This is a genomic window from Micromonospora sp. NPDC049645 (genome assembly GCF_040675155.1).
In the GTDB taxonomy this organism is placed as follows: Bacteria; Actinomycetota; Actinomycetes; order Mycobacteriales; family Micromonosporaceae; genus Micromonospora.
On sequence record NZ_JBFAOI010000014.1, the window covers coordinates 57,672 to 115,342 of the forward strand.

Here is a 57,671-nt window from a genome sequence, read left to right on the forward strand (position 1 = left end):
CCTCGATGCCAGGGGGCGCGACCAGCGGCAACACGTCGGCGGCGTCGGGCACCTCCAGCACGACGGTGCCCCGGGCGTCGAGGGGAAGTCGCTCACAGATGCTGCTGATCGCCGGCACGGCCGTCTCGTCCCCGGCCAACAGCAGGGCGTCGCCGGTCGACTGTCGAAACTCGACCCCGCCGTGGTTGCCGTCGTATCCGGCGTCCGGCCCGACCAGCGCGATCTCGTCGCCGACGCTGGCCCGCCGAGCCCAGCGCGTCGCCGGGCCGCTGTCGCCGTGCAGCACCAGGTCGACGTCCACCTCGGCCAGGTGCGGTCGGACCGCCCGCACGGTGTAGGTGCGCACCGGGTTGCGCAGGTGCGCCGGCAGGGCCCTCCACTTCGGGTACCAGTCCGCGCCATCGGGAAGGTTCACCCCACGCTGACCGGGCAGCGGCAGCGCCAGCTTGATCCGCTGGTCGTAACCGTTGTCGGCGAAGCGGTCGAGGTCCGCCCCGGTGAAGGTCACCCGGGTGAAGGTCGGGCTGAGTCGGCGTACCGCGCGGACGGTGACGGCGAACACGCGCCACGGGGCGATCGGCAGGGTCTGGGTCATGGTGCCTCTCTCGGCTCGGGCCGGTGTCTACCGGGTGGTGCTCGCCCCGGGAGGCGCCGGCCGGCTGGGCGAGCACATGAGGTGAGGCTAACCTAACTAAGTGACGGCCTGTCAAGCTGGGCACGCGGCTCCGACCGGCCGGGCGGACCGGCGGTCGTCGGGTCCGCGCCCGGGTGGGGGATGCTGAGTCCGTGCAGATCGCGACCCTCGGCCCACTCGCCGTCGACGGCCAGCCCGTACGGGGTGAACGGCTCGCGGCGGTGCTCCGCGCGCTCATCGACGCGCGCGGTCGGGCGGTCTCCATGAGCCTGCTGGTGGACGCCATCTGGGACGGCGCGCCACCCGACGACGCGACGGGCGCCGTCCAGGCACTCGTGTCCCGGGTGCGCCGTCTCGGACTACCGGTGGTCGCCGCGCCGGGCGGATACCGGCTGCCCGTCGAGGAGATCACGATCGACGCGGTCGAGGCGCGCGGGCTCGTCGACCAGGCGCGCGCCACGCTCCAACGCGGTGACATCCGGGTCGCCCGCGACCTGGCCGATCGGGCACGTGCGCTGTTTCCCGAGGTGCCGGAGCTGGACAGCGCCGAGGACACCCGCCTGTTCGCGGAGGTCGCCGCGCTGCGCGCGCAGGCGGCACTCGCCGGCGTCGGCCCGCTCGACGAGGTCGACCTGGGCCGACTGGTCGCGCGTACCCCGCCGGACGAGCCGTCCGCCGCCCTGCTCGTGCGGGTGCTTGCCGCCCAGGGGCGGGAGGCGGAGGCGCTGGAGGTGGTCGAGCGGCTGCGCACCGAGCTGGCCGACCGGTACGGCACCGATCCCTCGCCGGTGATCACCCAGGTTCACCTGGCGCTGCTGCGCGGCGAACTGACCGCCGCGCCCGTCGCGGCACCGCCCCGGAAACCGGTGCGGATCGCGCTGCCCACCGCGTGGCGCCGTCCGATGGCCGCCCTCGTCGGGCGGGAGCAGGACGTCACGGCCGTCACCGGCGCTCTCGCCGAGACACCTGTCGTCACGATCGTGGCGACCGGTGGGGCGGGCAAGACCCGGCTCGCCGCCGAGGTGGCGCGGCGCACCGCGGCGGCCGGACAGGCGGTACGCGTGATCGAACTCGCTGGCCTGCGCTCGCCCGACGAGGTGCTGCCCACCGTGCTCGCCGCGCTCGGCGGGGCGGACAGCACGACGACCGGGGGCAACCTGGGTCTGGAACGACGGGTGCTCAGCCCCGAGGAGCGACTGCGCGCCGTCGCACCGGACCTCGACGGGCTGCTGGTGCTCGACAACTGCGAGCACGTGCTCGACGCGGTGGCCGTCGTCGTCGCGGATCTGGTCGCGGTGACCTCGCCGGAGGTCGCGGTGCTCGCGACGAGCCGCGCCCCACTGGGCCTGGCCGGCGAACTGGTGCACCGGCTCACCGCCCTGCCGGACGCTGACGCCCTCGCGCTTGTCGAGTCCCGGGCACGGGCCGGCGGCGCGGTGCCGACCTGGGACACCGAACGGGCGCTCGCCCTCTGCCACCGACTCGACAACCTGCCGTTGGCGCTCGAACTGGCCGCCGCGCGACTGCGGCACATGCCGATCGACGACGTGCTCGCCGGGCTGACCGACCGGTTCGCGCTGCTCGAAGACGCCCTGCGCGGCCTGCCCGAGCGGCACGCGAGCCTGTGGGCGTTGGTCGACTGGAGCCGGGAACTGCTCGCTGAGGCCGACCGCGACCTGCTGCAACGGGTCGCCGTCATTCCCGCGCCGTTCACCGCGGACCTCGCCGCCGCCGTCGCGCAGGCCCCGGACGTGCGCCGCGGCCTGGCGACGCTGGTGGAACAGTCCCTGCTGACCCTGGTCGAGGGGGACGGCCCGCCGCGCTACCGGATGCTCGAGACGGTCCGCGAGTACGGCGAGGTCCGGCTGGACGCCGCCGGCGGCCGGGATCTGGCGATGGCCGGCCTGGTCAGGTGGGCGCGGCAGCAGGCGGTCGCGCTCACCGACCGGTTCATCGGCCCCGAGCAGGTCGAGGCGCTGCACCGCTGCGCCGCCGAGCAGGACAACCTGGTCGCGGGTCTGCGGTGGGCGATGCGCGAGGACGACGAGCCGGCCTCGGTCGACGTCGCCACCGCGCTGTTACACCTCTGGTCGGTGCGCGGCCTGCATCTCGAGGTCCTCGCCTGGACGCGTGGGCTGCTGCACATCGACAACCCGCAGCGGCGGCTGCGGTCGGCGATCCTGCGCGGTGCGGCCAGCGGCCGGCCACTGCCCAACGCCGACCGGCTGGCCTGGATGTGCGTGGTGATCAGCGTGAACGCCGGCGTCAGCGCCGATCTGCGGCCCGCCGTGCTCGCCCGGCGGGCCCTGCGGACACTCCTGGCCGAACGTCCCACCGAGGTGTCGTCCCGGCTGACCGCGCTCGCGTCGGCGCTGCCCAGTTTCGACGTGTCCAACCTGGAACAGAACCTGAAGAGCGCGACCGAGATGATCGCGCACCCCGACCCGTACGTGCAGGGGCTTGGGTTGTTCGCGCGCGCGGCGGTGCGGGAGAACGCCGGCCTGCCGGATGCGTCGATCCGCGACGCGGAGCAGGCGTACCACCGGTTCGAGGCCGCCGGCGACCACTGGGGCATGGCGATGGCGGCGGGCGCCGTCGGGCAGTTCCTGGTCCCCGGCGGGGATGTCCGGTCGGCCGAGTGGCTGACCCGCAGTGTGCAGCACATGGAACTGGTCGGCGCCGCGCAGGATGCTCGGTCGATCCGGGTCCGGCTGGACGCGCAACTCGCCCTCGCCGGCGACGCGGAGGCGGAGCGGCGACTGGGGGAGACGGCCGCACTGGGCCAGGCCGAGCAGTTGGATGCCGCGCAGGCGCTGCTCGGCCTGGCCCGCCTCGCCTGGCAGCGCAAGCGGTACGACGACGTGCTGGCCCTCACCGACGAGGTGACCCGCATCCTCGCCCACTGGGTCGGGCCCCTGCCACAGCCGCGCGTGATGCTCCGAACCACGGCGGCGGTCCTCTACCTCCGGGTGGCCCAGGCTCGCCGGGTGTCGGGGGCCGCCGCCGTCCAGGCGGCCGCGATGCTGTCGCTCGCCCGCGACGACGCGCTGACCTCGCGGGACCTGCCGGTGATCGGGGCCTGGGCGTCCGGCGGTGCGGAACTTGCCGCGTACCGGGACGACGTCGACACCGCCCGTGAACTGTCCGCACTCGCGCAGCGGATCGGCACCCAGATCGAGATGTTCTTCCCGTCCGAGAACGGCGAACGGCTCACCGCCATCCTCGGGGACGAGGAGCTGCGTGAGCCGTTGCTGGCCGCGTGGCGCGAGCGACCGGCCGCCGCGGCCATCAGCCGGATCCGCGAGCTGATGGACGACCTGCTCGCCTGACCCGGACCTCCGTGCGGATGCCGCGCGCTCAGACCTTCTTGCGGTACGCGCGCAGCGCCAGCGGCATGAACAGCGCCACGAAGCCGGCGCACCAGGCGAGCGTCCACCAGACGTGGTTGCCGAGCGGGGTGCCCAGGAACAGTCCGCGTACCGACGCCACCAGGTGCGTCATCGGGTTGACGTCCACGAACGCCTGCATCCAGCCCGGCAGGGTGTCGGCGCCGACGAACACGTTGGACGCGAAGCTCAGCGGCATGATCAGCGCGAACATCACCCCCTGCACGGCGCCCGCGGTGCGCACCTTCATCGACACGAGCACCGGCAGCCAGCTCAGGCAGAGCGCGAAGAGCACCGCGAGCAGACACCCGGCGACCGCCCGGAACAGGTCGGTCTCGATCCGGAAACCCATCACGTAGCCGATCGCGAGGGTCGACACGGTGACGATGACGTACCGGACCACGTCGCCGAGGACCGCGCCGACCAGGGGGGCCGAGCGGGGGATGGGCAACGACCGGAACCGGTCGAAGATGCCCTTGGCGATGTCGGTGTTGAGGTTGACACCGATCGCGATGGCGCCGGTCGCGATCGTCTGCGCCAGGATGCCGGGCAGCAGGAACTGAAGGTAGTCGTGGGTCGATCCGGCGACGGCGCCGCCGAAGACGTACACGAAGATGATGAGGAACAGCACCGGTTGCAGGGTGACGTCGATGAGCGCCTCGGGCGTACGCCAGGTCTTGATGAGGCTGCGCTTCGCGAGCGCCAACGAGTGTCGGACCAGCCGGAACGGCCGTGGGTTCGGGGTGGTTGTCGACAGCCCCCGGTTTCGGGGCGGTGCCGTGTCGATCAGAGTGCTCATGCCGCGACCTCCGTGGGGCGGGTGGTGTCGTCGTCGGACGCCGTACGCCCGGTGAGGGTGAAGAACACCTCGTCGAGGCTCGGCAGGTGCAGGGAGAGTTCGGTGACCGCGATGCCGGCCGTGGCGAACCGCGCGACGCTCTCGGTCAGGGCCGTGTCGTCGGTGACCGGCACCGCGAGCACGCCCTTGCGGATCTCGTCGGCCTGACCGCCGGAGCCGACCTGGGTCAGGATCTCCGCGGTGCGGGGCAACTGCGCCGGATCCGACGGCCGGACCTCAAGGGTCTGCCCGCCGACCACCCGCTTCAGGCCTTCCGGGGTGTCGTGCGCGATGACCCGGCCGTGGTCGATCACCGTGATCGCGTCGGCGAGCGCGTCGGCCTCCTCCAGATACTGCGTGGTGAGCAGCACCGTCGAGCCGTTGTTGACCAGTGAGCGGACCACGTCCCACATGTCCTCGCGCTTGGCCGGGTCGAGGCCGGTGGTCGGCTCGTCCAGGAAGATCACATCGGGGGAGCCGACGAGGCTGGCGGCCAGGTCCAGCCGTCGCCGCATGCCCCCGGAGTACGTCTTGGCCGGCCGGTTCGCGGCATCGGTCAGGTCGAACCAGTCGAGCAACTCGGCGGCCCGTCGCCGGGCGCCGGTACGCCCCAGCTCCAGCAGGGTGCCGAACAGCTCCAGGTTCTGCCGCCCGGTCAGGTCCTCGTCGACCGAGGCGTACTGGCCGGTGAGGCCGATGCTCTGCCGAACACGCTCGGCGTCCCGTACCACGTCGAAACCGCTGATGCGGGCGGTGCCGCCGTCCGGGGCCAGCAGGGTGGAGAGGATGCGCACGGCGGTGGTCTTGCCGGCGCCGTTGGGGCCGAGCACCCCGAGCACCGTGCCGCGGGGTACGGCGAGGTCCACGCCCTGAAGCGCCCTCGTCTTCCCGAAGGTCTTCACGAGGCCCTCGGCCTCGATCACCAGGTCAGCTGTCATGCGTACAGTCTGCGCGGGCCGGCTGACACGGCCCTGACACGCCACCGACACCGGCTGACAAGGGGGTCCTCCGGTGCCGGGATGGCGGTGGTCCGGTTGCTCCTCGGGTACGCGCGGCCTCGAATCGACGTCGTGGATCTTGTTGGGGACCGGGGCGGGCTGCTGGGCCAACTCGATCGGCAGGTGTCCTCCGGGCGACTTTCACCGGACCCGGCGGCATTGTCCGGTCTGAGGGAACCTTGCAGGTGCCGGTCTGATGGACACCTGACCGGTGCCGGCGTCAGCATCGCCGTCGGGGACGTGAGCCGAAGGGTGTGGGCGGCGGGATACGGCTTCGCGGGTGGTGGCAGGAGGGCGTCGCGCAGACCGCGACACCGTCGCCCACGCGGTGATCGAACCGCACACGGGCCGGCCGGGCTCCCCGCACGGGGAGCCCGGCCGGTGCGGTCAGTCGCCTCCGTAGGGCTGTCCGGCAGGCAGCGGGGGGCGTGCTGCGGCGGGAGAGGTACGGACGGCGCGACCGCGCTCCGCGCGGTGGTCCGCCTGCTCAGCTCGGCAGGCGACCCCGCGTGGAGACGAAGTGGTACGACATGACGGCGAACCCGGGGTCACGCAACAACCGCCGGAAGGCGTTCAGTTGACTGGGCGACAACCCCGCGGCCAGCAGATCCGGCTCCAACTGGCGGGAGTTGGTCTCGTAGAGCGACGTTCCGGTCGACCCGCCGGCCCAGCTCTGCGAGTGGGTGATGGTGTCCAGGTCGGTCAGACCGGCGAGGGCCATCTCGGTGTGCACGTCCTGCGCCCACCCGAGGTCGGCGCCGTGATCCTCCAGGACACCCATCATCGCGTCCATCACCTGCGCGAAGAGCTTCGCGGCGTCGTCGGTCGGCGCGGTCAGTACCCGCTGCGGCGCCGTGCAGTCGAACTCCTCGACCACCAGCCACCCGCCGGGCGCCAGCGCGCCGGTGAGCGTGCGCAGGACCCGTCGTCGATCAGGGAGGTGCAGCAGCACCAGCCGCGCGTGGATCAGGTCGAACGCGTCCCCGGGCGGCGGTTCGGTGCGGACGTCGTGCCGGCGTACCTGTAGGTTGCCCTCGGCCACGAGGTGTGTGGGGTCGATGTCGGTGGCCAGCACGTGACCGTCGCCGCCGACCGCGCGGGCGATCCGCCGGGCCATCGAGCCGCCACCCGCCCCCACTTCCCAGCAGGTCGCGCCCGGTCGCAGCACCGGGCGGGCCAGCCGACGCGTCGTGATCGGATCCAGGAAGGACTCCAGCGCGTGCATCTGGGGAACAGCGTCCGGTGCGCCGTTGTCGAACGTGTACGTGTCGTCGCTCGTCGCGGTTGCCATCGGTGTCTACCTTTCCGAGCTGGTCGGGTGACTACGGGGTGTCGGCCCAGAGCCGAGGGGTCGATCGGTTGGCCGGGGGCGGCGCGGCGGCGGCGACGCTCAACATCGCCGCCAGTGGGGCGGGATCGCGGCGGGCCTCGGCAGTCGGTCGGTCGTAGACCACCCGGCCGTACTCCAGCACCGCCACCCGGTCGGCGATCTCGATCGCGTGGTGCAGTTGCTGCTCCACGAGCAGCACGGTCAGACCGTCGGCGGCGAGACCGTTGACCAGTTCGCGGACCCGCGCCGCCAGATCGGGCGAGAGGCCCTCACACGGTTCGTCGAGCAGCAGCACCCGGGGTTGGCCGAGCAGCGCACGGGCAATCGCCAGCATCTGCTGCTCACCGCCGGAGAGTTCGCAGCCGCGGTGCCGCAGCCGCACCGCCAGTCGCGGCAGCAGCTCCAGGGTCCGGGCGACCGTCCAACCCTCGCCGCCGGAGGTGGGGGCCCGCCACGGCGCGGCTGCCAGGTGCAGGTGCTCGGCCACGGTCAGTCGGGAGAAGACCCGCCGGCCCTGCGGGACCAGGCCGACACCGGACTGGGCGATGCGGTGCGGTTGCCGGCCGGCCACGTGCACGCCGCCGATCTCGATGCGACCGCTGGCGGCCCGGACCAGCCCGGCGATCGTGTGCACGAGGGTGCTCTTGCCCGCCCCGTTGCGGCCCACCACGGCCTGGATGCTGCCCGGGCGCACCCGCAGGCTGACGTCGTGCAGGACGATGCCCCCGCCGTAGCCGGCGCAGAGGCGATCCACGGTGAGCATCAGGCCACCCCGTCTGCGTAGGCCTGCCGCACCAGCGGCGAGGCACGGATCTCGTCCGGCGTGCCGGCGGCCAGTGTCCGACCGTCCCGCAGCACGGTGACCGTGTCGGAGAGGGCGTACACCAGGTCCAGTCGATGTTCGACAAGCAGCACGGCGACCGACCTGGGTAGCGCCTGGAGCAACTCGACCAGCCGGCCGACCTCGATGGCGGACAACCCGGCTGCCGGTTCGTCCAGCAGCAGCAGGCGGGGGCGACCGGCAAGGGCCATGGCAATCTCCAACTGGCGTCGTTGCCCGTGTGCGAGGTGCCCGGCGGGCACCGCCGCGACGGCGCTGAGGCCCATCTGGTCCAGGAGTGGGCCCGCCCGGTGTTGCGCGGCGCGCCGGCGTCCGCCCGGCCGCCACCGGTGCCGTGGGACGACCCGTGGCAGCGCGGCCACCACGACGTTCTCCGTCGCGGTGAGCGTCGCGAAGACCGCGGGTCGTTGGTGTATCCGGTTGATGCCCCGCCGCGCCCGAGCCGCCGGGCCGAGCCGACCGAGATCGCGCCCGTCGAACCGCACCGTGCCGCGCTGTGGCTTCGTGGACCCGCCGATCACGTTGAGCAGGGTCGTCTTGCCGGCCCCGTTCGGGCCGATCAACGCGTGCCGCTGACCGTCGTGAACGCACAGATCGACGCCGTTGAGCGCGACGAGTGAGCCGTACCGCACGCCGACATCCTGGGCCGTGAGCAGGCAGGTCATCGGCGCAGCTCCGGGACGGTGGCCTGATCATGGGTGGCTGGCGGGTCCGGCTGGTGCGCCGCGGCGTTCGGTGGGCGAAACCGGCCCCGTGCCCGGTCGACGCCGCCGGGCAGCAGATAGACCGTCGCCACGAACAGCGCGCCCAGCACCAGCGGTGCGTGCCCGGGCAACGCCCCGAACAGCCAGTCCCGGGCGGCGATGACCAACGCCGCGCCCACCAGGGCGCCGCCCACCGAGGCGGTGCCACCGATGACGACACCGAGCAGCAGCAGAGCGGACGTGTCGAAGCCGAAATCGGCGGGCGAGATGTACTGCTGGACGACGACCAGGAGCGAGCCGGCGGCGCCGGCGATCGCCCCGGCGGCGATGTGCGCGCCGGACAGGTGCAGCGGCACCCGGTGACCGCTGGCGCGCAGCCGCGTCTCGTCGTCCCGACCGGCCCGCAGCAGCAGCCCGGCCCGGGTACGCAGCAGCACCAGCACCGCGCCGACCAGCGTGGCCACCACGACCAGGGCGTACAGGTAGCGGGCCTGATCGCTGGCCAGGGGCGGGAGCCCCCAGAACGGGCGGACCGCGGGGATACCGGCCAACCCGTCGGTGCCGCCGGTAACCGATCGCCACCGGCCGAGGAGGATGACGGCGAGTTCCCCGATGGCCAGGGTGATCATCAGGACGATCACCCCTCGGGCGTGCACGACGAGCGGCACGGTGAGCGCGGCGAGCGCCGCCCCCGCGCCCGCCGCGACGACGAGCTGCACCACTCCGACGTCGGAGATCCGGCTGCCGATCACGGCGCAGGCGTAGGCGCCCGCCGCGTACGGTGCGGTCTGACCGAGGGTGGGCATGCCGGCGACGCCGGTGAGCAGGGCCACGCTCACCCCGACCAGGGCCAGCGCCAGCGTCCGGGCGAGGATCGACGTGGTGTAGTCGTCGACCGCCCACGGCGCCACGACCAGGCCGGCCAGCACGAGTGCCGCGATGCCGCCCCGGGCCCGCCGGATCACCTCGTCCCTCATGCCGCCCGCCAGTTTCCGACCAGGCCCCGCGCCCGCACGGCCAGCACGGCCGCCATCGCGGCGAACAGCAGGAACGGTGCGGCCGAGGGTAGGAGCGCCACGCCCAGCGTCTGGATCTCGCCGATCGCGAGCGCGGCCAGCAGGGTTCCCGCCATCGACCCGAGCCCACCGAGGACGACGACCACCAGGGACAGCAGCAGCACGGTGTCGGCGGTGTCCGTGCCCGGGCCGATGATGGGTGCGCCCAGCACCCCCGCCGCACCGGCGAGCGCACCGGCGGCGGCGAGCACACCGGCCCGGATCCGCGCGGGACTCACCCCGAGGCAGGCGACCATCTCCGCGTCGTCCACGGCCGCCCGCACCAGCATCCCGGCCCGGGTGCGCCGCACCACCAGGTAGAGCGCGGCCGCGAGCAGCGCGGCGACGACGATGAAGACCAGTCGGTACGCGGCGTAGCGGTGGCCGGCGACCAGCACCGACCCTTCCAGGGCGGCGGGTACCTGGACCTGCGGGTCGTCGGGCCCGAAGCCGGCGACGAGCAGGCTGCCGCCGGCCAACGCCACACCGAACGTCAGCAGCGCCTGACTCAGGTGGTTGCCGGTGGCGACCGGGGTGAGCAGGCCGGCCAGCAGCACCCCCGCCGCCGCGGCGGCCAACACACCGACGGCGAGGGCCAACGCCAGGCTCGCCCAGCCGCCGTCGAGCAGCGCCGCGGCCGTGTACCCGCCGATCGCGTAGAGCATTCCGTGCGCCAGGTTGAGGATGTTGGCGACGCCGAAACAGAAGACCAGACCCGACGCGGCGACGAACACGAGCAGCCCGTAGGCGACCCCGTCCAACGCCGGAATCAGGTACGGATCGATCCGGTTCGTGCCGGCCGCCACCACTATCACCGGCCGACGGTCGCGAGGTCACCCACGACGGTGTTGGACAGCGCCCGGCCGTCCTGGCGGACCTGCCGCAGGTACCACTTCTGCACCGGGGAGTGGGTGACGGTGGAGAACTGCCAGGTGCCGCGCGGGCTGGCGATCTGGCCGAGTTGGCCGATGGCCGTGTTGATGGCCTCGGGGGTCGGGTCGCTCCCGGCGGCGCCGATCGCCCGGTCCAGCACCGCCGCGGCGTCGTACGAGGCGAGCGCGTAGGTCGTCGGTGATCCGTCGTGCTTGGCCTTCCACGCCGCCACGAAGGCGCGGTTCTCCGCGTTGTCCAGGTCGGGTGAGTAGTTGAGCACCGAGTAGATGTCCCGGGCCGCATCGCCCTGTGCGTTGAGCACGCCGCCCTCGGTGAGGAACCCGGCCGCGTACAGCGGAACGTCCTTGATCTCGGACTGCGCGTACTGCTTCACGAAGTCGACGGCGGCGCTGCCGGCGTAGAAGGTGTAGACGGCCGCCGCGCCGGATGCCTTGATCCGGGCGAAGTACGGGAGGAAGTTGGTGGTGGCCGGGAACGGGGTGAAGGTCGTCTTGCCGTCGGTGTTCGCGAGCTTCCCGCCGATCTTCCCGAACGCGTCGGTGAAACCGCGCAGCTCGTCCCAACCGCCCTGGTAGTCCGGGCCGATCGCGTACACCGATCCCTTCACGTTGTCGCGGACGTGCTGGGCGATCGCCGCCCCGGGCTCGTCGGAGAGGTACGAGGTGTGCCAGACCCGGGAGACGTCCTTGAGTTCCGGCCGGCCGTTCGAGCCGACGAGGGGCACCTTGGTCTCGTTCAGCAGCGGGGTGACTCCGGCGACCGAGCCGCCGCCGACGATGCCGGTGAGCGCGGACACGCGGTCCTGCTTGAGCAGTTTGGTCGCCGCCGGGACGGCGGTCTGGGCTCCGTTGCCCTCGTCGGCCACGACGAGGTCGACCTGTCGACCGCCGAGTTTGCCGTCGTGGGTGTCCAGGTAGAGCTGGAAGCCGTCGCGGATCTCCGTGCCGACCGCCTGGTACGTCCCGGACAGTGAGGCGAGCAGGCCGATCTTTATCGTGCCGCCGGCGCTCGTGCCCGCAGGGTCGTCACCGCAGGCCGCGCCGGTGGTCAACACGGCTGCGAGCAGCGTTGCGGTGAGGGCACGGCTGCGCCAAGAGGTGATGAGAGGCATCTGTTACTCCAGGGAAAGGGGAAGGGTCTCCGGCGTGGGGGCGCCGGGGTTGTCAGCGGCTGCGGGCGAGTGCCGCTCGGGCAGCGGGGGTGAGGGCGTCCCCGATGCGGTTGGCCAGCTCGGTCATCTCGTAGGAGACCTTGCCCACGTCGCACTCGGGAGCGGCGAGCACCAGCAGCGAAGCGCCGTCGTTGAAGGCCATCGAGAACATGAATCCGCCTTCGAGCTGCGTGACGTTGGAGATCACCGCGCCGGCGTCGAAGAAGGCCGCCGCCCCCCGCAACAGGCTGACCAGCCCGCTACCCGTGGCGGCCAACTGGTCGGCCCGGTCCGGCGGCAGGTCGCGCGTGGCGGCCACCATCAGCCCGTCGCTGGAGATGGCGATCGCATGGCTGACCTCGGTGGCGCGCGCGGCGAAGTTGTCCAGCAGCCAGCCGAGATCCTGTTGGTCGCTCACATGCTCTCCTGTCGCGTCATTTGTTGCCGAGGTTGATCGGGGTGCGTCGTCGGTTCGCCACGCCCCGCGCGTACGCGGCCATCGCCGTGGCCACCTGCGCCGGGTCGCGGTACTCGGACCGTTGTTGCTGTTGCGGCACGGTCACGCCGCCGGGCACGAGGTGCCGTTGCGGTTGCCGCTTGGGTAGGCCGGAGTTGGTGGTCGTGGCGACCTCGGGGGTGGTTGCCTGGGCGGCTGTGCGCCAGGCGTCGTCGGCGGGGCTGGACCACTGCTGCCCGTCGCGGCCGTCCACGACATCGGTCTGGAACCAGTGGTTGACCTGTTCGAAGATGAGGAGCTCCTCGGTGGGCGCGTCACCCCGGTCCGGGGGTGGGGGAGCCGGTCGGAACACCGGTGCGGCCGGCAGGGTCCGCTCGGCCGGGGGGCGTCCGGCGGTGGGTTCGGGGCGCGGCTGGTACGGCGGCGGAGGGTTGGCCGTCCGCGCTGCCCGCCGCGACAACCGGCCGGGCGCGAGCAGGTACTCCTCCGGTGGCAGCGACCGGATGATCGCCGCGGGCAGTGTCGCCTCGGCGAGGATGCCGCGTCGGGGGCCGCGTCGCAGTTGGACGGTGGCGCCCAGCCGGGCCGCGAGCTGACCGACGACGACCAGTCCCATCGCGCGTACCGCCGCCACGTCGATGGCCGGTGGGCGGGCCAGCAGTTCGTTGAGCTGCTGCATCCGCTGCGGGGACAACCCCACACCCTCGTCACTGATCTGGACGATGACCCGGTCGCCCAGGCTCCGGCCGCTGACCCAGGTCTCGCTGCCCGGCGGTGAGTACGTCGTGGCGTTGTCCATGAGTTCGGCGAGCAGGTGCACGACCTCGTCGACGGTCTTGGCGGCCACCGCGACGTCCCCGTCGATCATGCCGAGTCGGACCCGCGCGTAGTGCTCGATCTGGGACAGCGCGGCCTGGAGCACCTGTTGCAGCGGCACGTCACGCTGGCGTACGCGACCGACGCCGACGCCGCCGAGCACCAGCAGGCTGGCGTTGATCCGACCCATCCGGGTCGCCAGATTGTCCAGCGTGTACAGCTGGTCGAGCCGGTCCGGGTCGGTCTCGTCCCGCTCGACCAGGTCGACCTGGGCCAGGACGGCGTCGACGAGTCGCTGTTCGCGGCGGCTCAGATGGATGAAGATGTCCGCGGTGTTGGCCCGCATGACGGCCTGTTCGGCGGCGGTCCGCACGGCGGCCTGGTGCACGGCGCTGAACGCCTGGCCCAGCTCGCCGATCTCGTCGTCGCTCGACGGTTCGAGGGCGGCACTGGACTGCTGCTCGGCCAGCCGGTGTGGGTCGACGGTGGCACTGCCGGGCTGCTGGAGTTGGGCCACCACGGCGGGCAGCTGTTCGAACGCCACGGCGTTGGCGGCGTCGCGCAGGCGGCGTAGCCGCCGGGTGATCTGCCGGGCGACGGCCCAGGTCACCAGCGCGGTCAGCACCAGGGCCAGCAGGACACCGGCGGCCTCGGCGACGGCCCGGCGGCGCTGGTCGGCGTGCGCGGCCCGAACGTCCGCACGGACCGCGTCGTCGACCCGTGCGCGTAGGTCCGCCAGCCGGGCGGCGCGCGTCTGCGTGGTGGACACCCAGGCGGCGGTCTCCAGTTGCAGCTGCGACCCCGGCTGGGCCCGGGACACCTCGTCCTGCATCCGTTGCAGGGCGAGCGCCTCCTTGCCGGTGCCGGCCTGCTCCCACCAGACGCTCCACTCGGGTGGGGCCAGGGAGAGGAACGACAGGCTCGACTCGGTGTAGCTGGTCCGGGCCGCGGTGATGTCCTGCTGCATGGCCGGGGTCAGCTCGCCGCCGGCGACCGCACGCAGCACGGCCACCTGTTGCTGACCGATGGCCTCGGCGGTCTTGGACAGTGCGGCCGAAGCTCGGATCCCGTCGGCGAGCCGGGCGTTCACCACGCCGTGTGAGACGTTCTCCCGGAAGTTGATCAGATCGGCGATGGCGATGCGGTAGCTGAACGTCATCGCCGACACCGACGCGTGCGTGGCCGTGCGTACCTGGGTGCGCAGCGGGGCGAGGCCGTCCAGGGCCGCGTCGATACGTCGCAGGAGGGTCGAGTTGGCGTCGGCGTCGGCGGAGAGCCGGTCCCGTTGCGCGCGGTAGCGGGCGACGGCGGCGTCGGTGGCGGTCATCTCCGCGCCGAAGGCGTCCTGCTGCTCGGGCCGGGCGTAGGTGAGCAGGTCGGCGGCGGCGATGCGTTCGCGCTGTAGCCGATAGGCCAGGTCGCCGGCCTCGGCGCCGACCTGTGCCAGGACCTGTAGGTCGCTGGCGCGGGCCGTCTGGCGCGCGCTCTCGGTGAGCGCGAGACCGGCGAAGCCGATCACGGCGACGAGCGGGGCCGCGACGATGAGGCGCATCCGGCCGGCAATCTTCCAACCGCGTCGCCGGGTCGGGTAGGGTCTGGCCGCGTGGGACCGGGTGCTCGACGCCAAGATTGTCTCCCACGACTCGTCGATGACGGTCTATCCGCACGTTGCCGAATGCAAGTCCCATTCGGCCGGAAGCCGCGCTCGTAGACCAGACCTGGCCGTGGTACAAACTGCCCGTACCAGCATCTGTACCCAACGTCAGCGCCCGGTGACGCCGCGAGATCGCGTGGGGTCCGTCCGGTCAGCGCTGGTCGTCGAGCTGGCCGGCCGCTGGCTGCCGTCGCTCCGGGTCGTCCGGTTCGGGTTGGCCGTTGAGCACCTGGCCGATCAGTTCCCGCAGCTCGTCGATCGCGTCGACCACGGCGCCCGGGTCGCGCGCGTCACGCCGATCACGCTGACGCGGCGCCGGCCGATCCAGCCGGGCCGCCTCCGGATCGCGCGGCCCCCGGCGACCGTCGGCCGCCAGTTGCTCGGCCGCGACCTGCGGCCACAGCGCGGCCAGTCGGCCGCCGGTGCCGAGCACGTCGTCGCAGCGCAGTGCGAACTCGTGACTGCCGAACCGGCGACCCGACTCGACCGCGGCCACCGTCTCCCGGCTGAATCGCACCAGATCCGCCAGCGCCCGTTGGGTCAGGCCCCGCTGTACGCGGCAGTTGCGCAACTCCCAGCGGAACCGCTGACTGGCCGCAGAGGGAGCCGAGCTCGACGAGGACGTGTGCTCCATGCGCTCACCTTCGTGGAACGGACATTCAGCGGCAGGCACCAGATCGAGGTTGGCCGATGAGCTGAATATTCACAGATGGCAATTCTTAACCCAGGATGCGATGGGTGTGAAGACGTTCGCCGGCATGGATTCCCGGAAAAGCGGGAAAGGTGCGTGACGGACGCGTCGCGGGCCCGGCGGTGCGCCGGGCGGGACGGGCAACGCCGTCCCGCCCGGAGACTCGACCGGTCCGCAGGTCAACACCGCTGGCGCTGGGGCGCTGTCAGGCGGCGTGCACTTCGGCCGTCGTTCCATCCCGTGTCGACGGTGCGTCCGCGGCTGGCGTGATATCGATTAGCGCGAGCAGTGTGCGGTGCGCGCGGAACGCGACATTGGGCTTGTACGAGCGCTGTTGCTCGGGTGACAGTCGTAGGCCGGGAATGGCTTCCGCGAGTCGGGTGAGGGCGATGCCGGCCTCAAGTCGCGCCAATCCCGCGCCAATGCAGAAATGCGGACCGTGGCCGAACGAGAGGTGATTGCCCACATCCGACCGGTGCGGGTCGAACCGGTGCGGGTCGGCGAACGCCGCGGGGTCCCGGTTCGCGGCCCCGATCAACAGCAGGCAGCGCGCCCCCGCCGGGATCGTCACCTTTCCCAGGGTGACGTCCCGGGTGGTCACCCGGAGCCAACCGTCGATGGCGGGCGCGAAGCGGAGCGTCTCGCCCACGAACGCGGAGACGCACCCGGGGTCCGCCGCGATCGCCGTCCACCGCTCGGGCGTGGACAGCGCCTGGTCGAGGGCGTGCGCGAGCAACCCGGCGGTGGTCTCGTGGCCCGCGACCAGGAGATTGAAGGCCAGGCTGGCGACCTCGGGCACCGTCAGCACCGTGTCGTCGTCGTCCCGGTAGGCCAGGGCGCGGCTGATGAAGTCGTCGCCCCGGTCGCCACTGTCCATCCGCTGGTGGACGAGATCCTCGCAGTAGTGCCAGAACTCCAGCAGGCCCTGCGCCAGACGTACCTGCTCGGCCGGGTCGGGTTGCCCCCAGATGAGGGCGATCTGGCCGTCCGCCCAACTCCGGATCCGACCGACGTCGGCGTCGGGCACCCCGAGGATGTCCAGGACCACCAGCAGGGGCAGCTCGGTGGCGAACTCCGGGATCAGGTCGACCTGGTCACCGTCGCGGGCGGCGAGACGGGACACCAGTTGGTCCACCCGGCGCCTGATGATCGCCCCGTACTCGGCCTCGACCCGCTCGGCGGTGTTGGCGAAGGTCGCCCGGAGGGCCCGGCGGGTGCGCGGGTGCGCGGGTGGGTCCGCGGCGGCCGTCGTGGGTGGCGCGTCGATCTGCATGATCACGTTCAGTGCCGGCGGGCACACCTCGTAGACCGGCGCGAGGGTGAGGGCGTTGGCGAAAGTCGTGGCGTCGGCGAGGGCGCGCCGGACGTGTGCGTGCCTACTGATCAACCACAGGCCCAGATCCTCGGCGTAATGCACCCCGTCGGGATCGTCGAGAATGCGCCGCCACATGCTTGCTGGATCGGTGAGATAGACCCCGGTAAACGGATTCAACCGCATGGAACGCCTCCTGGTGCACACGGCGCGAAACCGGCAGCGCCCCCATTTGGCGATCCACTTCAGCCGGGCCGATAATGGTGTGCATCTGCCTCTGGCTCTTTACGGTGCGCTGACCGGCCGGACAAGTCAAGATTGGTTTTCGTCTATTTACTGCTCCGCATAATTGCGTGTTGCAACAGACGAGAGGATCTGGCCGGATGCAAGTTGCGGCGCGGTCCTTGCCCGCGGTCGGCCCCACTCGGACGGTGGAGTAGACCCGCCACTTTCCCTCATGACCGGAGAAACGACCCCCGGGACGGCGAGTGACGCCGCGGCCGGCCCGCGGGCCGGCCGCTACGAACGGCCCGCGGGACGTCGACGCGTCGCGGGGGTCCAGCCAGGCCGGAACCCCCGCGACGTACGTCGTGACGACCTGCCAGCGCAGCGGTCAGGGCGTCCACGGGGCCGCGACGGCCCAGGTGCTGTCGGCGGTCCACAGTGTCGGCGTGTTGTACGCGTCGCCGCCGGTGCCGTTGCTGAGCCAGACCTCCGCGTTGTAGTGCCGCAGATACTTGCCGGGGAAGTTGTACGACTCCAGCGAGACGCCCGAACCGGTCAGGCCGGTACGTGCGCACCAGGTGGCATCGGCGCGCAGAAGCGCCGAGCCGTCGTCCGGCGAGTTGCGGACCCGGGAGTTCTGGTGACGGAGGTACTGCCCGGGAAAGTTCACCGACTCGAACGAGTAGCACCCGGTTCCGGCCAGGCCGGCCCGGATGGTGTACGTGGCGTCGGCCTTGAGCACGGCCGGGCTGGCGGCGTCGACCACCTCCGTGTAGGCCAGGCTGTCGCGGTGGCGCAGGTACCGGTTGGTGAAGCCGGGCGTGGTCACCTGCAACGACCGCCGGGTGTTGACCGGCAGAGCGACGGGACCCGAAGCGCCGAGGGACTTCGAGGCGTTGATCAAGGCGGTGTTGGCAGCGCGGACGCGCGCCTGGTCCATCTTGATCACCTGCCGGTCGTAGGTGAGGAAGCCGTTCAGCTCGCCCTCCAGGTCGGTGATCTCGGTGTAGATCGACGCGCTGAGCCCCTTGCCGACCATCAGGTTCTGCGTGCCCTGCACCAGCCCCACGTACCGGTCGGTGAGGGCACTCGCACTGCTCTGCCACTCGTACGCGAAGAAGCTGCCGTTCGGGCTGTACTCGTGGCCCGGCGTGTGCAGGCCGAGGCCGCCGAACTCACCGAGCACCGCGATCCGGCTACTGGACGGCACGGGGGAGTCCGGTCCGAGGTAGACGTGCCAGTCGTCGATGTCGCCGTTGCCGGGGTTGCCGAGGGACTGACAGCAGTTGTGGCCGCTGTGCGGGTTCACCAGCCGGGTGGGGTCCTGGTTCTTGATGTTCTGGGCGACCCGGCGGGTGTCGGCGAGGGATCGGTCGCCCCAACCCTCGTTGTAGGGCGTGTACGCGACCACGGCGGGAGAGCTGCGGTGCTCGTCGACTATCTCGCGTGCCTCCGCCTCGAACTGCGCCTGCTGAGCGTCCGTGGGGTCGATGTCCTGCGCGGTCAGTGACGGGATGTCCTGCCAGACCAGCAGGCCGAGCCGGTCGGCGTGGTAGAACCAGCGCTGCGGTTCGACCTTGATGTGCTTGCGCACCATGTTGAAGCCCAGGTCCTTGTGCTTCTGCAGGTCGAAGGCGAGGGCGGCGTCGGTCGGCGCGGTGTAGAGCCCGTCCGGCCAGAAGCCCTGGTCGAGGGTGCCGACCTGGAACACGAACTGGCCGTTGAGTTTGGGGCGCAGCACGCCGTTGACCAGTCCGGTGGTGATCTCCCGCATCCCGAAGTAGTGCGTGGTCCGGTCCACGGTGGCACCGGCGGCGTTGCGCAGGGTCACCCGGAGGTTGTAGAGGAACGGGTCGTCGGGAGACCAGCGGCGGGCGTTGGGCACCGGCACGCTGAAGTCGGTGAAGCCGCCGGTGGCCGAGCCGACCACAGTGCTTCCGTTCAGCGCCTCGGCGAGCACGGTGTGGCCGCTCACGACGCCCCGGGTGAAGACCCGGACCCGCAGCGTGTTGGTGCTCAGGTTCGGGTAGACGTCCACGCTGCTGATCGAGGCGGCGGGCACCGGCTCCAGCCAGACCGTCTGCCAGATGCCCGAACTCGGGGTGTAGAAGATCCCGCCGGGTGTCTTGGTCTGCTTGCCGATGGCCGGCAGGCTCCCGTTCTGCCGGCTGTCGGTGGGATCCCAGACCTTGACGACGATCTCGTTCGCCCCAGTGGTGAGTTGCGGCGTCACGTCGAAGGTGAAGGCGTCGTAGCCGCCGGTGTGCGCGCCGACCCGGACACCGTTGACCCAGACGGTGCTCTGCCAGTCGACGGCGCCGAAGTGCAGCAGGGTCCGTCGGCCCGACCAGTTCGCCGGGATGGTGACGGTGCGTCGGTAGAACAGGTAGTTGCGGTTGTCGTTGGCGGCCCGCCCGATGCCGGACAGCGCGCTCTCCACCGGGAAGGGCACGTTGACCCGCTCGGGCAGGTCGGTGCCGAACTGTGGGGCGTCGTCGGTGCTCGACTGGCGCAGTTGCCACTCGCCGTTGAGGTTGAGCCAGTCCGGCCGTGTCATCTGGGGTCGCGGGTACTCGGGCAGTGGTGTGCCGACCAGGGCCTGGCTGGTCCAGGGGGTGGTCAGCGGCGGCGTCTTGGCCGGCGCGGCGTACGCCGACCGGGCTGGCGCGGCGAGAACGCCGGCGACCAGGGCGAGGATGAGCAGCAGTGGCAGGGCGGGGCGGATGGGGACGTGACGTGTCATGCCGTCTCCGGGGGACGAGTCGCCGCGGGCGGTGCAGCCAGGCCCGAAGCGCGCGGGTGGTGGGCATCGGGTGGTCATTGACGGGGGACGGGCGTCAGCGACGGATGTCGGTGCGCTTTCCACGCGCCGAACGGCGACCGAATATTGACATCCATCATCGCCTGTATAACGTTATAGAGCCGTGCCGGGTGTCCCGTCAATCCTTGTTCGTCAATGTTCCTCCGGCCCACCGGTCGCCGGCCCACCGGTCGCCGGCCCGCCGGTCGCCGGCCCGCCGGCCGAATTCGCGAAAGGGTGGGGATGGGCGTCAACCTCAAGGACATCGCCCAACGCGCCGGCGTGTCGCTGGCCACCGTCTCCAACGTGGTCAACGGATACCGGCCGGTGGGGGAGCGGACCCGGCAGCGGGTGCAGCAGGCGATCGACGAACTCGGGTACAGCCCCAATCTCGGCGCCCGGCACCTGCGTCGGGGCCGTACCGGCCTGATCGCCCTGGCCGTCCCGGAACTGACCAACCCCTACTTCGCCGAGCTGGCCGAGATCGCCATCGCCGAGGCCGCCGCGCTCGGCTACACCCTCGTCATGGAGAACACCGCCGCGGACCGGGGTGCCGAGTTGGCGCTTCTCGACGGCTCGCGGCGGCGCATCATCGACGGCTTGATCCTCAGTCCGGTGCGCGTCGGCCGGAAGGAGGTGCTGGCCCGAACCGCCGGCGGCCCACTCGTGCTGATCGGCGAGGGCGTCTACGACGTGCCGCACGATCACATCGCCATCGACAACGTGGCCGCCAGTCACGCCGCGATCCGGCATCTCGTGGCGATCGGCCGTCGCCGGATAGCGTTCATCGGCGCCACCCCGGGCGGTGACCGGCAGTCGGCGCACCTGCGCGTCCGCGGCTACCGGGAAGCCCTGGCGGCGGCTGGCCTGCCGTACCGCCCGCGGCTGGTGGCCCGCACCGACGCGTTCGGTCGACTCGACGGCAGACGGGCCATGCGGGAGCTGCTCGCCCTCGGTGACCCGCCGGACGCGGTGTTCGGTTACAACGACCTGGTCGCCATCGGCGCGCTGCGGGCGTTGGCCGAGGCCGGTCACCGGGTGCCCGAGGACGTCGCGGTGGTCGGGATCGACGACATCGAGGAGGGGCGGTTCAGCGCGCCGACCCTCACCACGATCGCGCCGGACAAGCGGGAGATCGGCCGTCTCGCGGTCCGCCGCCTGGTCGCCCGCATCGAGGGTGCGGAGGTGGCGGGGCCGCTGACCGTGCAGACGCCGTTCCGGCTCGTCCGACGGGAGAGCACCGGTACGCCGGGCGACTGACGCCGGCTGCGGCCGGGTCGCCGTGCCGCGAGATCCATAGCGTCGGTGGTACGACCCAGAGAGGATGACCCACTAGATCCATATCTCTCAATATGATGACCGCTATCTCGATCTGCGGTGCGCTCACGAGGCGTGCCATCCCGATGCGGAGGAATGCATGGTTCGCTGGCGTACCCTCACTGGCCTGCTGGCCACCGCGTTGGCCGCGGTGACCGCGGCCAGCCTCACCCTCACCGCGCCGGCCGCCGCGGCCGACAGCCCCGTGACGCCGACCGTCGTCGGCGGCACCCGCGCCGCTCAGGGCGAGTTCCCGTTCATGGTGCGTCTCTCGATGGGCTGCGGCGGGGCGCTGTACAGCCCCCGGCTGGTGCTCACCGCGGCACACTGCGTGGGCTCGACCGGCAGCAACAGCAGCATCACCGCGACGCTCGGGACGGTCGACCTCCAGTCGTCCAGCCGGATCACCGTCCGGTCCAACTACGTCTACCGGGCCCCCGGCTACAACGGCGCCGGCCGCGACTGGGCGCTGATCCGGCTGGCCAGCCCCGTCACCGGGCTCGGCACCCTGCCGATCGCCACCACGACCGCCTACGACAGCGGCACCTTCACCGTCGCCGGGTGGGGCGCCGCCCGTGAGGGCGGCGGCCAGCAGCGGTACCTGCTCAAGGCCACCGTCCCGTTCGTCAGCGACTCCGTCTGCAACTCCAACTACGGGGGCGACCTCATCCCCGCCGAGGAGATCTGCGCCGGCTACGCCAGCGGCGGCACGGACACCTGCCAGGGCGACTCGGGTGGCCCGATGTTCCGCCGCGACGCCAGCAACGCCTGGATCCAGGTCGGCATCGTCAGCTGGGGCAACGGCTGCGCCCGGCCCAACTACCCGGGTGTCTACACCCAGGTGAGCTACTTCGCCTCGTCCATCGCCTCGGCCGCGGCGAGCCTCGGCGGCTGACCCGTACGCCCGCTCGGGCGGCCCGGACGACGAGGTCCGGGCCGCCCGCTCGTGCCGTACCGGCCAGGCGGGCGGCGACTGGCGCACCGGAGCGCCTCGGCGGGCGGCGAGTGGGCCAGCCGACAGAAATGGCGGGCCGTGCGTGCGGCGCCGGTCGCAGCGGCGAGAATGACCCGGTGAAGATCCTGTCCATCCAGTCGTCGGTCGCCTACGGTCACGTCGGCAACTCGGCGGCGGCCTTTCCGCTGCAACGGCTCGGGCACGAGGTCTGGCCGGTCCTGACCGTGCACTTCTCCAACCACACCGGGTACGGCGCCTGGCGGGGCCCGGTTCTGCCGGCGGCCGACGTGGCCGAGGTGATCGCCGGCATCGGGGACCGTGGAGTCCTCGGCAGCGCCGACGCGGTGCTCTCCGGCTACCAGGGCGACCCGGCCGTGGGCGCGGTGATCCTGGACGCGGTGGCGACGGTGAAGGCCGCCAACCCGGCGGCGGTGTACTGCTGCGACCCGGTGATGGGCGACGCCGGTCGGGGCATGTTCGTCCGGCCCGGCATTCCGGAGTACCTGCGGGACACCGTGGTGCCGCGGGCGGACATCATCACGCCGAACCACTTCGAGCTCGACTTCCTCGCCGGCCGTACGACGAACTCGCTGGCCGAGGTGCTCGACGCGGTCGACCTGGTGCGGGCGACCGGACCGCGGCACGTCCTGGTCACCAGCGTGCTGCACGGCGACCTGCCGCCGGACTCGCTGGAGGTGGTGGCGGTCTCCGACGAGGGCGCCTGGGCGGTGACCACGCCGCTCCTGCCAATCAACCCGAACGGCGGGGGCGACGTCACCGCCGCGCTGTACCTCGCGCACCTGTACACGACCGGCTCGCCCGCGACCGCGTTGGAACGCACCATCGCGTCCGTCTTCGCCGTCCTGGAGGCGACGCTCGCGGCGGGCACCCGGGAGATCCAGCTGATCGCGGCACAGGACGTGATCGCCGACCCGCCGGCCCGGTTCACCGCCCGCCGGCTGCGCTGACGGCGGCCGAGAGCCACCGACCGGCTGCGGTCAGCGGCCCTCGGCGACGGCCATCTCGCCGAGCAGCGACCAGTCCTCCTGCGGCACGGTGGCGTTGACGATGCGCGGCGTCTCGGCCAGGTGCGGCGGCAGCTTCTCCTGGGCCGCGCGGAAATGCGCGGACTGCACGTGGGCCGCGCCCGCCTCATCGTCACGGAACGCCTCGACCAGCACGTACTCGGTTGGATCGTCCACGCTGCGCGACCAGTCGAACCACAGGCAGCCCGGCTCCGCGCGAGTCGCCTCGGTGAACTCGGCGGCGATCTGCGGCCACCGGTCGGCGTGCTCGGCCAGGATCCGGAACTTGGCGGTAATGAAGATCATGGCCCCAGGTTACCCAGTTGGGCGGGCGCGGGCGACGACGTCCTCCGGGCTCAACGGCGCCTTCGGATGGTGCGTGAGGCACAGCGGGGTACGGACCTTGACGAACGAGAATCCCTCCCCGGCGGCGTAGAACTCACCGCTGTTGAGCAGGCCGATGTCCGGCAGTCTGCCGCCCTTGGCCTCGGCGAGTTGCCGGGCCGCGTCAATCTGCGCGGGCGCGTTGAGCAACCCGAAGAACTGGGTCGTCGCGTTGCCGGAGATCTGGTTGTGCAGACCCTTCGGCGCCTGGGTGGCGAAGACCAGCCCGAGCCCGTACTTGCGGGCCTGCGAGGCGAGCGCGATCGAGCTGGCGGTGCACGCGGTGGTGCCGGTCGACGGCGCGAGCGTCTGCGCCTCGTCCATCACGAACAGCCCACCCAGCGGCCGGTCACCGGCCGGATGCCGCTTGATCCACGCGAAGAGCGCCATCTGCAACTGGTTGACGAAGCTCTGCCGCTCCTGGTCGGAGGTGAGGCCGACGAAGCTGATCACCGACACCCGGGCCCGCCGTCCCGGCGACGGCGTCAACAGCAGCCCCGGGTCGGCCGGCGCGCCGACCCCGCCGAAGAGCGGATCGGTGACCATCGCGGCCTTGAGCGCCTCGGCCAACTCCTCGGCGAGCTTCCCGCCACGAGCCAACCGACTGACCCCCTCGGGCAGGTCGCTGAGGAACTCGGTGAAGCCGGGCAGGCCCACCATCCCGCTTCGCGCGTACGCCTGGAGGGCCTCGGTGAGAACGGCCTTGCCCTGTTGCGCGAGCCGGCCCGAGCGGTCCACGCCGGCCCGGGGCGCGAGCGCCTCCACGGCCGAGCGGACGGCCTGGTCGAACTCGTCGGGCCAGTCCCGCAGCGAGGTGAAGTCCGGCAGTGGCTGGAAGCTCAGCGGCCGACCGGCGGTGACCCGGGGCGTCCACACCACCACCTCGGTGTGCGTGAGGTAGTCGTTGGCGCGCTCGGCGTCGCCGGGACCCCAACCGTCCGGCGGTTCGGGCCACGCGTCACCGAGCCGCGCGAGATCGTTGTTGGGGTCGAGCACGATCGCCGAGACACCCTCGCGGGCACACTCCTCGACCAGGCGACGGATGAGCACCGTCTTGCCCGAGCCGGACCCGGCGAAGACCACGGCATGACGGCGCAGCGACTCCAGGGGCACCACGAACGGGTGGCCGCCGTCGACCGTCCGCCCCAGCCCGATGGCCTGACCAGCGGCGCCGACCGCGTCACCGCCCACGGCCGCACCGTCCGACGGCCGATCGGCCACGTCCGCGACCGGCGCGGTGGTCGGATCGGGATCGGCGCCCTCCCACGGCGGGTCGCCGTTTTCGGCCGCTGCCGGCGGGCCGCCGTCGTCGGGACCTGCCGGGGGGTCGCCGTCGTCGGGAGCCGTCGGCGGTGCGCTGCCGCGCGTACCGTCGGGCCCGGGTAGGACCGCGCGGAACAGCTCGGTGCCGCTGGCCGGGCGCCGGGCCACCAGCCACTCCTGCAGGGCCGTGGACGGCTCGGCCGCCATCACCCGCAGCGCCTCGAAGACCCGCAGGTCCGCCTCCGACACCGCGCAGCGGAGGCCGCCGGCCTCGTCGAAACCGGTCAACACCTCCGTCGTACGCTTCCCGGTCGGCCACGGACCGTTGCGCAGCAGGATCAGCCGTCGTTGGGGCAGGTCCCGGTCCAGTCCGGCAAGCGTGCAGGCGGCTCTCACCCGGGCGGTGACGGCGACGGCGTTGGAGTGCGCGATGGCCCGGAAGCACCAGTGCGCCTCGTTCTCGGTGGCCTCGTCGAGCACCTCGATCAGCCGTCCGTGCAGCGCGGGCTTGCGCCCGGGCGGCGGATCGTACTTGTAGGTGGCGCCGGTCGGCGCCTGCTCGGCGATCCAGGCGGCCAGTCCGGCGGCGAGCAGCGGTGGCATGTGCGCGTCCTCGCTGGCCGCGCCGAGGGCGGCGGACACGTCCGCGGCTGCGACCAACTCGGCGAAGCGTGCGTCCAACTCGTGCAGACGGCGCTCATCGGTCGTCGGCTCGCCGGACTCCCTGCGGACGGTGCCCGTCGTCGGCGCCGACTCGGTGCCGTCGATGAGCCGGTCGAGTTCGACCACCTCGTCGCGGTCCCGGCACCAGGCGATGTGGCGGTCCACCCGGCGCAGCAGGGCGCGTGGTGTCAGGGTGGGGGCGTCGGCGAAGGCGGCGGGAGCGATCGGCCAGGTCGGGTGCGGTGGCCCGAAGAACATACCCGCGAACGCGGAAGCGAGGCGCTTCGCCACGATCGCCTGCCCGATCTCCGGGGTGGGGATCCGATCCGGCAGGGTCGACGTACGGAAGCGGTCGGCGACCGGAGTGGGCGCCGCGCGGGTCATCAGCACCCAGGTGTCCGGTAGGCACGAGACGACGACAAGCGTGCGTCGGGTGATGTCGCGGAGCTTGAGCAGGCCGTCGGCGATCGGGCCGAGCACCTTTGCCTGGGCGTCCTCCAGCCCCTGGTGCTGGTTGAGCAGTGAGGTGCTGGTCTGGGCGAACAGCGTGTCGAGCTGGTCCACGGCGATGACAGTGGGATCCAGGGCCAGCGCCATCAGCCGGGAGACGTCCTGCACGACCTGCTGCGGGGTACGGATCGCGGCGCTCAAGCCCCACGCCGCGCGGGCGGCCGGGTCGCCGGGTTCGGAGATCAGGTGGGCGTAACCGACGTCCTGTGCCTCGAAGTCGACGGCGCCGTGCAGGACGAGCGCCCGAGCGGTGTCCTGGGCGTCCCGTCCGACCTCACGATCGCGCTCGCGCAGTGCCCAGATGAAGGTGTCGAGCTGCGCGCGGGTCACCGGTCGGGCGCCGGCGACCGCGTCGCGGACCTCCACCGGCAGGCCGAGCTGGGTGGTGAGTCGGCGCAGGAAGGTCTTCAGCTGGGTGCCCCAGCCGACGTGCGGGCGGCCCATCCCCTCCACCAGGGCCAGGGCGACGCTCTCCCAGAACGTCTTGCCGCTGACCATGTCGACCAGGAAGAAGTAGCCGCCGTCGCGCTGGATCTGTTCGCGGACCGCCCCGAGCAGGTGCGTCTTGCCGGCGCCCGCGCGGCCCTGCATGGCCACGCCGAGCGGCATGCTCGTGTCGTCGGTGCGGGCCCGTGCCACCCCGCGCAGGATCTCCGCGGCCACCTTCTCGTGCAGCTCCGGCACGTTGTGCGGGCTGGGTCGCCAGACGTCGTCCGGGGTGACCGCCGGGTTGAGACTCACCGATTCCAGCGCGGTCCGCTGGTCGTCCGAGATCATGCCGGGCCGATCGCCAGGGCGTGGTTGTCCTCGTTCCCGATGCGGACGGCTGCGGCCCGGTCCCGTGCGGTCAGGGACTTGGTGTTCGCCACCGGGATGATGCGGACGTCCTCCCGGCCGACCATCGCCCGCAACGCGGCGTCCAGGGCGGCCCGGTCGGTGTCGGCGAGTCGGTCCCGGACGTCGGCGAGGCCCACCCAGGCGCCCGGCGTGCTGGCCAGATCCCGATACGCCGACCGAACCAGCGCCTCCACCTCCGCCGCGGATGCGGGTGCCGCCGCCGTCGGTGCTTGGTGCGGTGGCTCGCCGGTCGCCGGGGCCGTTTCATCGGTCTGCTTGAAGAAGTCGCCGTGGCTGACCCGGAGCCGGTCCAGCGAACGGTGCAGGTTGGACAGCACGACGAAGAGCGACCGGGTGGTCGAGCCACCCTGCTTCGGCGGCGCGGAGGTGTGCAGCTGACGGGCCACCCGCCAGCCCTCGTCGGTCAGCTCGTGGGCGAACGGCCGGTGCGTCCGGTCGGTGTCCACCAGGCCCAGGTCGACGAGCTTCGTGTTGTCCTTTCCGGTCAGCGTGAAACCGGCCAGCTCACGCAGCTCGACGTTGGTGAGTCGGCGCGCCTCGACCATCAGCACCACGAGGGCGTTGATCTGGTTCGGCGTCAGGTGCGGGACGTCCGCCGGGCTCGTCATGATGTCTCATCTCCGTGGGGGTGCGTGCCGCCCGCGCGTCGCCGGGCCAGCAGCCGACGGATCCCGTCGACCGCCGCCGGCGTGTCGGTGAGCACCTGCTCGTTGGTGAAGCGGAGCACGTCCAGCCCGAGGAGTTGCAGCTGCACGTCTCTCCGCCGGTCGTTGGCGAAAGCGATTCGTCCACGATGCTCCGGGCCGTCCACCTCGACCGCAAGACCCTCCGCGGGCCAAAACAGATCCAGTCGGTACGCCACGCCGAGGACGTGCCACTCGTAGGTCTGGTTCCACCGCCGGCCCCGCGCCCAGTCGTGCGGCGCGAGCGCGCGCTCCAGCGCCTGCTCGGCGGCGCTGTCACCGCGTGGCACGCCCGCGATCGGCGGCCAGGCCAACACCGTCGACCCGGGCTCGGCGGTGGCGGCCGGAGCCCGTTCGATGGCGCTGGCCAGCCCGGCGAACCGGGCCGGCACCTCGATCGGCACCGACCGCACCCGGTCGGCGTGGCGTAGCGGCCCGCCGGCCAGCCACACGGTGAAGCCGCCGTGCCGCACGAGCCACTCGGCGGCGGCCACCAGTGTCCGCTCGGCGTCCGTCTCCAGCTCGGGCAGGGCGACGACGAGCACGCAGTTCTCCCGGTCGTACGCCTCGGCGATCACCCGGGCGAGCCCGGCGGCGCGTACCTCCGGGGCGAACCGGGACCGATCGACGGGCGTGCGGGGACCGCGCAGCCCGCGCTCGGCGAGGTCCGCGAGGAACGGGCCGAAGTGCCGGGAGCGGGCGGCGGCACGGACCGCGAGAGCGCGCACCGCCGCCACGCCGAGCGTGCCTGCGCTGTCGATGCGGTCGGCGCCCGCCAGCCAGCTGGGAAACATCGTGAGCGCCGCGGTGTCCAGTTGGTCGAGCAGGGCGTCCACCAGGTCGCCGAGCGAACCCACCACCGTGGGCCGGTAGTGCACGATCGCGGGCGCCGCCAGCGGCAACGGGTCGAGCGCCACTCGCAGCAGCTGCGGGTCGACTGGCAGGTGGCTCACCCGCAGCGACGGCAACGTGGCCCACCACGCCCCGTTGGCCTCGCCGTCGGCCCGGACGGGGTGCGCCATGCCGGCACCCTACGACACCGATGCCCCGATCGGGGGCCGTCGCCAGCGGAGACGGGGCGTCCGCCCTCAGCGCAGCCGGCGGATGTCGCCGTACGCCCGGTAGAACCCGCCGCGGCTGGACTCACGCACCTCGGTCACCAGATAGCGGGCGCCCGGCTCGCGAATGCCCTTGGGGAACTGCACCGACCAGTCGCGCCGGTAGCCGTCGGACAGCACCTGAACCCGCAACCGCCCCCGGTCGTCCAGACACTGCACGACCACGCCCGCGCCCGCGTCGTTGGTCACCTCGACGATCGTCGGTTGCACCGGCTGCGGCGCCTGGCGCGGGGCCTTGACGTCGCGGACCTGGGGCACCTCCCCGGCCTGGGCCGCGTGGATCGCCGGCTCGCTGGCGTCGATGCACGCCAGGTGACCGCCGGTGGTGACGACGTAGAGCCGGTCGTCGTGGTACTGCATGGAGTACGCCGAGCCGCAGCCGGTGCCGAGCTTCCACAACCGGGTGCCTGCCGCGTCGAAGCAGTAGATCGAGGACTGGCTGTCACCGGCGAAGACGTACTGGCCACCCTCGGCGGTGGCGCAGGAGAAGACCGGGGCGTCGCAGCGGTAGCGGTTTTCGAGTCGACCCGCCTTGGACAGCCGCACCACCTCGCGGGTGCCCGTTCCGGCGAACACACTGCCGTGCTCCTGCCAGCCGAAGAGGACCGAACCGGTCGTGGTGTGCCACAGCTCGCGGCCGGTACGCCACTCGTAGCCGGTCACGCCCTGCGAATGACCGTGGTAGACGGCGTCATTGTCGCACCGCACCATCCAGGCCGAACGTCCCCGCCCCGGCCGACGCCACAGGAACTCGTCCTCGTGGTCGACGGCGGTGATCCCGCCGTCCGCGTCGGAGACGCCGAGGACGCCGTCGTGGATGTCCAGCCAGTAGATGTCGATCTCCGGGGCGATCGCGTACGCCACCCGGGGCACCTTGCCGGACAGGTCGTAGACGTTGCCGTCGTCGCAGCCGGCGTAGACCCAGGCGTCGTCGGCGACGATGCACTTCACCCCGTCGGGGAGGCGGACCTGGCTGCGGACCTGGGCGTCGTGGTCGAGCGTGGTGATGACGCCGTGTTCGTTGCCGACCATGCAGTGCTGGTCGTCGACGAAGATGCCGAAGGCGGGGGCGCCGGAGTCGTAGCGCCAGAGCACCGGGGCGGTGTGGGCGGTGGAGCGGGTGCTGACGATCTGCCGCCGGGACACGGTGCGCTTCTGGCGGACGCCGGGGACCGCCGGCGCGTAGCCCTTGCGGACCTTCTCCCCGATCTTCTTCGCCGCGGCGGCCCGGGCCCGGGCGTTGTCGGGGTAGGCGCTCGCCTTGATCTGCCCCTGGTCGCCGATCCGGCCGTAGCGCACCGTCAGTGTGGCGTTGTCGACGATGACCTCGTAGAACTTGTGCGCACCGTCCACTTCGGACAGTTCGAGGTAGGTCGTCTCCTGGGACATGGGGGGCCTCCGAGGGTCAGCGAGCGGCGCGATCCGGCCGGCGCGGCGACAGTGACCACACGCTAACCGCGCCCTCCGACAGAATCGGCGCCGCCAGGTCGATCCGTCCCGCGTCCACCTGCTGCTGTTGACCGACACGCCTGCCCCGGATGCCGGCGTGATCGCGGACAGCACGCGTCACCGTTGCGGCCACCGCAGCGCGTCGTCGCGGAGCACCGCGTGCGCGCCGACGGTCTCGTTGACGATCTGCGTCACCCGCACGTCGACCGCGATGCTGGCCAGCGCCGCCGCGTCCGAGCGGCCGAGGCCGTGCAGCCGCTGCATCAGGGTCAGCATCGAGTCCAGGGCCGCGAACGTGGCATCGTCCAGGGTGGCACCCACGCCCAGGGTCAGCCACGCGTCGGAGGTCCGGGCCACCGGGCCGGTGACCGGAAAGTCGTCGCGGACGTCGAAGGTCAACGTGACCTCGTCCATCGGGCACTCGATCGCGGTGCCGCCGACCTCGCCGTCACCCTGTGCGGCGTGCCCGTCCCCGACGGAGAACAGCGCGCCGTCCACCGGGATCGGCAGCAGGAGGGTGCTGCCGGCGGTGAGGTCCCGACAGTCCAGGTTGCCACCCCAGGGGCGCGGCGGCGTCGTCGAGTGCCGTCCCGGCTCGGCGGGTGGCATGCCGAGCACCCCCATGAACGGCCGCAGCGCGACGGTGTGGCCGTGCTGGTTGCGGCCGGTCATCGTCTCCGGGTCCAGCGTCCAGGCGTGCACCACCTGTTGGTCCTGCACGCCGTAGTGCTTGTTGAAACCGCTCGGCCAGCCGCCGGCCACGGTGGTCCCCCAGGTGGCCGGGACGACCGCGTCGATACGTACCGCGAGGGTCTGGCCTGCGCGAGCACCGCGGATCGCGACCGGACCGAGCAGGGCGTGTCCGTGTTCGGGCCGACGCTGCGCGACCCGGGGCCGGTCCCGGTTCGCTCCGCCGGGGTACGGGCCGGCGGACCACCAGCAGTCCAGGGTGCGATAGGTGACGGTGTCGCCTGGCTCGATGGTGAGCACCGGCGGGTAGTCGGGGGAGAAGTGGCCGTGCAGGCTGGCATCGTCCGGCGTGAGGGTGTGTCGCATTCGTGCAGGCTAGTGGCTCCGGAACCGCCTCGCCGGGTGCGCGGTGGGTGCCGGGCGCACCCACCGCGCACGTTTCAACCCCGGCGGTGTCAACCCGAGGTGCAGGAGCGGATCTGCGGGCGGGCGCTGCTGTTGCCGTTGGTCATCGTGGTGAAACCGAAGGTGTTGCCGCTGCCGTTGGACCGCATGGTCATGACGGTGCCGCTGCTGTCCCAGGTGGCGGTGCCGTTCCAGATGGTGGAGACCCGCTGCGGTGCGGTGATGGCGACGACCACGGCCCAGGTGCTGGCGCCGCTGACCGTCACCGACGTGTTGTACCGGTCGCCCCAGACGTTGGTGGTCGTCGCGGTGGCGGTGCAGGTGCCGCCGGCCGGCGGCGGGGTGGTGGTGGGCGGCGGCGTGGTGCCGTCGGGCGCGACCGCGCGGCCGGTGGACGGCGAGATCATGCCGGGGCAGAGGTTGCGGCTGGTCAGGTTGGCCATGATCTGGGGGATCGCGTCACGGGTGTTCTGGATCCCGTCGTGCATCAGGATGACCTGACCGGCCTGGAGTCGACTCGCGTTGGACACGATCTGGCTGACGCTGGCGCCGTTCCAGTCCTGTGAGTCCACGTCCCAGATCACCTGGCGCATACCGAGCGACGACGCGACGGACTGGAGGGTGGAGTTGGTCTCGCCGTAGGGCGGCCGGAACAGCACCGGGCGGCTGCCGGTCGCCGACTGGATCGCCGAGCTGGTCTGGGACAGGTCCGACTGCATCTGTGCCTGGCTCATCGACGTCATGTGGGCGTGGCTCCAGCTGTGGTTGGCGACCCACATGCCGGCGGCCACCTGGGCCTGCGCGGCCGACCGGTTGTTCTGGACGTTCTGCCCGACGTTGAACATGGTGGCCCGTACGCCGTTGCTGCGCAGCACGCTCAGCAGCGCGCTGGTGCTGCCGGTCGGCCCGTCGTCGAAGGTGAGGCCGACGTAGCCGTTGCAGGTGGCGGCGCTCGACGGGGTCGAGGTGGCCGCGAGGACGACGCCGCACATCGCGACGGCGGTGGCGAGGACGGCGAGCGCCGCGCGCATCCGCCTCGACCACAGGGCCGTGCGGGGGAAGAGCCTGCTCATCTGGTGCCCCTTCTCGCAGGCCCGGACGCGCCCCGGCGCGCGGGCAGCACAGTCCGGACAGGTGTGGGTGAGTGAGGAGGTCGAGCCGAAACCGCCACGAAGCCGATCGCATTGACCTCAATGGATCGGAGTATTACAGCGAGAATTCCGACACGTCAACAAGTTCCGGAACGACTCCGGAACGAGTCAAGGGCTGGCCCGGGGCGTAAACCCGGCTCTGGCAGGGGCGTTTCGACAGGGACGGGTCGTCGGCGGTGCCATGACCACGGCGATCGGTGCCTCCGCACGCGACATGATCCGGAAAGCAGCCGGAAATATCGGCCACCGCGCGCCGCGTCCTCGGGTCCGCCACTGGCGCGGAATAGTAAAGAGTGTGAACAGAAGCTGTTACAGTCACTCCTGTCGATACCTGGTCCGGGTGTCGGTCACCGATTCCCAGTAAGGAGTGATCACATGACGAGACTGCGCGCGCTGGTCGCGCTGGTGGCACTGATCGTCGCCGGTGGACTGGTCGCGGTCATCCCACCCACCCCCGCGTCGGCGGCGGCCTGCTCGGCGGCCTGGCAGGCGTCGGCCGTCTACTGGGGAGACGCCCAGGTGTCGCACAACGGCCGCAACTACCGGGCGAAGTGGTGGACCCAGAACGAGGCGCCGCCGGGCACGACCGGCGTCTGGGAGGACCTCGGCGCGTGTGGCGGAGGCACCACGCCGCCCACCGGCACCTGCGCCTATCCGAACTGGGCCGCCGGGACCTGGTACGCCGCCGGGGCCATCGTGCGGTACACCAACGGTCTCTACTACGTCGCCGAGCACGACAATCCCGGGTACGACCCGATCGTCAGCACCTGGTACTGGGAGCCGTACACCTGTGGCGGCCAACCCACCACCCCGCCACCCACCAACCCGGGCGGCTTCGTGGTCACCGAGGCCCAGTTCAACCAGATGTTCCCGGGTCGCAACTCGTTCTACACGTACTCCGGACTCGTCGCCGCCCTCAGCGCCTACCCGGCGTTCGCGCGCACCGGCAGCGCGACCGTCCAGCGCCAGGAGGCCGCGGCCTTCCTGGCGAACGTGTACCACGAGACCGGCGGGCTGGTGCACATCGTCGAGCAGAACACCGCCAACTACCCGCACTACTGCGACCCCGGCCAACCCTACGGCTGCCCTGCCGGGCAGGCGGCGTACTACGGGCGGGGGCCGATCCAGCTCAGTTGGAACTTCAACTACAACGCCGCCGGTAACGCGCTCAACCTGCCGTTGCTCACCAACCCGTGGCTGGTGCAGACCGACGCCGCGGTGGCCTGGAAGACCGGTATCTGGTACTGGATGACCCAGAACGGGCCGGGCACGATGACCGCGCACAACGCGATGGTCAACGGCGCCGGGTTCGGTCAGACGATCCGCAGCATCAACGGCTCGATCGAGTGCAACGGCGGAAACCCCGCCCAGGTGCAGAGTCGCGTCACCCGGTACCAGCAGTTCGTCGGCATCCTCGGGGTGGCCGCCGGAGCCAACCTCTACTGCTGATCCGTTGCCGGGCCTCGGCGTACGTCACCTGACGGCGTCGCGGCCCGGCCCACGGCCCGCGGTGCTCGGGAGGGGCGGTGGCCCGTTTCATCGCGATCAACCCGTTGACACGGCCGAGGTGCGCCCGGAACTATCAGCGACAGTTCACCGCCCCGACCCGCGTTGCTCACGAACTCCTATGACAACGATGTCAGGGCTCGGCTCCGCTCCACACTGTCCAGATGATCGACGCACTCGACCCGGTTCGAGTCGAAAGGCCCCGTCCCTCATGTCGCATACCCCCCTTGCGCGTCCCCTCCCACGCCGCCTGCTCGCGGTGACGACAGCCGCCCTGCTACCGCTGGGCCTGCTCGTCGCCGCGCCCCTGGCGAGCGCCGCCGCCGCGCCGGTCACGCCCGGCGACTTCGCCTCCTCGTTCGAGACCGCCGACCCGCAGCCCGCCACGAGCAGCGTGGAGGTCGGCGCGAACGGAAAGCCGGTCCAGGGAAACCTGACCGGGAAGGTCACCACCCTGCCCGGCAGCCTGCTCGGCCAGGTCAGCGCGGTGACCGCGAGTGCCGAGAACCCGCCCCGCGAGGTCGCCGCCAACCTCAGCGACGACGATTCGTCGACCAAGTGGCTGATCTTCGAGTCGACCGGCTGGGTGACCTACCAGCTCGCCAAGCCCGCGACGGTGACGCGCTACTCGCTGACCGCGGCCAACGACGCACCGTCGCGTGACCCCAAGGACTTCGTCGTGCAGGGGTCCCACGACGGCAACACGTGGACCGACCTGGACAAGCGCGCCGGCGAGAAGTTCGGTGGCCGGTTCACCACCAACAGGTACAGCTTCGCCAACACGAGCGCCTACGCCTACTACCGGCTCAACGTCACCGCGAACTCCGGTGACTCACTCGTGCAGCTCGCCGACTGGAACATCAGCGACGGCTCGGACGTCCGCCCGCCGGCCACCCCCATGGTCAGTGCGGTCACCGCCGGCCCGAACGGCGGCTACACCACCAAGCCGGACGCCGGGTTCACCGGACTGGCCGCGCTGCGCTACTTCGGCGGTGCCGAGGGCAACGGCCGCTCGTACGCGACCAACAAGCTGTTCGACGTCGAGATCCCGGTCGGGCCGAAGACCCGCCTGTCGTACAAGATCTTCCCCGAGTTCACCGGTGGGGACGCCCGGTACCCGTCCACCTACGCCGCCGTCGACCTGCACTTCACCGACGGCAGCTACCTGAGTGGTCGCTCACCCGTCGACCAGCACGGCTACCCGCTCACCGGAGCCGGTCAGGGCGCCTCGAAGGTGCTCTACGCCGACCAGTGGAACCTGGTGCAGGCCGACCTCGGCACCGTCGCCCGCGGCAAGACGATCGACCGGATCCTGCTCGCGTACGACAATCCGCAGGCCACCGGGGAGACCCGGTTCCAGGGTTGGCTCGACGACATCGCGTTGACGGCCACGCCGGCGTCGATCGACGGCTCGAAGTTGACCAACTACGTCGACACCCGACGGGGCACCAACTCCACCGGCGGCTTCTCGCGCGGCAACAACCTGCCGATCACCGCCGTGCCGAACGGCTTCAACTTCTTCACCCCGGTGACCGACGCGACCTCCGACTCGTGGGAGTACGAGTACCACCGAATCAACAACGCGGCCAACCTGCCGATGCTGCAGGGCCTCGCGATCTCGCACGAGCCGAGCCCGTGGATGGGTGACCGCAACCAGATGTCGGTCATGCCGGTCGTCGGCGGCGGGTCGCTCACCGGTCAGCCCGCCAGTCGTGCGCTCGCCTTCCGTCACGACGACGAGACGGCCCAGCCGGACCTCTACCGGGTCACGCTCCAGAACGGCCTGGTCGCGGAGATGTCCCCCACCGACCACGCCGGGATCATGCGATTCACCTTCCCCACCGGGCAGGCGACCGGAAGCCTCGTCTTCCACAACGGCACGTTCACCATCGGCGCGGACGGCACGTTCACCGGCTGGGTCGACAACGGCAGTGGTCTGTCGGCCGGTCGGAGCCGGATGTTCGTGGCCGGCGCGTTCGACCGGGCGCCAACGGCGTCCGCCGCGACGTCCGCGACCTTCGACGTCTCCGCGTCGCGGGAGGTGACGATGCGTCTCGCGACGTCGTTCCTCTCCGTCGACCAGGCGCGCCGCAACCTCGACCTGGAGGTCACCGGTAAGAGCTTCGACCAGGTACACGCCGCCGCGACCGCCGCGTGGCAGGACCGGCTCGGCCGGGTCGAGGTACGCGGTGCGACCGAGACACAGCTGATCTCGATGTACTCGAACCTGTACCGGCTGAACCTCTACCCGAACTCGCAGTCGGAGAACACCGGCACCGCCGCCGCGCCGCGCTGGCAGTACGCGAGCCCGGTCTCGGCGCCGACCGGCGCGTCGACCCCCACCCAGACCGGCGCGAAGATCGTCGACGGGCAGATCTACGTCAACAACGGCTTCTGGGACACCTACCGCACCGTGTGGCCCGCCTACGCGCTGCTGTACCCGGATGTCGCCGCCAAGATCTCCGACGGTTTCGTCCAGCACTACCGCGACGGCGGCTGGATCGCCCGCTGGTCGTCCCCCGGCTACGCCGACCTGATGACCGGCACCAGCGCGAACGTGGCGCTGGCCCAGGCGTACCTCACCGGGGTCGAGCTGCCCGACCCGCTCGCGGCGTACGACGCGGCGGTCAAGGACGCGACCGTCGCGTCCGGGCGAAGCGCGGTCGGGCGTAAGGGCATCGAGTCGTCCCTGTTCCTCGGCTACACGCCGACGTCCACGGGGGAGTCGGTGTCGTGGGCGCTGGAGGGCTACATCAACGACTACGGCATCGGCAACATGGGTGCGGCGCTGGCCAAGGACCCGGCCACGCCGAAGTCGGAGCGTGCCCGGCTCAAGGAGGAGTCGCGGTACTTCCTGGAGCGGGCCCGCAACTACGTCCATCTCTTCGACCCGAAGACGAAGCTCTTCCAGGGCCGCGACGCCGCCGGCAACTTCCTCGCCGGTGACCCGCTGGACTGGGGTGGCGTCTACACCGAGACGAACGGGTGGAACTTCGCCTTCACCGCCCAGCAGGACGGTCAGGGTCTCGCGAACCTGGTCGGCGGGCAGCAGGCGTTGCGCGACAAGCTCGACACGTTCTTCAGCACGCCGGAGAACGCCGACCGCCCCGGCGGGTACGGCGGAATCATTCACGAGATGCTCGAAGCGCGCGCGGTGCGGATGGGTCAGCTCGGCATGAGTAACCAGCCGTCGCACCACATCCCGTACATGTACAACTTCGCCGGCGCGCCCGCCAAGACCCAGGCGACGGTACGGGAGATCCTGCGGCGTCTCTACGTCGGTAGCGAGATCGGCCAGGGCTACCTGGGCGACGAGGACAACGGCGAGATGTCGTCCTGGTACATCCTCAGCTCGCTGGGCATCTACCCACTCCAGGCCGGGTCGTCCGAGTGGACGATCGGCTCCCCGCAGTTCACCAGGATGACCGTGCACCGCCCGACCGGCGACATCGTCGTCAACGCGCCGAACAACAGCACCGAGAACGTCTACGTGCAGGACGTGAAGGTCAACGGCAAGAAGCAGCGCGGCCTGTCCCTGGACGTGACGACGCTGGCCAAGGGCGGCACCATCGACTTCCAGATGGGCGCCAAGCCGTCGTCGTGGGGCAGCGGCAAGAACGACGCGCCGCCGTCGCTGACCAAGGGCGACCAGGCACCGAAGCCGTTGCAGGACATCACCGGCCCCGGTCTCGGCATCGCGACCGCGACCGGTGGTCAGGACGCGGCGAAGTTGTTCGACGACTCGTCCACCACGCAGCTGACGTTCGCCTCGGCGACCCCGCAGATCAGCTGGGCCTCCCGCGGTGGCAAGCAGAAGCCGGGCTACTACACGGTCACGTCCGGGGCCGGCGCGGGCGATCCGGCGGACTGGCGTCTGCAGGGCTCCAACGACGGCATCACCTGGACCACTCTGGACTCCCGCGCCGGTCAGGTGTTCCCCTGGCGCAACCAGACCCGCCCGTACTCGATCGACAAGCCGGGACGGTTCGCGCAGTTCCGGCTCGCCGTCACGAAGACCGTCGGCGCCGCGCAGACCAACCTCGCCGAGGTCGAGCTGCTCGCCGGGGGTGACCTCGACCTGGGCGGTGGCGACATCACCGTCACCGCCGCCGACGGTGTGCACGCCAGCTCCGGCGTGCCCGTCTCGGTGCCGTTGGCCTCGGTCACCGGCGGGAACGCCGAGGGCTACCAGGCCACCATCGACTGGGGCGACGGCACGCCGGTCACCGAGGGTGCCCTGACGCTGAGTTCACGGGCCGTATACGACATCGGTGGGTCGCACACCTACGCCACGCCGGGCTACCACCAGGCGAACGTCACGGTCACCGACGGCGAGAGCCAGAGCTCCGCGACGGTCGGCGTGCAGGTGGCGTACGCCCCGACCGCCGGCCTCACCGCCGCGTTCGACAACGTCTGCATCGGCGACGAGGGGAACCTCGCGGCAGACTGCGACGCCAAGTCGTGGGCGTACTCCCGAGCCGCCCTCGCGGCGGGTGGCGTGACCCAGGGCCAGCCGCAGCAGGTTCCCGGAACGGGGCTGCGGTTCACGCTGCCGGTGATCCCGGCCGGGCAGCCGGACAACGCGACCGGAAACGGCTCGACGGTCGTGCTCGACCTTCCGTCGGACGCTCGGAGCATCTCCTTCGTCGGGGCCGGAACGCAGGGCAACCAGAGCACCACCGGCACGGCGACGTTCAGCGACGGCAGCACGGCCGACATTCCGATCCAGATGAGCGACTGGACGCTGGGCGGCAACCCCAACGGCACCCCGTCCTACGGCAACATCGTCGTGGCCAGGACGGCGTACCGGTTGCACGGCACGAGCCGCGATGGTGCCCAGCCGTTCCTGTTCGCCACCGCGCCGTACCAGATCCCGGCGGGCAAGACGCTGGTGTCGGTGACCCTGCCGACGCAGACCGGTGACCCGCGCTCGGCGGGTCGGATCCACGTGTTCGCCGTGGCCAACGACGGCACGCCGGCACCCGCGCTGGCGACCGTCGCCCCGAAGGACCAGACGGCGAACGCCGGCCAGGCCCTCGCGGCGAACCTCGGTTCGGTGACCGGTGGCGTTCCCGGTACGACGGGCTACCGAGCCCGCGTCCAGTGGGGTGACGGCACGGTTCCGAACGACGTGACGATCGGTGCGTCCGGTGCGATGACCGGCCAGCACACCTACTCGCGGGAGGGCACGTACACGGTGCGCGTCACCGCGTGGGACACGCTGTCGAGCCGCTCCGAGTCCTTCACCGTGACCGTGGCGCGCGGCGGCTCCCAGCCGACGATCACGCTCTCGGCGTCCGGCACCGTCGGCACCGGCGGCGCGATCACCGTCGCCGGCAGCGGCTTCGCCGCCGGCGAGCAGGTGACTGTCAGCGTCGGCACCGACCCGGGCCGGACCATGAAGGTCGCGGCCTCCGCGACGGGAACGGTTCGCGCCTCGGTGCCGACCTCCGGTGACGCGGAGCCGGGCCGGTACGCGGTGACCGCGACGGGCGCGTCCTCACGGACGCCGGCCACGGCCACCGTCCAGGTGACCGAGCAGGCGCAGGCGCGGGCCTACCAGCCACGGGTGGCGCTGCTGACCACCTCGGGGCCGCGCGGGACGTCGATCGTGCTCGACGGATCCGGGTTCGCTCCGAACGAGGCGGTCACGATCACCTTCGGGAACGGACTCGCGGTCAGGACCGTGCGCGCGAACGGTGACGGCGTCATCTCCGGCGCGACGGTCAGCGTCGTGGGTGCGGCGAAGGCGGGTGCCACAAGCGTCACGCTGAAGGGTGCCACGTCGGCGACCACGGTGTCCCGGCCGTTCACCGTCACCGGCTCGAACTGAGCCGGGGGTAGTACCACCACGTGGGGCGGGCCGTACGCACGGCCCGCCCCACGCTGTACTTCTTGATCTGTTCTCAGCGGGGTGGCAGCAACGCGTCGACCAGGTCACGCAGCGGCCCGACCAGGTCGTGTTCGCTGGCCGAGCTCAAGGGTTCCAGCCAGATCGACGACCGCAGTACCGCGACCCCGATGCCGGCGGCGATGGCCATCTGGGCGCGGAGCAGGATCTGCTCGCTGCCCGGCTCGTCGGGGCGCCACCCGCGAGCCGCCGCCAGCTGTTCGCTGGAGCGCACCAGGACGCCGCGCCGGATCTCGTCGGCCCCCGCGTCCCCGGACGACCGCAACAGCAGGGAGAGTTGGCTCGACAGGCCCGCCGCGCCGGGATCGGCGATGTGTCGGGCGATGGCCTCGGGCACCCGGTCGGCGGGCGTCTGACCGGTCGTGCGGCCCAACTCGTCGCCCGCGGCCCGCAGGCACGCCTCGAACAGGCCCTCCTTGGACGAGAAGTACCGGCTGATGAGCGCCACGTTGACTCCCGCGTCCTCGGCGATGTCCCGGACGGTCGTGGCCGCGTACCCGTCCCGGGCGAAGCGCCGACGGGCGGCGTCGAGCAGAAGCTGTCGGGTCTCGGCCGCGTCCCGACGCCGACGCTGGGCCGGTTCGCCGCCGGTTTCGGTGGTCGCAGGGACGGGCGGTTCTGCGGTCACGACGCGTCCTTCCTTCGCTCTGAGTGGGCCGAATCGGGTCGGGGCTCGGCAAGTAAACGTATGTTGACTTGTCCGTGAACGCAAGCTCCAGTGCTACCGAGGGTGACGTAAACAACTGTTGACATAGGGTCCCGGCTGCGGATACTGGTAAGTCAGCAAGCGTTTACATCTAGCCTCGGGGATTTCATGACCCACACCATCGAGGAGTCGACCCACCTCGGCTCCGCGCCCAGCGCCACTCCGCGCGCCAACAGCAGCCTGCTCGTGCTGTACCTGTCGCTGGGCGGCCTGGCGTTCGCGGTGCTCCAGTCGCTGGTGGCGCCCGCGCTGTCGACCATCGGCCGGGACCTGGGCGTCTCCACCGGAGACATCAGTTGGGTGCTCACCGCGTACCTGCTGGCCGCCTCGGTGCTCACGCCCATTCTCGGCCGGCTCGGTGACATGGTCGGCAAGCGCCGGGTCCTCATCGGCGTGCTCGCGGCCCTCGCCGCGGGCACCCTGCTCGCCGCGCTGGCCCCCAACCTGACCGTGCTGATCGTCGCGCGGGCGCTTCAGGGAGCCGCCGGAGCGATCCTGCCCCTGTCCATCGGTATCGTCCGCGACCAGCTACCTCGGGAGAAGGTCGGCGTCACCGTCGGCCTGCTGTCGGCGATCTTCGGTGTCGGCGCCGGTGTCGGCATCGTGGCCGCCGGCCCGATCGTGGAGCACCTGTCGTGGCACTGGCTGTTCTGGCTGCCGCTGGTCCTCGTCGTGGTCGCGCTGCTCGGCGCCATCTTCGGAATGCCCGAGTCGCGGGTCCGTACGCCCGGACGGCTCGACATGCTCGGTGCCACCATCCTGTCGGTGTCGCTGGTCTCGCTGCTGCTGGCCGTGAGCAAGGGGCAGGGCTGGGGCTGGACCGAGTCGAAGACCATCGGACTGTTCGTGCTGGGCGCGGTCGCGATGGTCGTGTTCGTCCTGGTCGAGCTTCGGGTACGTGAGCCGCTCATCGACATGCGCCTGATGCGGATCCGCGGTGTCTGGGCCACGGACCTCGTCGCCCTGATCCTCGGTTTCGCGATGTTCGGCACGTTCGTGCTCGTACCAACCCTGCTCCAACTTCCCGCGGCCACCGGCTACGGGTTCGGCAAGACGGTGTCCCAGGCGGGCCTGTTCCTGCTGCCCACCGTCCTGATGATGGTGGTCTTCGGCCCCCTCGCGGGTCTGCTGGACCGCCGCTTCGGTCCCAAGGTCCCGATGTTCCTCGGCACGGTCGCGGTCGTCGTCGCGTTCGCGCTGCCGGCACTCGCGCACGGCGCGACCTGGCAGGTGCTGCTCTCCGGGGTGCTCACCGGCGCCGGCATCGGCCTGGCGTTCGCGGCGATGTCCAACGCCATCATCGAGAGCGTCCCGGCCGGGCAGACCGGCGAGGCGAGCGGCGTCAACACCATCGCCCGGACCATCGGCAGCAGCATCGGCGCGGCGGTCGTCGCGGCCGTCATCACGTCGAACAGCACCCCGCAGGGACTGCCCACGGACGCGGCGTTCACCGCCGGCTTCTGGGTGTGCGCGGGCGTCGCGGTCCTGGCCGTGTTCGCGGCACTCGCCCTGCCCTCGGCGCGTCGCCGCCACGAGCAGGCCGTCGCCGCCGGTGTCGATGACCTTCCGCCCGAGCCGGTCGAGCTGCACCTGCCCCACCGCCACTGAGGAGACGGCTGACAGCCGCCGAACACGCGCAGGCCGGGCCCATCCACTCCTGGTGGGCACGGCCTGCGTCGTTGGCGGTGCCTCAACCCGCTCGCGCAGTGCTGAACCGCAGTTGCCAGCGCCCGCCCTGGGCGGTGAGCCGGACGACCGCCAACGGCTCCACGTCCACCCGCCGGTAGGTCGCCGTCGGCAGATCGAGGGCATGGACCACCGCCACCCGGATCACCAGTGGGTGGGTGACCGCGACGATCCGTTGACCGACCCCGCGCTGGTCGTCCAACCAGCGACCCACCCGAGCCCGCACCGCACCGACGGACTCACCACCGTGCGGCGCGCAGTCCGGCGCGGACAGCCAGTCGTGCAATGCCCGTGGCTGCGTGACGGCTACCTCATCGAGCGACCGGCCGGCCCAGTCGCCGTAGTCGCAGTCGGCCAACGCCACCTCGACGCTCGGCAGCAGACCGAGGGCGTCCGCGGTCTGTCGGGCCGCTGCGGCCGGGCTGGACAGGCAGACGTCGTGCGCGCCGAGAGGTCCACGCCGCTCCGCGCCCGTGCGGGCGAGGGCGGCACGCCGGCCACCCTCGTCCAGGCTGTCGTCGCTCGTGCCGAAATGGGCCCGGCGCAGGGCGGTGGTGTGAGCGTGGGCGACCAGCTGGAGGCTGGTGCCGGTCACGTGCCCGGCAGCGCGGTGGCGGCCCGGCGACGCCGCTCGTGGTGCATCAGGGCCGCGAACAGCAGACCGATGCCCGTCCAGAGCACGACCTGCGTGCCGAGTGAGGCCAGCCGGAAGTTCCACAGCAGGGTCGCCGGAAAGTCGGCGGGGACCTCCTGAAAGGAGGGCATCACCACGTACGACACTGCCGTGACCAGCAGGAACCCACCCACCGCCGCAGCGGCGCGCAGCCACGGCGGCGCCTGGGCGCCGACCGACCGGTAGCCCAGCGTGCCGGCCCACACGGCCACCAGGCCGAGCACCACCATCAGCAGGTAGGTGACGGTCCGCTGGTTGATGGTGGCCGGATCGCCGACCGCCGGCGGGTTCGCCGGGTACTTGAGAAACGGCACGATCACCGCGCCGAGCAGCGCCGCGCCGGCCAGCAGCAGACCGGCCCGCCCGTCGTCGTCACCACGCCGCCGACGGGACAGCAGAACGTACGCCGTGGCCAGCAGGCCACCCATCGCGGCGCCGAACAGGCTGGTGGCCAGGAACAGGCCGCCACGCTGGCCGGTCCGACTGACCAGGGCGTCCTCGTGATCGTGCGCGCCGGCGGCGGGCTCGGCGTGCGTCGCCGCGTCCTCGATGGCGATGGCCGCCTCGACGTGCGGCTCACCGGCGACGTACGCGAACGCGCCGGCGAGCAGGCCGGCGATCAGGCCGGCGAGCAGCCCACGGACGAGGACGGCGACGAACGGGGGAGCGCTTGTGGTGTTCAGTGGCACGGGACACCGAGCAGGTGCCGACCGTCGTGCATCAGCTCGTGCAGGTACATCCCGCTGCGCGACACCGCACCCTGGTCGAAGGCGACGAGGTACGTCAGCAGGGCGAGCACGGCGACGGTCGCCAGGACGGTCCACAGCAGACGGGTGGTGCCAGCGGGGTGCACCACCGGCTGGCTGGAAGCGGAGCTAGACATGAATACACGAACCTCCCCAGGGATGACGCGTCCCCATCGCAAGGCTGCGGACGACCGAGCGTCCTGGCTCGCGGCCCCCATTGAGGTGGGAACCGCTCACAGTGGCGCGACCGCGCCGGAATCACACCGGCTTCCCTCGCGTCGCCGCAGATAGTGGGTCGACGGTATCGGTGCCGCCTCGGACGGTCAACCCTGGGTCCCGTACTCCGTGGGCGTCCGCCCGGCGCTGGGCCAGCCCCGCAGCTGCCGGCGGATTCGTCAGACCAAAGGGATGACCTGGGCGATGGCCGGCTTTGGCGGTGCCGTCGGCAGCGGAAAGTTCCCTCTCGACAACCGTGAATTCATGAAGATTCGATGCTTTGCCCGCGGCGGGCGCGCGTTCCTTGAGCTGCCACTGGCCTGTTACCGCTAACATGGTCAACCTGCGGGTTTGGCTCTGTGGGCCCGGGTCGACGTCGTCGGTCGGCCCGGTGCCGGGCGGGGTGTGGGGTGGACGTGAAGCGCCAGGACGGGGGTCCGGTGACGGCTGGCGGAGCCGCGCGACGAGCGGGGATCATCGACGCGCACCATCACCTCTGGGTCCGGGCGCGGCACCCGCAGCCCTGGATCGACCCGCACACCATGGCCGCGATCGACGACGACTTCACGCCCGTCGAACTCGCCCCGGCGGCCCGGGTCGCCGGGGTCACCCAGACGGTGGTCGTACAGTCCGTCGCGGTGCGGTCGGAGACGCCCGAGCTGCTCGGCGTCGCGGCTGACGATCCACTCATCGCCGGGGTCGTCGGCTGGGTCGACCTCACCGCCGACGAGGTCGGCCGTCGCCTCGACCGGCTGAGGGCGGCGCGCGGCGGGGAGCGGTTGGTCGGGATCCGCCACCTGGTGCAGTCCGAGCCCGACCCGACGTATCTCGACCGCCCCGACGTGCGGCGGGGCATCGCCGCCGTGGGGGCCGCTGGTCTCGCCTTCGACCTGCTGGTGCGCCCCCGTCAGCTGCCGGCGGCCATCCGGCTCGTCCGCGACCTCCCCGAGGTGCGGTTCGTTCTCGACCACCTCGGCAAGCCTCCGCTCGGGCGCGCCGACCTCGGCGACTGGCCCAGCGACCTCCGGGCGCTCGCGGCCGAGCCCAACACGACGGCGAAGCTCTCCGGTCTGGTGACCGAGGTGGACGGCGGGTTCTGGACGACGGCCGACCTGCGGCCCGCCGTCGAGCACGCGCTCGACGTGTTCGGCCCGGACCGGCTGATGTTCGGCTCGGACTGGCCGGTCTGCCTGCTCGCCACCTCGTACGTTCGCTGGGTCACCGTCCTGGATGGCCTGCTGGGGTCGTTGAGCGACCACGAGCGTGCGGCGATCTGGCGGCAGACCGCAGGCAGGGTGTACCGGCTGACCGCGTCGTGACGCCGCGAGGGCTTCCGACCTGATGACATAGCATGTTATCGATAACATGCGATGGGCTGCGGTGGGTGTTCGCTGGTCGGACGGATGCCGGGGCGTGCGCGGGTAACGATGACAAAACATGGTCGCAAGTCCTTGGCAACATACGTGAATGCGTGGCAAGGTAACGCCTGATCGTGGGAAACATCCGACCTATATCTGGTGGGCCGCGCGGGCACGACGCCGCCCTTCCCGTCGAGTGGGTCCGGTTGCTCGCAGGTGCTTGGCTCGTCGGCGGGTCCCCGTCGCGTGTCGGCGCCACGCTTGGGGAGGTCAGGTCCGACGATGAGTACCGTCGAGGCAACCGCCGGCACGCAACGCGGCGAACTCAGCGACTGGTTCCGGGAACGGATCTCCCATGCCGTCTCCGAGCTGACCGCCGCGACCGCGCTCGTCGTCCTGTTCATCGCGTTGACCTTCGCCAGTCCGTATTTCCTCACCGCGGACAACCTGTTCAACATCGGGGCGCAGACCGCGGTGATCGCCATCATCGCCACGGCGCAGACGATGGTCATCATCACCAAGGGCATCGACCTGTCGGTGGGGTCGGTCGCCGCGCTCGCCGGCGTCGTCGGAGCGATGGTCGTGCGTGACCTCGGCTTCCCGCTCTGGGCGGCCACGGTGGTCGCGATCGGCGTCGGCGCGTTGGCCGGGCTGCTGAACGGTCTGCTGGTGACCGTGGCCCGGATACCGCCGTTCATCGCGACGCTGGGAACGATGTCCGTGGGCCGCGGGCTCGTCTTCATCATCACCGGAGCGGTCGGCGTCTACGGACTGCCCCGATCCTTCCAACTGCTCGGCAACGGGGAGATCATCGGCATCCCGTTCGCCGTGGTGATCACCGTCCTCGTCGCCGTCGGGGTGGCCTTCCTGCTCTCCCAGACCCGTTTCGGTCAGTACACCTACGCGATGGGCTCCAATCTGGAGGCCGCCCGCCGCTCCGGCATCCGGGTCGGGCGTCACCTGACCGGGGTGTACGTGCTGGCCGGTGTGCTGGTCGGGCTGGGCGGGATGATCGCCGCCTCCCGGGTCAACTCCGGCCAGCCGAACTACGGGATCTCGCTGGAGCTCGACGTCATCGCGGCCGCGGTCATCGGCGGAGCCAGCCTCTTCGGCGGACAGGGCCGCATCGTCGGAACGATCATCGGCGCGTTCCTCATCGCCCTGGTGCGCAACGGCGCCGTCCTGCTCGACATCAGCATCCACTACCAGCAGGTGATCGTCGGCGTGATCATCTGGGCCGCCGTCTACTTCGACCAGTACCGCCGCCGGCGGCTGGAATCACGGGGTTGACCTGCCATTCCGAGAGTCCGAACGAGGAAGGACACACACCATGGCACACACCACCACCAGCCGGCGGACGCGAGGCCGACTCCTGCGCGCACAGGCGATCCTGGCCGCGGCAGCGGCGACCGCCCTGCTCAGCGCCTGCGGCGGGGTCGAGGTCCGCGACGGTGGCGACGGCGCGACCAAGGACGCGAGCGGTCCGTTGAAGCTCGCCGTCGTGCCCAAGGCGGTCGGGGCCGACTACTGGAACACCGTCAAGGCGGGCGCGGAGTGCGCCGCCCAGCGCGCGGGAAACGTCACCGTCCAGTGGGACGGGGTGACCACCGAGACCGACGTCGAGGGCCAGGTCAACCTGATCCAGAACTTCGTCACCAAGAAGGTCGACGGCATCGTCTACGCGGCGACCGACTCCAGCGCCCTGGCACCGGCCACCGACCAGGCGCTCGGCGCCAACATTCCGGTCGCGATGATCGACTCCGGCACCAGCCCCCAGCCGTCGAGTGTGCCCCTGTTCGCCACCGACAACCGTGCGTCGGCCACCGAGGCGGCGAAGCTGCTCGCCACCGAACTCGGCCCCGGCAACCACGAGGTGGCGCTCGTCGAGTTCCAGCCCGGCTCGCAGACCAACACCGAGCGGGTCGACGGCTTCAAGGCCGGCCTCACCCAGTACCCGAACCTGAAGCTGGTCGGCCAGCAGCCGAGCCGCAGCGACGTCAACGAAGCGCGACGCGTCACCGAGAACATCCTCACCGCCAACCCCAACCTCGCCGGCGTCTTCGCGGCCAACGAGCCGAGCGTGCTCGGCGCCGCACAGGCCATCCAGGCCGCGGGCAAGTCCGGCAAGGTGGTGATCATCGGCTGGGACGCCGCCCCGGACGAGATCGCCGGGGTACGCAACGGCCAGATCTCGGCCCTGGTCGTGCAGAACCCGTTCAAGATGGGCTACTTCGGGGTCGACAAGATGGTCAAGCACCTCCGGGACAAGGCGCCGCTGGCGTCGGCGGACACCGGCGTCACGTTCGTCACGAAGGAGAACATCGACTCCGCGGAGATCAAGGCGGTGCTCGAGCCCAGCTGCGCCAACCCGCCGGTGCAGTGATGGGCGCGACCCCAACGGCCACCACCGACGGCGTTCAGCAGACGACGTCCGAGGAGCCCCCGGTGCTCGAAGCGCGGGGCATCGTCAAGCGGTTCGGGCACGTCGAGGCATTGCGCGGCGCCGACTTCACGGTGCACCGTGGCGAGGTCGTCGCACTGATCGGTGACAACGGCGCCGGAAAGAGCACCCTGATCAAGACGCTGTCCGGTGTGCACCTGCCGGACGAGGGGGAGATCCGGGTGGGTGGTCGTCCCGTCCAGTTCTCCACCCCGGTCGACGCCCGACGTGCGGGGGTGGAGACCGTCTACCAGGATCTCGCCGTCGCCGACGACCTCAGCGTGGCCGCCAACCTGTATCTCGGCCGGGAGATCCTGCGCTCCGGGCCGCTCGGTCGGCTCGGGCTGCTCGACAAACGCGCCATGCGGCAGGGCGCCGCCGCCGCCCTCGACGAGCTGGGCGTACGGATTCCCCGGGTCACCACCCCGATCGCGATGCTCTCCGGCGGGCAGCGGCAGTGCGTGGCGGTGGCCCGCGCCATCATCTGGGCGACCAACGTGGTCATCCTCGACGAGCCCACCGCCGCGCTGGGCGTGGTGCAGACCGGGCGGGTGCTCGACGTCGTCCGACGGGCCCGTGACGCCGGTATGTCGGTGGTGCTGGTGAGTCACAACATGCCGCAGGTGCTCGAGATCGCCGACCGGGTCGAGGTGCTGCGCCTCGGTCGGCGGGCGGCCCGGCTTCGCGCGGACGAGGTCACCACCGACGACCTGGTCGCGGCGATGACCGGGAGCATGGAGCGCGACGAGCGGTGAGGTGGCACCGGGGCGCGCGCGACGACCGGTCAGCGCGCCCCGGGACCGCCGGACCGTGCGCGGATGCGGGGCACGTGTCGCGGGAGGGTGCGGGCTAGCCGCTGGCCTCGCCGTCGTCGGGCAGCCCCTGCAACGACTCCTCGACCCCGATTAGGTGGTTGGCCATCCGGGTGCGGGCCCGCTCCGGGTCGTGGGCCAGCAGAGCCTTCAGGATCGCCACGTGCTCGTCATGGGTACGCCGGTCCGCGCCCTCCTCGTGCAGGCTGCGCCACAGCCGTCCGCGTATGGTGCGCCCGGCGAATGCCTCGATCAGGCCGACGAGCACCGGGTTCCCGGCGTGGACGGCGATGATTCGATGGAAGGCGATGTCGATCTCGAGGATCCGTTCGTGGTCCTGCGGTGACTGGCCGACCATCCGGGCCGCCTCGTCGAGCAGGTCCCCGGCCTGCACGAGGGCCTCGTGGGTGATCCTGGTCGCCGCGAGGCGGGCGGCCTCGCACTCCAGCAGGCGTCGGACGGTGTGGATGTGCCGTGGGTCGCCCTGGCCCTGGAAGTCCACCACGAAGCCCATCGGGGCCAACAGCTGCGGCGCGTCGAGGTTGGTGACGTAGGTGCCGTCGCCCTGGCGGATGTTGACGATGCCGAGGATCGACAGGGCCGACATCCCCTCGCGCAACGATCCGCGTGAGACGCCGAGTGATTCGGCGAGGTCCTTCTCGATGGGCAGCCGGTCTCCGGGCTTGAACCGTCCTTCGAGGATCATCCGCTTGATGCCGTTGACCACTTCGTCGGTGCGAGACATGACTCCCCTAGCGGCCGGCGGGCGTGGCCGTCCCACCCGCGATCACGTACGGCTCCGGAGATGACACGGTAGTCGGGTCTGCCGTCGCCCAGTAGTGGCCGTCGGGGAACCGGTAGCGCGCGACCGAGTCGGGGCGCATCCGGGTGGAGTAGCCGGGCTGGCTCGGCAGGACGTAACCACTGCCCGAGCCGGTGTCCCGGATGACGCACGGGTCGGTGAAGTGCTCGTGCAGATGGTCGACGAACTCGGTGACCCGGTCGGTGAGATCCCCCGAGATCGAGACGTAGTCGAGCACCGACACGTGTTGCACCATCTCGCACAGCCCGACGCCGCCGGCGTGGGGGCAGACCGGGATGTCGAACTTCGCGGCGAGGAGCAGCACGGCGACGATCTCGTTGATGCTGGCCAACCTGCCGGTGTCCAGCTGGCAGAAGTCGATGGCGCCGGCCTGGAACAGCTGCTTGAACATCACCCGGTTGTGGCAGTGCTCCCCGGTGGCGACGCCGATGGGAGCGACGGCGCGGCGGACGGCCGCGTGGCCCAGGATGTCGTCGGGACTGGTCGGCTCCTCGATCCACAGTGGCGTGAACTGGGCCAGGGCCTTGACCCACTCGATGGCCTGACCGACGTCCCACACCTGGTTGGCGTCGATCATCAGGTTGCGATCCGGACCGAGGATCTCCCGCGCGATCCCGCAGCGGCGGATGTCGTCGTCGAGGTTGGCGCCCACCTTGAGCTTGACGTAGCCGTAGCCGGAGTCCACCGCCTCCTGGCACAGCCGGCGCAGCTTGTCGTCGCCGTAGCCGAGCCAGCCCGCCGAGGTGGTGTAGGCGGGGTAGCCGGTCCGGTCCAGCTCGGCGAGTCGGTCGGCCTTCGTGCTCTCCTTGGCGCGCAGGATGGCCAGCGCCTCGTCCCGGGTGAGCGCGTCGGACAGGTAGCGCAGGTCCGCGATGTCGACGAGTTGCTCCGGGGACATGTCGACGAGCAGCCGCCACAGCGGCTTGTCGGCGGCCCGCGCGACCAGGTCCCACGACGCGTTCAACACGGCCGCCAGCGACAGGTGGACCACGCCCTTCTCCGGGCCGAGCCACCGCAGTTGGGAGTCGGAGGTGAGCAGGCGGTAGAGGGCGCCCATGTCCGCCGCCATGGTCGCCACGTCCAGGCCCACGAGGCGCTGTGCCTGGTGGACCGCCGCCGCCACGACGATGTCGTTGCCTCGACCGATGGTGAAGGTCAGGCCGTGGCCCTCCAGCGGCGCGCCCACGCTGTCGACGCCGTCGGTGTGCAGGACGACGTAGGCCGCGGAGTAGTCGCCGTCCTTGTTCATCGCGTCGGAGCCGTCGGCGGTCAGGGAGGTGGGGAAGCGGACGTCCTGCACGGTGACAGCAGTGATCTGCGGCATGCGCTCCTCGCCCGGCTCGACCAAAGATCAGATGATCACTGGGAGTATACGGAGGGCCGCTTCGGCCCGTCAACGATGTCGATCACCACGGACCCATAGTCATATGATGTTTCTGGCACCGGGGTAATCCGCCTTGCCGGCCGTGGTGGCAATTGACCGGCCGAGTGCGCGGGAACGAGGTCGCCGAAGATTAGATGTTCTACGCGAGTAAGAGAGCATTGACGGTGGCATATGCGTCCGGTATGCGGTGCTGCCACCTCGATACGTCACATCTCTGTCCACTGTCCAAACCGGCCGGGAAGCCCGTCTCCGCGGCCCGGCCGCGGTCGGGTCGCGCCGGGTCGATGGCTCGGGTGATCGTCATCACCAACCGACCGCCGACACGCCCGAGACCGACATGTGGGGTGTGACAACGGCTGCGTCCCTATATATGGTGTCGAGCGCAGCTGGTTCGGCCGCTCATCCGGCGCGGTCGAGGCAACAGGGAACCCGGTGGAAATCCGGGACTGTCCCGCAGCGGTGAGTGGGAACGACCGCCGTCATCAGCACTGGGCCACCCCTCGGCCTGGGAAGCGACGGCCAGTAGGAGACCGGCGACCCCGGTCGTGCCCACGAGTCCGAAGACCTGCCAGCGCGCCGCGTACCCGCACCCGGGTGGGCGGCGGTCCGAAGCCGCGTGGGACGGCCGACGCCACCTGGACCCACGCCTGGCTGGCGTGGCGTCCGCCGGTGTCTGTCCCCTCGCGTCCGGACCACCAGGTCTCGAACTCCGAGGAGCGAGTGGTGACAGTCACCGAGGTAGTCCCGACCAGCGGCGACGCGGCCCTGCGGCGCACGCCGATGCAGGTCCGCAAGCGCGACGGCGACACCGAACCCGTGGACGTGAACAAGATCGTCCGGGCGGTCGAGCGGTGGGCCGACGACCTGACCGATGTCGACCCGATGCGGGTGGCCACCCGCACGATCAGCGGCCTGTACGACGGCGCGACGACGGCCGAGCTGGACCGGCTGTCCATCCAGACCGCGGCCGAGATGATCGGGGAGGAGCCCCAGTACTCGCGCCTCGCCGCGCGGCTGCTGGCCGGCTACGTCGACAAGGAGGTACGTCGACAGGGCACCACCTCGTTCAGCACGGCGATCCGGGTCGGTCACGCCGAGGGTCTGATCGGCGACGACACCGCCGCGTTCGTCGCCGCACACGCCGCGACGCTCGACGCCGCCGTCGACCCGGACGGCGACCGCCGGTTCGAGTACTTCGGCCTGCGCACGGTGTACGACCGCTACCTGCTGCGCCACCCCACCAGCCGACTGGTGCTGGAAACTCCGCAGTACTGGCTGCTGCGGGTGGCCTGCGGTCTGTCCCGGACGGCGGACGAGGCGGTCGACTTCTACCGGCTGATGTCCAGCCTCGCCTACCTGCCCAGCTCACCGACCTTGTTCAACTCCGGCACCCGGCACACCCAGATGTCGTCCTGCTACCTGGTCGACTCGCCGCGCGACGAACTGGACTCGATCTATGCGCGGTACGCCCAGGTCGCCAACCTGTCCAAGTTCGCCGGCGGCATCGGCATCGCCTACTCCCGGGTGCGCTCCCGGGGGGCGCTGATCCGGGGCACCAACGGGCAGTCCAACGGGATCGTGCCGTGGCTGCGGACGCTGGACGCGAGCGTCGCCGCGGTCAACCAGGGCGGCCGGCGCAAGGGCGCGGCCTGCGTCTACCTGGAGCCGTGGCACCCGGACATCGAGGAGTTCCTGCAACTGCGGGACAACACCGGCGAGGACGCCCGGCGCACCCACAACCTCAACCTGGCCAACTGGATTCCGGACGAGTTCATGCGCCGGGTCGAGGCCGACGAGATGTGGTCGCTGTTCGACCCGCACGCGGTGCCCGAACTACCCGACCTGTGGGGGGAGCGGTTCGACGCCGCGTACCGGGAGGCCGAGGCGCAGGGTCGCTACGTGCGGCAGGTCCCGGCCCGGGAGCTGTACGGGAAGATGATGCGGACCCTCGCCCAGACCGGCAACGGGTGGATGACCTTCAAGGACGCCGCCAACCGGCTCTGCAACCAGACCGCCGAGCCGGGCAACGTGGTGCACCTGTCCAACCTCTGCACCGAGATCATCGAGGTGTCCAGCGACGCCGAGACCGCCGTGTGCAACCTCGGTTCGGTGAACCTCGCCGCCCACCTCACCGACGGGGGAGTCGACTGGGAGCGGCTGCGCGCCACGGTGCGGACGGCGGTGACCTTCCTCGACCGGGTCATCGACATCAACTACTACCCGACCGCGCAGGCGGCGGCGAGCAACCCCCGCTGGCGGCCGGTCGGGCTCGGGCTGATGGGGCTCCAGGACGTCTTCTTCGCGCTGCGGCTGCCGTTCGACTCGCCAGCCGCCCGGGAGCTGTCCACCCGGATCAGCGAGGAGCTGTACCTGACCGCGCTGGAGACCTCCGCCGACCTGGCTCGCGACTTCGGGGCACACCCGGCGTACCCGCAGACCCGGGCCGCGCGGGGCCAGCTGCAACCCGACCTGTGGGGTGTCGAGGGTACGCAGACCGCGCGGTGGGACGCGCTGCGTGAGCGGGTCGAGGCGTACGGGCTGCGCAACTCCCTGCTGGTGGCGGTCGCGCCGACCGCGACCATCGCCTCGATCGCCGGGTGCTACGAGTGCATCGAGCCGCAGGTGTCCAACCTGTTCAAGCGCGAGACCCTGTCGGGGGAGTTCCTCCAGGTCAACACCGCGCTGGTACGTGAGCTGAAGGCCCGTGGTCTGTGGACCGAGCGGATTCGCTCGGCGATCAAGCGGGCCGAGGGGTCGGTGCAGGACATCGCGGAGCTGCCGGCCGGCGTACGCGAGTTGTTCCGCACCGCCTGGGAGCTGCCGCAGCGGGCGCTGATCGACCTGGCCGCCGCCCGCGCCCCGTTCATCGACCAGTCCCAGTCGCTGAACCTGTTCCTCGCCTCGCCCACCATCGGCAAGCTCTCCTCGATGTACCTGTACGCCTGGAAGGCCGGGCTGAAGACCACCTACTACCTGCGCTCGCGCCCCGCCACCCGGATCCAGCAGGCCACCGTCAGCGCCGTCGCGCCCGTCGCCGTCAGCGCCGTCGCGCCCGTCGTTGTCGACGCGGAGGCGCTGGCCTGCTCGCTGGAGAACCCCGAGTCGTGCGAGGCCTGCCAGTGACGCCCGCCGCCGACCCCGCCGCCGACACCCACACCTCCGACACGAGGACCGCGCACATGCTGCTCGACCCCGGGATGGACCTCACCCTCCGTCCGATGCGTTACCCGCACTTCTTCGACCGGTTCCGCGACGCGATCCGCAACACCTGGACGGTCGAGGAGGTCGACCTGCACGCCGACCTCGCCGACCTGGACAAGCTGTCGCCGGCCGAACGGCACCTGGTCAGCCGCCTGGTGGCGTTCTTCGCCACCGGCGACACGATCGTCGCCAACAACCTGGTGCTCAATCTCTACCAGCACGTCAACAGCCCCGAGGGTCGCCTCTACCTGTCCCGGCAGCTGTTCGAGGAGGCCGTGCACGTCCAGTTCTATCTCAACCTGCTCGACACGTACGTGCCCGACGAGACGGAGCGCTTCGCGGCCTTCGCCGCCATCGAGAACATCCCATCGATCCGTCGTAAAGCCGAGTTCTGCTTCCGCTGGATCGACTCCCTCAACGACCTGCGGGAGCTGCGGTCCCGGGAGGATCGGCGGGCGTTCCTGCTCAACCTGATCTGCTTCGCCGCCTGCATCGAGGGATTGTTCTTCTACGGCGCGTTCGCGTACGTCTACTTCCTGCGCTCGCGTGGCCTGCTGCACGGCCTCGCCTCCGGCACCAACTGGGTGTTCCGGGACGAGTCGATGCACATGGCGTTCGCGTTCGACGTCGTGGACACCGTCCGGGCCGAGGAGCCGGACCTGTTCGACGACGACCTCGCCGAGCAGGTCCGCCAGATGCTCACCGAGGCGGTCGAGTGCGAGGTGCAGTTCGCCGAGGACCTGCTGGGTCACGGCGTGCCCGGCCTGACGTTGACCGACATGCGGGAGTATCTCCAGCACGTCGCCGACCGCCGCCTCGCCCAACTCGGCATCGCCCCGCACTACGGGTCGAGCAACCCGTTCGCCTTCATGGAATTGCAGGACGTGCAGGAGCTGTCGAACTTCTTCGAGCGGCGGGTGTCGGCGTACCAGGTCGGGGTGACCGGCGCCGTCGCCTTCGACGACGACTTCTAGGCGGCGACCGATCCGGGGGCCTGGCGTCGCTTGGTGAGCCACCGCATCACGTGCAGGGGGTGCGACGCCGGGTCCGGGATCGGGTGGAAGACGTGTTCCACCTCGCCGTCGGCGACGATCAGGGTCAGCCGCTCGTAGAGCGTCATGTCGCCCGCGGTGCGGGTCGGCAGCCGCAGCGCGTCGGCCAGGGTGAGCCTCGGGTCGGGAATCAGCGGGTAGGGCAACCGCAGCCGGTGCGCGAGTTCCCGCTGGTACCCGGTGGACTGCGCGGACAGCCCGTACACCCGGGCGGCACCGGCCGCGCGGAGTTCCGCGTGGTGGTCGCGGAACCAGGCGGCCTGCTCGGTGCTGCCCCGGGCGCCGTGGATCTCCAACAGCCCGTTGGGCAGGTCGACGCCGGGTCGGCCGGTCAGCGGATACACGAAGATGACCGTGCGCCCGGCGCCGAGCGTGCCGAGGTCGACCGGGCGGCCGTCGGTGCCGTAGAAGGACAGCGGTGGCAGCCTGACGCCGACCAGCGCGGCGGGGTCGGCGTCGACCACGTGGCTGCCGGGTACGACCTGCGTCGCGGCGGCGTCGAGGCGCGCGTCCAGCGCGTCCCGCTGCGCCGTCAACCGGCCGATCCGTTCCTGCAGGTTGGTGATGGTGCTGCGGTACGTGGCCACCGCCGCCGCGCACACGTCGGTGTCGTCGGCACCACCGGCGATCGACTCGACGAACGGGCGGGTCTCCTCGACGGTGAGCCCGAGCGCCATCAACTCGCGGATCTGGGTCACCAGCCGCACCGCGATCGGGTCGTACTCGCGGTAGCCGTTGCTCAGCCGTCGGGGCACGACCAGCCCGGCCGACTCGTAGTACCGCAGTGCCCGGACCGTCGTTCCGGTCCGCCGTGCCAACTCACCCACCCGCATCCCGCGACCCTAAACCCGCACCCCGGGGTACGGGTCAACGTGTCGATCGTCGCGGTGCCGGGGCCGCCGTTTCCTGCCAGTCTGGCTGCGAAAAGGCAGCTTGAGCAGGGAGTGTGTGATGACGGCAATCAGTGGGGTGCGTGGTCGGCAGGTCCTCGACAGCAGGGGCAACCCGACGGTGGAGGCCGACGTGGTCCTCGCCGACGGGTCGACCGGCCGGGCGGCCGTACCGTCCGGTGCGTCGACCGGGGCGAACGAGGCGGTCGAGGTGCGCGACGGGGACCCGACGCGCTTCCACGGCAAGGGCGTCACGACGGCGGTCGCCGCGGTGAACGGCGAGATCGCCGACGCGGTGACCGGACTCGACGCGGAGGACCAGGCCCTGATCGACGAGACGATGATCGACCTCGACGGTGCGAAGGACAAGGGTCGGCTCGGCGCCAACGCGATCCTCGCGGTGTCCCTGGCGGCGGCGAAGGCGGCGGCGTTGGCCCACCGGCAGCCGCTCTACCGATACGTCGGTGGCGTCGGTGCCCGCCTGCTGCCGGTGCCGATGATGAACATCATCAACGGCGGCGTGCACGCCGACAATCCGCTCGACTTCCAGGAGTTCATGATCGCCCCGGTCGGGGCGCGGACCTTCGCCGAGGCGGTCCGGATGGGCGCGGAGGTCTTCCACACCCTCAAGGGGTCCCTGGCCGCCGCCGGGCACAACACCAACGTCGGTGACGAGGGCGGCTTCGCGCCGAACGTCGCGAGCGCCGACGAGGCGCTGCGGTTCGTGCTGCGTGCCATCGAGGACACCGGCTACCAGCCCGGGACCGACGTGCTCATCTGCCTCGACCCGGCCAGCTCGGAGTTCTTCCGTGACGGTGTCTACGACTACGTCGGCGAGGGACGCCGGCGCACCGTCGACGAGCACATCGACTACCTGCTCGACCTCGTCTCCCGCTACCCGATCAGCTCGATCGAGGACCCGATGGCCGAGGATGACGTCACCGGCTGGAAGCGGCTGACGGCGATGGCGGGGGAGCGCGTGCAGCTGGTTGGCGACGACGTCTTCTGCACCGACGTCGACCGGCTCCGCGACGGGATCGACGGCGGTTACGCCAACGCGATCCTGGTCAAGGTCAACCAGATCGGCACGCTGACCGAGACCCTCGCGACGGTGGACGCCGCGCACAAGGCGGGGTATCGGGTGGTGATGTCGCACCGGTCCGGAGAGACCGAGGACACCACCATCGCCGACCTGGCCGTGGGCGTCGGATGCGGCCAGATCAAGACCGGTTCACTGTCGCGCTCCGACCGCACGGCGAAGTACAACCAGCTCATCCGCATCGAGGAGGAACTCGGCGACCGCGCTGTCTACGCCGGGGCCCGTTAGGGTCCTTGCCCGGTAGCAGTACCTCGGCCGACGAGCGGCCGCTGTGCAATCAGGGGGGGGCGGAGCGTTCAGCTCTCAACCTCTGCGACGTAGACACCTCGACACCGAGACAGGCGGTCGCCTGCCGGAAAGGAACGTGCTGATGGTCGACATCACCGTGCGGCCCATGACCGACGCCGACGCCGACCGGGTCCTGGCGATCTACCAGGCCGGCCTGGACACCGGTGATGCCAGTTTCGAGGTCGCCGCGCCGAGCTGGGCGGCGTTCAGCGCCGCTCGGTTGAGCGGGCACCGGTTCGTAGCCGTCGACCCGGGTGAGGCGGTGCTCGGCTGGGTCGCCGTCTCGGCGACCTCGACCCGCGCGGTCTACGCCGGGGTGGTGGAACACTCCGTCTACGTCGACCCGAGAGCCCAGGGCCGTGGCGTCGCCCGACTGCTGCTGGACGCGCTGATAACGTCCACCGAGTCCGCCGGCATCTGGACGATCCAGTCCGGCGTCTTTCCGGAGAACGCCGCCAGCCTGGCGCTTCACCAGCGGGCCGGGTTCCGGGTCATCGGCGTACGCGAGCGGGTTGGTCGCCACCACGGACGCTGGCGTGACGTGGTCCTGCTGGAGCGGCGCAGCCCCGTCGTCGGCTGACGCATGAGGCGGTCAGGGCCGCCGTCACCGTCGGCTGGCGCAGG

The 57,671-nt window shown here is 71.2% G+C and carries 44 protein-coding genes and 2 riboswitches (2 of these 46 cut by a window edge); of the genes, 15 read left to right on the plus strand and 29 right to left on the minus strand.

Translation table 11 applies throughout. The features are described from left to right. Nucleotides 1–595: the 5' portion of a siderophore-interacting protein gene (locus AB0J33_RS25690; protein WP_363616722.1), read on the minus strand. 323 nt of this gene lie to the left of the window's left edge; 595 of the gene's 918 nt are visible here — the first part of the coding sequence; it begins with the start codon at nt 593–595; its stop codon lies beyond the left edge, outside the window. Between the two features lie 191 nt (nt 596–786). Here AB0J33_RS25690 and AB0J33_RS25695 point away from each other — a divergent pair, with 191 nt between their 5' ends. Then, nucleotides 787–3,963, plus strand: coding sequence for a BTAD domain-containing putative transcriptional regulator (locus tag AB0J33_RS25695; protein WP_363616724.1), 3,177 nt, complete (start codon nt 787–789; stop codon nt 3,961–3,963). 28 nt (nt 3,964–3,991) lie between these two features. On the opposite strand, the gene AB0J33_RS25700 is transcribed toward AB0J33_RS25695, so the two are convergent. The 13 genes from AB0J33_RS25700 to AB0J33_RS25760 form a co-directional block, all read right to left on the minus strand. After that, a complete protein-coding gene (locus tag AB0J33_RS25700; protein ID WP_363616726.1) occupies nt 3,992–4,819 on the minus strand; it encodes an ABC transporter permease in 828 nt (275 codons plus the stop codon). Further along, complete coding sequence (locus tag AB0J33_RS25705) at nt 4,816–5,796, minus strand: ATP-binding cassette domain-containing protein (RefSeq protein WP_363616728.1); 981 nt, start codon at nt 5,794–5,796, stop codon at nt 4,816–4,818. The genes AB0J33_RS25700 and AB0J33_RS25705 overlap by 4 nt, the downstream gene beginning before the upstream one ends. 547 nt (nt 5,797–6,343) lie before the next feature. Continuing rightward, nucleotides 6,344–7,147, minus strand: a complete 804-nt coding sequence (locus tag AB0J33_RS25710) for a methyltransferase domain-containing protein (RefSeq protein ID WP_363616730.1) — start codon at nt 7,145–7,147, stop codon at nt 6,344–6,346. Between the two features lie 31 nt (nt 7,148–7,178). Further along, nucleotides 7,179–7,949, minus strand: a complete 771-nt coding sequence (locus tag AB0J33_RS25715) for an ABC transporter ATP-binding protein (RefSeq protein WP_363616732.1) — start codon at nt 7,947–7,949, stop codon at nt 7,179–7,181. Further along, nucleotides 7,949–8,692, minus strand: coding sequence for an ABC transporter ATP-binding protein (locus tag AB0J33_RS25720; protein WP_363616734.1), 744 nt, complete (start codon nt 8,690–8,692; stop codon nt 7,949–7,951). The genes AB0J33_RS25715 and AB0J33_RS25720 overlap by 1 nt, the downstream gene beginning before the upstream one ends. Continuing rightward, nucleotides 8,689–9,708 (minus strand): branched-chain amino acid ABC transporter permease, encoded by a 1,020-nt coding sequence (locus tag AB0J33_RS25725; RefSeq protein WP_363616736.1) that lies wholly within the window; start codon nt 9,706–9,708, stop codon nt 8,689–8,691. Before AB0J33_RS25725 ends, AB0J33_RS25720 begins: the two co-directional genes overlap by 4 nt. After that, a complete protein-coding gene (locus tag AB0J33_RS25730; RefSeq protein ID WP_363616738.1) occupies nt 9,705–10,601 on the minus strand; it encodes a branched-chain amino acid ABC transporter permease in 897 nt (298 codons plus the stop codon). The genes AB0J33_RS25725 and AB0J33_RS25730 overlap by 4 nt, the downstream gene beginning before the upstream one ends. Then, nucleotides 10,598–11,791 carry an ABC transporter substrate-binding protein gene (locus AB0J33_RS25735; protein ID WP_363616740.1) on the minus strand — a complete coding sequence of 398 codons (1,194 nt, stop codon included), beginning with the start codon at nt 11,789–11,791 and terminating at the stop codon, nt 10,598–10,600. The genes AB0J33_RS25730 and AB0J33_RS25735 overlap by 4 nt, the downstream gene beginning before the upstream one ends. Before the next feature lie 52 nt (nt 11,792–11,843). Continuing rightward, on the minus strand, nt 11,844–12,248 hold the full coding sequence (locus AB0J33_RS25740) for a roadblock/LC7 domain-containing protein (RefSeq protein WP_089021419.1): 405 nt from the start codon (nt 12,246–12,248) through the stop codon (nt 11,844–11,846). A 16-nt stretch (nt 12,249–12,264) separates the two neighbouring features. Beyond that, nucleotides 12,265–14,655: a nitrate- and nitrite sensing domain-containing protein gene (locus AB0J33_RS25745; protein WP_363616742.1), complete on the minus strand. Its 2,391-nt coding sequence runs from the start codon at nt 14,653–14,655 to the stop codon at nt 12,265–12,267. Nucleotides 14,656–14,908: 253 nt separating this feature from the next. Continuing rightward, a complete protein-coding gene (locus AB0J33_RS25750) occupies nt 14,909–15,391 on the minus strand; it encodes a helix-turn-helix transcriptional regulator (RefSeq protein WP_363616744.1) in 483 nt (160 codons plus the stop codon). 262 nt (nt 15,392–15,653) lie between these two features. Continuing rightward, nucleotides 15,654–16,946 carry a cytochrome P450 gene (locus AB0J33_RS25755; protein WP_363616746.1) on the minus strand — a complete coding sequence of 431 codons (1,293 nt, stop codon included), beginning with the start codon at nt 16,944–16,946 and terminating at the stop codon, nt 15,654–15,656. Nucleotides 16,947–17,373: 427 nt separating this feature from the next. Further along, nucleotides 17,374–19,728, minus strand: a complete 2,355-nt coding sequence (locus tag AB0J33_RS25760; protein ID WP_363616748.1) for an AbfB domain-containing protein — start codon at nt 19,726–19,728, stop codon at nt 17,374–17,376. 300 nt (nt 19,729–20,028) lie between these two features. On the opposite strand from AB0J33_RS25760, the gene AB0J33_RS25765 reads away from it, so the two are divergent. The 3 genes from AB0J33_RS25765 (at nt 20,029) to pdxY (ending at nt 23,025) form a co-directional block, all read left to right on the plus strand. Beyond that, nucleotides 20,029–21,045, plus strand: a complete 1,017-nt coding sequence (locus AB0J33_RS25765) for a LacI family DNA-binding transcriptional regulator (RefSeq protein ID WP_363616750.1) — start codon at nt 20,029–20,031, stop codon at nt 21,043–21,045. Between the two features lie 157 nt (nt 21,046–21,202). Further along, complete coding sequence (locus tag AB0J33_RS25770) at nt 21,203–21,997, plus strand: serine protease (protein WP_363616752.1); 795 nt, start codon at nt 21,203–21,205, stop codon at nt 21,995–21,997. Nucleotides 21,998–22,173: 176 nt separating this feature from the next. Then, nucleotides 22,174–23,025 (plus strand): pyridoxal kinase PdxY, encoded by an 852-nt coding sequence (pdxY, locus tag AB0J33_RS25775; RefSeq protein ID WP_363616754.1) that lies wholly within the window; start codon nt 22,174–22,176, stop codon nt 23,023–23,025. Nucleotides 23,026–23,055: 30 nt separating this feature from the next. On the opposite strand, the gene AB0J33_RS25780 is transcribed toward pdxY, so the two are convergent. The 7 genes from AB0J33_RS25780 to AB0J33_RS25810 all read right to left on the minus strand — a co-directional run bounded on the left by AB0J33_RS25780 (nt 23,056) and on the right by AB0J33_RS25810 (nt 32,178). After that, complete coding sequence (locus tag AB0J33_RS25780) at nt 23,056–23,388, minus strand: putative quinol monooxygenase (protein WP_363616756.1); 333 nt, start codon at nt 23,386–23,388, stop codon at nt 23,056–23,058. Nucleotides 23,389–23,397: 9 nt separating this feature from the next. After that, nucleotides 23,398–26,679 (minus strand): DUF87 domain-containing protein, encoded by a 3,282-nt coding sequence (locus AB0J33_RS25785; protein ID WP_363616758.1) that lies wholly within the window; start codon nt 26,677–26,679, stop codon nt 23,398–23,400. Further along, entirely contained in the window at nt 26,676–27,368 is a 693-nt protein-coding gene (locus tag AB0J33_RS25790; protein WP_363616760.1) for a hypothetical protein, read from the minus strand. The genes AB0J33_RS25785 and AB0J33_RS25790 overlap by 4 nt, the downstream gene beginning before the upstream one ends. Continuing rightward, nucleotides 27,365–28,465, minus strand: a complete 1,101-nt coding sequence (locus tag AB0J33_RS25795) for a DUF559 domain-containing protein (protein ID WP_363616762.1) — start codon at nt 28,463–28,465, stop codon at nt 27,365–27,367. The genes AB0J33_RS25790 and AB0J33_RS25795 overlap by 4 nt, the downstream gene beginning before the upstream one ends. A gap of 66 nt (nt 28,466–28,531) precedes the next feature. Beyond that, nucleotides 28,532–29,950 carry a PQQ-binding-like beta-propeller repeat protein gene (locus tag AB0J33_RS25800; protein WP_363616764.1) on the minus strand — a complete coding sequence of 473 codons (1,419 nt, stop codon included), beginning with the start codon at nt 29,948–29,950 and terminating at the stop codon, nt 28,532–28,534. A gap of 177 nt (nt 29,951–30,127) precedes the next feature. After that, nucleotides 30,128–31,066 (minus strand): acetamidase/formamidase family protein, encoded by a 939-nt coding sequence (locus AB0J33_RS25805; RefSeq protein ID WP_363616766.1) that lies wholly within the window; start codon nt 31,064–31,066, stop codon nt 30,128–30,130. Between the two features lie 89 nt (nt 31,067–31,155). Beyond that, a complete protein-coding gene (locus AB0J33_RS25810) occupies nt 31,156–32,178 on the minus strand; it encodes a polysaccharide deacetylase family protein (RefSeq protein WP_363616768.1) in 1,023 nt (340 codons plus the stop codon). A 453-nt stretch (nt 32,179–32,631) separates the two neighbouring features. Here AB0J33_RS25810 and AB0J33_RS25815 point away from each other — a divergent pair, with 453 nt between their 5' ends. Beyond that, a complete protein-coding gene (locus tag AB0J33_RS25815) occupies nt 32,632–33,705 on the plus strand; it encodes a glycoside hydrolase family 19 protein (protein WP_363616770.1) in 1,074 nt (357 codons plus the stop codon). Nucleotides 33,706–34,021: 316 nt separating this feature from the next. Then, nucleotides 34,022–39,595 (plus strand): GH92 family glycosyl hydrolase, encoded by a 5,574-nt coding sequence (locus AB0J33_RS25820; RefSeq protein ID WP_363616772.1) that lies wholly within the window; start codon nt 34,022–34,024, stop codon nt 39,593–39,595. Between the two features lie 73 nt (nt 39,596–39,668). Here AB0J33_RS25820 and AB0J33_RS25825 read toward each other — a convergent pair whose 3' ends face one another. Further along, a complete protein-coding gene (locus AB0J33_RS25825) occupies nt 39,669–40,301 on the minus strand; it encodes a TetR family transcriptional regulator (protein ID WP_363616773.1) in 633 nt (210 codons plus the stop codon). Nucleotides 40,302–40,487: 186 nt separating this feature from the next. On the opposite strand from AB0J33_RS25825, the gene AB0J33_RS25830 reads away from it, so the two are divergent. Continuing rightward, entirely contained in the window at nt 40,488–41,987 is a 1,500-nt protein-coding gene (locus AB0J33_RS25830) for an MFS transporter (RefSeq protein ID WP_363616775.1), read from the plus strand. A gap of 82 nt (nt 41,988–42,069) precedes the next feature. Here AB0J33_RS25830 and AB0J33_RS25835 read toward each other — a convergent pair whose 3' ends face one another. From AB0J33_RS25835 to AB0J33_RS25845, 3 genes are read right to left on the minus strand one after another with little or no spacing between them, the layout of a single operon-like run. Next, on the minus strand, nt 42,070–42,660 hold the full coding sequence (locus tag AB0J33_RS25835) for a histidine phosphatase family protein (protein WP_363616777.1): 591 nt from the start codon (nt 42,658–42,660) through the stop codon (nt 42,070–42,072). Next, nucleotides 42,657–43,427 carry a CbtA family protein gene (locus AB0J33_RS25840; RefSeq protein WP_363616779.1) on the minus strand — a complete coding sequence of 257 codons (771 nt, stop codon included), beginning with the start codon at nt 43,425–43,427 and terminating at the stop codon, nt 42,657–42,659. Before AB0J33_RS25840 ends, AB0J33_RS25835 begins: the two co-directional genes overlap by 4 nt. Further along, on the minus strand, nt 43,418–43,621 hold the full coding sequence (locus AB0J33_RS25845; protein WP_363616781.1) for a CbtB domain-containing protein: 204 nt from the start codon (nt 43,619–43,621) through the stop codon (nt 43,418–43,420). Before AB0J33_RS25845 ends, AB0J33_RS25840 begins: the two co-directional genes overlap by 10 nt. Nucleotides 43,622–43,655: 34 nt before the next feature. Then, a riboswitch (cobalamin riboswitch) is annotated at nt 43,656–43,808 on the minus strand. Between the two features lie 332 nt (nt 43,809–44,140). Between AB0J33_RS25845 and AB0J33_RS25850 the strand changes: the two genes are divergently transcribed. The 4 genes from AB0J33_RS25850 (at nt 44,141) to AB0J33_RS25865 (ending at nt 48,253) form a co-directional block, all read left to right on the plus strand. Continuing rightward, nucleotides 44,141–45,019 carry an amidohydrolase family protein gene (locus AB0J33_RS25850; RefSeq protein WP_363616783.1) on the plus strand — a complete coding sequence of 293 codons (879 nt, stop codon included), beginning with the start codon at nt 44,141–44,143 and terminating at the stop codon, nt 45,017–45,019. Nucleotides 45,020–45,340: 321 nt separating this feature from the next. Beyond that, on the plus strand, nt 45,341–46,348 hold the full coding sequence (locus tag AB0J33_RS25855) for an ABC transporter permease (protein WP_363616785.1): 1,008 nt from the start codon (nt 45,341–45,343) through the stop codon (nt 46,346–46,348). A gap of 40 nt (nt 46,349–46,388) precedes the next feature. After that, a complete protein-coding gene (locus AB0J33_RS25860) occupies nt 46,389–47,441 on the plus strand; it encodes an ABC transporter substrate-binding protein (RefSeq protein WP_363616787.1) in 1,053 nt (350 codons plus the stop codon). Further along, the gene (locus tag AB0J33_RS25865; RefSeq protein WP_363616789.1) at nt 47,441–48,253 is read left to right on the plus strand and encodes an ATP-binding cassette domain-containing protein; all 813 of its coding nucleotides are present in this window, start codon (nt 47,441–47,443) and stop codon (nt 48,251–48,253) included. Before AB0J33_RS25860 ends, AB0J33_RS25865 begins: the two co-directional genes overlap by 1 nt. A gap of 94 nt (nt 48,254–48,347) precedes the next feature. Here AB0J33_RS25865 and AB0J33_RS25870 read toward each other — a convergent pair whose 3' ends face one another. After that, a complete protein-coding gene (locus AB0J33_RS25870) occupies nt 48,348–49,055 on the minus strand; it encodes a FadR/GntR family transcriptional regulator (protein ID WP_363616791.1) in 708 nt (235 codons plus the stop codon). A gap of 7 nt (nt 49,056–49,062) precedes the next feature. Then, nucleotides 49,063–50,457, minus strand: a complete 1,395-nt coding sequence (locus tag AB0J33_RS25875; RefSeq protein WP_363616793.1) for an L-fuconate dehydratase — start codon at nt 50,455–50,457, stop codon at nt 49,063–49,065. A gap of 430 nt (nt 50,458–50,887) precedes the next feature. Beyond that, a riboswitch (cobalamin riboswitch) is annotated at nt 50,888–51,105 on the plus strand. Nucleotides 51,106–51,297: 192 nt separating this feature from the next. Between AB0J33_RS25875 and AB0J33_RS25880 the strand changes: the two genes are divergently transcribed. Together AB0J33_RS25880 and AB0J33_RS25885 are read left to right on the plus strand one after the other, a co-directional pair. Further along, complete coding sequence (locus tag AB0J33_RS25880) at nt 51,298–53,640, plus strand: ribonucleoside-diphosphate reductase subunit alpha (protein ID WP_363616898.1); 2,343 nt, start codon at nt 51,298–51,300, stop codon at nt 53,638–53,640. 56 nt (nt 53,641–53,696) lie between these two features. Then, nucleotides 53,697–54,692, plus strand: a complete 996-nt coding sequence (locus AB0J33_RS25885; RefSeq protein WP_363616900.1) for a ribonucleotide-diphosphate reductase subunit beta — start codon at nt 53,697–53,699, stop codon at nt 54,690–54,692. Here AB0J33_RS25885 and AB0J33_RS25890 read toward each other — a convergent pair. Further along, the gene (locus tag AB0J33_RS25890; RefSeq protein WP_363616795.1) at nt 54,689–55,603 is read right to left on the minus strand and encodes a MerR family transcriptional regulator; all 915 of its coding nucleotides are present in this window, start codon (nt 55,601–55,603) and stop codon (nt 54,689–54,691) included. The two genes, AB0J33_RS25885 and AB0J33_RS25890, sit on opposite strands and share 4 nt — an antisense overlap. A gap of 118 nt (nt 55,604–55,721) precedes the next feature. Between AB0J33_RS25890 and eno the strand changes: the two genes are divergently transcribed. Further along, complete coding sequence (gene eno / locus AB0J33_RS25895; protein WP_363616797.1) at nt 55,722–56,987, plus strand: phosphopyruvate hydratase; 1,266 nt, start codon at nt 55,722–55,724, stop codon at nt 56,985–56,987. Between the two features lie 142 nt (nt 56,988–57,129). Beyond that, nucleotides 57,130–57,627, plus strand: coding sequence for an N-acetyltransferase family protein (locus AB0J33_RS25900; RefSeq protein ID WP_363616799.1), 498 nt, complete (start codon nt 57,130–57,132; stop codon nt 57,625–57,627). 24 nt (nt 57,628–57,651) lie between these two features. On the opposite strand, the gene AB0J33_RS25905 is transcribed toward AB0J33_RS25900, so the two are convergent. Further along, nucleotides 57,652–57,671, minus strand: the end of a protein-coding gene (locus tag AB0J33_RS25905; RefSeq protein WP_363616801.1) for a TraR/DksA C4-type zinc finger protein. The gene runs 325 nt beyond the window's last position; only the last 20 of its 345 coding nucleotides appear in the window; the start codon falls outside the window, past its right edge; the stop codon is at nt 57,652–57,654.

Excerpts from the sequence above, each read along its gene's own strand:
- AB0J33_RS25700 (WP_363616726.1), bottom strand. The coding sequence starts at position 4,819 with ATGAGCACTCTGATCGACACGGCACCGCCCCGAAACCGGGGGCTGTCG.
- AB0J33_RS25705 (WP_363616728.1), bottom strand. The coding sequence starts at position 5,796 with ATGACAGCTGACCTGGTGATCGAGGCCGAGGGCCTCGTGAAGACCTTC.
- AB0J33_RS25710 (WP_363616730.1), bottom strand. The coding sequence starts at position 7,147 with ATGGCAACCGCGACGAGCGACGACACGTACACGTTCGACAACGGCGCA.
- AB0J33_RS25715 (WP_363616732.1), bottom strand. The coding sequence starts at position 7,949 with ATGCTCACCGTGGATCGCCTCTGCGCCGGCTACGGCGGGGGCATCGTC.
- AB0J33_RS25720 (WP_363616734.1), bottom strand. The coding sequence starts at position 8,692 with ATGACCTGCCTGCTCACGGCCCAGGATGTCGGCGTGCGGTACGGCTCA.
- AB0J33_RS25725 (WP_363616736.1), bottom strand. The coding sequence starts at position 9,708 with ATGAGGGACGAGGTGATCCGGCGGGCCCGGGGCGGCATCGCGGCACTC.
- AB0J33_RS25735 (WP_363616740.1), bottom strand. The coding sequence starts at position 11,791 with ATGCCTCTCATCACCTCTTGGCGCAGCCGTGCCCTCACCGCAACGCTG.
- AB0J33_RS25745 (WP_363616742.1), bottom strand. The coding sequence starts at position 14,655 with ATGCGCCTCATCGTCGCGGCCCCGCTCGTCGCCGTGATCGGCTTCGCC.
- AB0J33_RS25750 (WP_363616744.1), bottom strand. The coding sequence starts at position 15,391 with ATGGAGCACACGTCCTCGTCGAGCTCGGCTCCCTCTGCGGCCAGTCAG.
- AB0J33_RS25755 (WP_363616746.1), bottom strand. The coding sequence starts at position 16,946 with ATGCGGTTGAATCCGTTTACCGGGGTCTATCTCACCGATCCAGCAAGC.
- AB0J33_RS25760 (WP_363616748.1), bottom strand. The coding sequence starts at position 19,728 with ATGACACGTCACGTCCCCATCCGCCCCGCCCTGCCACTGCTGCTCATC.
- AB0J33_RS25765 (WP_363616750.1), top strand. The coding sequence starts at position 20,029 with ATGGGCGTCAACCTCAAGGACATCGCCCAACGCGCCGGCGTGTCGCTG.
- AB0J33_RS25770 (WP_363616752.1), top strand. The coding sequence starts at position 21,203 with ATGGTTCGCTGGCGTACCCTCACTGGCCTGCTGGCCACCGCGTTGGCC.
- AB0J33_RS25780 (WP_363616756.1), bottom strand. The coding sequence starts at position 23,388 with ATGATCTTCATTACCGCCAAGTTCCGGATCCTGGCCGAGCACGCCGAC.
- AB0J33_RS25785 (WP_363616758.1), bottom strand. The coding sequence starts at position 26,679 with ATGATCTCGGACGACCAGCGGACCGCGCTGGAATCGGTGAGTCTCAAC.
- AB0J33_RS25790 (WP_363616760.1), bottom strand. The coding sequence starts at position 27,368 with ATGACGAGCCCGGCGGACGTCCCGCACCTGACGCCGAACCAGATCAAC.
- AB0J33_RS25795 (WP_363616762.1), bottom strand. The coding sequence starts at position 28,465 with ATGGCGCACCCCGTCCGGGCCGACGGCGAGGCCAACGGGGCGTGGTGG.
- AB0J33_RS25800 (WP_363616764.1), bottom strand. The coding sequence starts at position 29,950 with ATGTCCCAGGAGACGACCTACCTCGAACTGTCCGAAGTGGACGGTGCG.
- AB0J33_RS25805 (WP_363616766.1), bottom strand. The coding sequence starts at position 31,066 with ATGCGACACACCCTCACGCCGGACGATGCCAGCCTGCACGGCCACTTC.
- AB0J33_RS25810 (WP_363616768.1), bottom strand. The coding sequence starts at position 32,178 with ATGAGCAGGCTCTTCCCCCGCACGGCCCTGTGGTCGAGGCGGATGCGC.
- AB0J33_RS25815 (WP_363616770.1), top strand. The coding sequence starts at position 32,632 with ATGACGAGACTGCGCGCGCTGGTCGCGCTGGTGGCACTGATCGTCGCC.
- AB0J33_RS25830 (WP_363616775.1), top strand. The coding sequence starts at position 40,488 with ATGACCCACACCATCGAGGAGTCGACCCACCTCGGCTCCGCGCCCAGC.
- AB0J33_RS25845 (WP_363616781.1), bottom strand. The coding sequence starts at position 43,621 with ATGTCTAGCTCCGCTTCCAGCCAGCCGGTGGTGCACCCCGCTGGCACC.
- AB0J33_RS25855 (WP_363616785.1), top strand. The coding sequence starts at position 45,341 with ATGAGTACCGTCGAGGCAACCGCCGGCACGCAACGCGGCGAACTCAGC.
- AB0J33_RS25860 (WP_363616787.1), top strand. The coding sequence starts at position 46,389 with ATGGCACACACCACCACCAGCCGGCGGACGCGAGGCCGACTCCTGCGC.
- AB0J33_RS25865 (WP_363616789.1), top strand. The coding sequence starts at position 47,441 with ATGGGCGCGACCCCAACGGCCACCACCGACGGCGTTCAGCAGACGACG.
- AB0J33_RS25870 (WP_363616791.1), bottom strand. The coding sequence starts at position 49,055 with ATGTCTCGCACCGACGAAGTGGTCAACGGCATCAAGCGGATGATCCTC.
- AB0J33_RS25875 (WP_363616793.1), bottom strand. The coding sequence starts at position 50,457 with ATGCCGCAGATCACTGCTGTCACCGTGCAGGACGTCCGCTTCCCCACC.
- AB0J33_RS25880 (WP_363616898.1), top strand. The coding sequence starts at position 51,298 with ATGCAGGTCCGCAAGCGCGACGGCGACACCGAACCCGTGGACGTGAAC.
- AB0J33_RS25885 (WP_363616900.1), top strand. The coding sequence starts at position 53,697 with ATGCTGCTCGACCCCGGGATGGACCTCACCCTCCGTCCGATGCGTTAC.
- AB0J33_RS25890 (WP_363616795.1), bottom strand. The coding sequence starts at position 55,603 with ATGCGGGTGGGTGAGTTGGCACGGCGGACCGGAACGACGGTCCGGGCA.
- eno (WP_363616797.1), top strand. The coding sequence starts at position 55,722 with ATGACGGCAATCAGTGGGGTGCGTGGTCGGCAGGTCCTCGACAGCAGG.
- AB0J33_RS25900 (WP_363616799.1), top strand. The coding sequence starts at position 57,130 with ATGGTCGACATCACCGTGCGGCCCATGACCGACGCCGACGCCGACCGG.